Source organism: Candidatus Kinetoplastibacterium galatii TCC219 (genome assembly GCF_000340905.1).
Classification (GTDB): domain Bacteria; phylum Pseudomonadota; class Gammaproteobacteria; order Burkholderiales; family Burkholderiaceae_B; genus Kinetoplastidibacterium; species Kinetoplastidibacterium galati.
In genome coordinates this window covers 692,058-749,728 of sequence record NC_020284.1, presented here as the reverse complement: position 1 = coordinate 749,728, position 57,671 = coordinate 692,058, and the positions used below count along the sequence as shown (strand labels likewise).

Annotated in this window: 58 protein-coding genes and 1 pseudogene (2 of these 59 cut by a window edge); 26 read left to right on the top strand and 33 right to left on the bottom strand. The window is 31.8% G+C overall.

Annotated elements, in window-relative coordinates:
- A protein-coding gene (locus tag ST1E_RS03480) for a tRNA nucleotidyltransferase/poly(A) polymerase-related protein (RefSeq protein WP_015389859.1) crosses the window boundary here: on the top strand, positions 1-1,080 show its 3' portion. 15 nt of this gene lie to the left of the window's left edge; 1,080 of the gene's 1,095 nt are visible here — the last part of the coding sequence; its start codon lies off the left edge, out of view; the stop codon is at positions 1,078-1,080.
- On the opposite strand, the gene ST1E_RS03475 is transcribed toward ST1E_RS03480, so the two are convergent.
- From ST1E_RS03475 to ST1E_RS03455, 5 genes and pseudogenes are all read right to left on the bottom strand, one after another.
- Complete coding sequence (locus tag ST1E_RS03475; protein WP_015389858.1) at positions 1,072-2,268, bottom strand: class I SAM-dependent methyltransferase; 1,197 nt, start codon at positions 2,266-2,268, stop codon at positions 1,072-1,074. The genes ST1E_RS03480 and ST1E_RS03475 overlap by 9 nt on opposite strands.
- 16 nt (positions 2,269-2,284) lie before the next feature.
- Positions 2,285-3,675 (bottom strand): annotated as a pseudogene (locus tag ST1E_RS03470) (DEAD/DEAH box helicase).
- A gap of 282 nt (positions 3,676-3,957) precedes the next feature.
- Positions 3,958-4,668: a uracil-DNA glycosylase gene (locus tag ST1E_RS03465; RefSeq protein WP_015389856.1), complete on the bottom strand. Its 711-nt coding sequence runs from the start codon at positions 4,666-4,668 to the stop codon at positions 3,958-3,960.
- A gap of 8 nt (positions 4,669-4,676) precedes the next feature.
- Positions 4,677-5,312: a LysE/ArgO family amino acid transporter gene (locus ST1E_RS03460; protein ID WP_015389855.1), complete on the bottom strand. Its 636-nt coding sequence runs from the start codon at positions 5,310-5,312 to the stop codon at positions 4,677-4,679.
- A gap of 126 nt (positions 5,313-5,438) precedes the next feature.
- Positions 5,439-6,227 carry an exodeoxyribonuclease III gene (locus ST1E_RS03455; protein ID WP_015389854.1) on the bottom strand — a complete coding sequence of 263 codons (789 nt, stop codon included), beginning with the start codon at positions 6,225-6,227 and terminating at the stop codon, positions 5,439-5,441.
- A gap of 98 nt (positions 6,228-6,325) precedes the next feature.
- Between ST1E_RS03455 and pyrE the strand changes: the two genes are divergently transcribed.
- Positions 6,326-6,994 (top strand): orotate phosphoribosyltransferase, encoded by a 669-nt coding sequence (gene pyrE, locus ST1E_RS03450; RefSeq protein ID WP_015389853.1) that lies wholly within the window; start codon positions 6,326-6,328, stop codon positions 6,992-6,994.
- Here the strand turns inward: pyrE and gatB are convergent.
- From gatB to gatC, 3 genes are read right to left on the bottom strand one after another with little or no spacing between them, the layout of a single operon-like run.
- The gene (gene gatB / locus ST1E_RS03445; protein WP_015389852.1) at positions 6,991-8,463 is read right to left on the bottom strand and encodes an Asp-tRNA(Asn)/Glu-tRNA(Gln) amidotransferase subunit GatB; all 1,473 of its coding nucleotides are present in this window, start codon (positions 8,461-8,463) and stop codon (positions 6,991-6,993) included. The genes pyrE and gatB overlap by 4 nt on opposite strands.
- Before the next feature lie 11 nt (positions 8,464-8,474).
- A complete protein-coding gene (gatA, locus tag ST1E_RS03440; RefSeq protein ID WP_015389851.1) occupies positions 8,475-9,998 on the bottom strand; it encodes an Asp-tRNA(Asn)/Glu-tRNA(Gln) amidotransferase subunit GatA in 1,524 nt (507 codons plus the stop codon).
- Positions 9,999-10,001: 3 nt separating this feature from the next.
- Positions 10,002-10,310, bottom strand: coding sequence for an Asp-tRNA(Asn)/Glu-tRNA(Gln) amidotransferase subunit GatC (gene gatC / locus ST1E_RS03435; RefSeq protein ID WP_015389850.1), 309 nt, complete (start codon positions 10,308-10,310; stop codon positions 10,002-10,004).
- A 182-nt stretch (positions 10,311-10,492) separates the two neighbouring features.
- Between gatC and ST1E_RS03430 the strand changes: the two genes are divergently transcribed.
- The 5 genes from ST1E_RS03430 to rodA are packed head-to-tail and all read left to right on the top strand — an operon-like array spanning position 10,493 to position 16,032.
- Positions 10,493-11,536 (top strand): rod shape-determining protein, encoded by a 1,044-nt coding sequence (locus tag ST1E_RS03430; RefSeq protein WP_015389849.1) that lies wholly within the window; start codon positions 10,493-10,495, stop codon positions 11,534-11,536.
- Positions 11,537-11,578: 42 nt separating this feature from the next.
- Positions 11,579-12,427 (top strand): rod shape-determining protein MreC, encoded by an 849-nt coding sequence (gene mreC, locus ST1E_RS03425; RefSeq protein ID WP_015389848.1) that lies wholly within the window; start codon positions 11,579-11,581, stop codon positions 12,425-12,427.
- 8 nt (positions 12,428-12,435) lie between these two features.
- The gene (mreD, locus tag ST1E_RS03420; RefSeq protein ID WP_015389847.1) at positions 12,436-12,972 is read left to right on the top strand and encodes a rod shape-determining protein MreD; all 537 of its coding nucleotides are present in this window, start codon (positions 12,436-12,438) and stop codon (positions 12,970-12,972) included.
- Between the two features lie 22 nt (positions 12,973-12,994).
- Positions 12,995-14,857 (top strand): penicillin-binding protein 2, encoded by a 1,863-nt coding sequence (mrdA, locus tag ST1E_RS03415; RefSeq protein ID WP_015389846.1) that lies wholly within the window; start codon positions 12,995-12,997, stop codon positions 14,855-14,857.
- 35 nt (positions 14,858-14,892) lie between these two features.
- The gene (gene rodA / locus ST1E_RS03410; protein WP_015389845.1) at positions 14,893-16,032 is read left to right on the top strand and encodes a rod shape-determining protein RodA; all 1,140 of its coding nucleotides are present in this window, start codon (positions 14,893-14,895) and stop codon (positions 16,030-16,032) included.
- Positions 16,033-16,086: 54 nt separating this feature from the next.
- Here rodA and ST1E_RS03405 read toward each other — a convergent pair whose 3' ends face one another.
- The 4 genes from ST1E_RS03405 to ST1E_RS03390 form a co-directional block, all read right to left on the bottom strand.
- On the bottom strand, positions 16,087-17,136 hold the full coding sequence (locus ST1E_RS03405) for an Ldh family oxidoreductase (protein WP_015389844.1): 1,050 nt from the start codon (positions 17,134-17,136) through the stop codon (positions 16,087-16,089).
- Positions 17,137-17,147: 11 nt separating this feature from the next.
- Positions 17,148-18,644 (bottom strand): DASS family sodium-coupled anion symporter, encoded by a 1,497-nt coding sequence (locus tag ST1E_RS03400; RefSeq protein ID WP_015389843.1) that lies wholly within the window; start codon positions 18,642-18,644, stop codon positions 17,148-17,150.
- 98 nt (positions 18,645-18,742) lie between these two features.
- Positions 18,743-19,642 carry an acetylglutamate kinase gene (argB, locus tag ST1E_RS03395; RefSeq protein ID WP_015389842.1) on the bottom strand — a complete coding sequence of 300 codons (900 nt, stop codon included), beginning with the start codon at positions 19,640-19,642 and terminating at the stop codon, positions 18,743-18,745.
- Between the two features lie 107 nt (positions 19,643-19,749).
- The gene (locus tag ST1E_RS03390; protein ID WP_015389841.1) at positions 19,750-20,361 is read right to left on the bottom strand and encodes a BON domain-containing protein; all 612 of its coding nucleotides are present in this window, start codon (positions 20,359-20,361) and stop codon (positions 19,750-19,752) included.
- Between the two features lie 128 nt (positions 20,362-20,489).
- Here ST1E_RS03390 and rsmI point away from each other — a divergent pair, with 128 nt between their 5' ends.
- Both rsmI and ST1E_RS03380 read left to right on the top strand, forming a co-directional pair.
- Positions 20,490-21,419: a 16S rRNA (cytidine(1402)-2'-O)-methyltransferase gene (rsmI, locus tag ST1E_RS03385; RefSeq protein ID WP_015389840.1), complete on the top strand. Its 930-nt coding sequence runs from the start codon at positions 20,490-20,492 to the stop codon at positions 21,417-21,419.
- 5 nt (positions 21,420-21,424) lie between these two features.
- Positions 21,425-21,994, top strand: a complete 570-nt coding sequence (locus ST1E_RS03380) for a methylated-DNA--[protein]-cysteine S-methyltransferase (protein ID WP_015389839.1) — start codon at positions 21,425-21,427, stop codon at positions 21,992-21,994.
- Positions 21,995-22,508: 514 nt separating this feature from the next.
- Here ST1E_RS03380 and hprK read toward each other — a convergent pair.
- The 7 genes from hprK to ST1E_RS03345 all read right to left on the bottom strand — a co-directional run bounded on the left by hprK (position 22,509) and on the right by ST1E_RS03345 (position 27,180).
- The gene (gene hprK / locus ST1E_RS03375; protein ID WP_015389838.1) at positions 22,509-23,444 is read right to left on the bottom strand and encodes an HPr(Ser) kinase/phosphatase; all 936 of its coding nucleotides are present in this window, start codon (positions 23,442-23,444) and stop codon (positions 22,509-22,511) included.
- Positions 23,445-23,604: 160 nt separating this feature from the next.
- Complete coding sequence (gene hpf / locus ST1E_RS03370) at positions 23,605-23,901, bottom strand: ribosome hibernation-promoting factor, HPF/YfiA family (RefSeq protein WP_015389837.1); 297 nt, start codon at positions 23,899-23,901, stop codon at positions 23,605-23,607.
- A 65-nt stretch (positions 23,902-23,966) separates the two neighbouring features.
- Positions 23,967-24,740 carry an LPS export ABC transporter ATP-binding protein gene (gene lptB, locus ST1E_RS03365; RefSeq protein ID WP_015389836.1) on the bottom strand — a complete coding sequence of 258 codons (774 nt, stop codon included), beginning with the start codon at positions 24,738-24,740 and terminating at the stop codon, positions 23,967-23,969.
- Between the two features lie 12 nt (positions 24,741-24,752).
- Positions 24,753-25,331: a hypothetical protein gene (locus ST1E_RS03360; RefSeq protein ID WP_015389835.1), complete on the bottom strand. Its 579-nt coding sequence runs from the start codon at positions 25,329-25,331 to the stop codon at positions 24,753-24,755.
- Between the two features lie 27 nt (positions 25,332-25,358).
- Positions 25,359-25,595 carry an LPS export ABC transporter periplasmic protein LptC gene (gene lptC / locus ST1E_RS03355; RefSeq protein WP_015389834.1) on the bottom strand — a complete coding sequence of 79 codons (237 nt, stop codon included), beginning with the start codon at positions 25,593-25,595 and terminating at the stop codon, positions 25,359-25,361.
- 42 nt (positions 25,596-25,637) lie between these two features.
- The gene (locus tag ST1E_RS03350) at positions 25,638-26,192 is read right to left on the bottom strand and encodes a KdsC family phosphatase (protein ID WP_015389833.1); all 555 of its coding nucleotides are present in this window, start codon (positions 26,190-26,192) and stop codon (positions 25,638-25,640) included.
- 1 nt (position 26,193) lies between these two features.
- A complete protein-coding gene (locus ST1E_RS03345) occupies positions 26,194-27,180 on the bottom strand; it encodes a KpsF/GutQ family sugar-phosphate isomerase (RefSeq protein ID WP_015389832.1) in 987 nt (328 codons plus the stop codon).
- A gap of 298 nt (positions 27,181-27,478) precedes the next feature.
- Between ST1E_RS03345 and ST1E_RS03340 the strand changes: the two genes are divergently transcribed.
- From ST1E_RS03340 to cydC, 5 genes are read left to right on the top strand one after another with little or no spacing between them, the layout of a single operon-like run.
- Positions 27,479-29,044 (top strand): cytochrome ubiquinol oxidase subunit I, encoded by a 1,566-nt coding sequence (locus tag ST1E_RS03340; protein ID WP_015389831.1) that lies wholly within the window; start codon positions 27,479-27,481, stop codon positions 29,042-29,044.
- A gap of 20 nt (positions 29,045-29,064) precedes the next feature.
- A complete protein-coding gene (cydB, locus tag ST1E_RS03335) occupies positions 29,065-30,219 on the top strand; it encodes a cytochrome d ubiquinol oxidase subunit II (RefSeq protein WP_015389830.1) in 1,155 nt (384 codons plus the stop codon).
- 23 nt (positions 30,220-30,242) lie between these two features.
- Positions 30,243-30,341, top strand: a complete 99-nt coding sequence (cydX, locus tag ST1E_RS04000) for a cytochrome bd-I oxidase subunit CydX (RefSeq protein WP_083877877.1) — start codon at positions 30,243-30,245, stop codon at positions 30,339-30,341.
- Between the two features lie 5 nt (positions 30,342-30,346).
- The gene (cydD, locus tag ST1E_RS03330) at positions 30,347-32,077 is read left to right on the top strand and encodes a thiol reductant ABC exporter subunit CydD (protein WP_015389829.1); all 1,731 of its coding nucleotides are present in this window, start codon (positions 30,347-30,349) and stop codon (positions 32,075-32,077) included.
- Positions 32,074-33,750: a thiol reductant ABC exporter subunit CydC gene (gene cydC / locus ST1E_RS03325; RefSeq protein ID WP_015389828.1), complete on the top strand. Its 1,677-nt coding sequence runs from the start codon at positions 32,074-32,076 to the stop codon at positions 33,748-33,750. The genes cydD and cydC overlap by 4 nt, the downstream gene beginning before the upstream one ends.
- Before the next feature lie 88 nt (positions 33,751-33,838).
- Here cydC and ilvA read toward each other — a convergent pair whose 3' ends face one another.
- Positions 33,839-35,347 carry a threonine ammonia-lyase, biosynthetic gene (ilvA, locus tag ST1E_RS03320; RefSeq protein ID WP_015389827.1) on the bottom strand — a complete coding sequence of 503 codons (1,509 nt, stop codon included), beginning with the start codon at positions 35,345-35,347 and terminating at the stop codon, positions 33,839-33,841.
- A gap of 94 nt (positions 35,348-35,441) precedes the next feature.
- Positions 35,442-36,152, bottom strand: a complete 711-nt coding sequence (locus tag ST1E_RS03315; protein WP_015389826.1) for a YggS family pyridoxal phosphate-dependent enzyme — start codon at positions 36,150-36,152, stop codon at positions 35,442-35,444.
- Between the two features lie 172 nt (positions 36,153-36,324).
- Between ST1E_RS03315 and def the strand changes: the two genes are divergently transcribed.
- The 4 genes from def (at position 36,325) to ST1E_RS03295 (ending at position 40,445) form a co-directional block, all read left to right on the top strand.
- The gene (gene def, locus ST1E_RS03310) at positions 36,325-36,861 is read left to right on the top strand and encodes a peptide deformylase (protein WP_015389825.1); all 537 of its coding nucleotides are present in this window, start codon (positions 36,325-36,327) and stop codon (positions 36,859-36,861) included.
- Positions 36,862-36,869: 8 nt separating this feature from the next.
- A complete protein-coding gene (fmt, locus tag ST1E_RS03305) occupies positions 36,870-37,826 on the top strand; it encodes a methionyl-tRNA formyltransferase (RefSeq protein WP_015389824.1) in 957 nt (318 codons plus the stop codon).
- Positions 37,827-37,855: 29 nt separating this feature from the next.
- On the top strand, positions 37,856-39,214 hold the full coding sequence (rsmB, locus tag ST1E_RS03300; RefSeq protein WP_015389823.1) for a 16S rRNA (cytosine(967)-C(5))-methyltransferase RsmB: 1,359 nt from the start codon (positions 37,856-37,858) through the stop codon (positions 39,212-39,214).
- A 535-nt stretch (positions 39,215-39,749) separates the two neighbouring features.
- Positions 39,750-40,445 (top strand): response regulator, encoded by a 696-nt coding sequence (locus tag ST1E_RS03295; RefSeq protein WP_015389822.1) that lies wholly within the window; start codon positions 39,750-39,752, stop codon positions 40,443-40,445.
- A 26-nt stretch (positions 40,446-40,471) separates the two neighbouring features.
- Here the strand turns inward: ST1E_RS03295 and ST1E_RS03290 are convergent, their stop codons facing one another.
- Positions 40,472-41,392, bottom strand: coding sequence for a methyltransferase domain-containing protein (locus ST1E_RS03290; RefSeq protein WP_015389821.1), 921 nt, complete (start codon positions 41,390-41,392; stop codon positions 40,472-40,474).
- Between the two features lie 102 nt (positions 41,393-41,494).
- On the opposite strand from ST1E_RS03290, the gene ST1E_RS03285 reads away from it, so the two are divergent.
- Complete coding sequence (locus ST1E_RS03285) at positions 41,495-41,962, top strand: tRNA (cytidine(34)-2'-O)-methyltransferase (protein ID WP_015389820.1); 468 nt, start codon at positions 41,495-41,497, stop codon at positions 41,960-41,962.
- Positions 41,963-41,984: 22 nt separating this feature from the next.
- Here the strand turns inward: ST1E_RS03285 and ST1E_RS03280 are convergent, their stop codons facing one another.
- The 3 genes from ST1E_RS03280 to ST1E_RS03270 all read right to left on the bottom strand — a co-directional run bounded on the left by ST1E_RS03280 (position 41,985) and on the right by ST1E_RS03270 (position 44,003).
- Positions 41,985-43,073 carry an NAD(P)H-dependent glycerol-3-phosphate dehydrogenase gene (locus tag ST1E_RS03280; RefSeq protein ID WP_015389819.1) on the bottom strand — a complete coding sequence of 363 codons (1,089 nt, stop codon included), beginning with the start codon at positions 43,071-43,073 and terminating at the stop codon, positions 41,985-41,987.
- Positions 43,066-43,521, bottom strand: coding sequence for a protein-export chaperone SecB (gene secB, locus ST1E_RS03275; RefSeq protein ID WP_015389818.1), 456 nt, complete (start codon positions 43,519-43,521; stop codon positions 43,066-43,068). Before secB ends, ST1E_RS03280 begins: the two co-directional genes overlap by 8 nt.
- Positions 43,522-43,595: 74 nt before the next feature.
- Positions 43,596-44,003 (bottom strand): rhodanese-like domain-containing protein, encoded by a 408-nt coding sequence (locus tag ST1E_RS03270; RefSeq protein ID WP_015389817.1) that lies wholly within the window; start codon positions 44,001-44,003, stop codon positions 43,596-43,598.
- A 125-nt stretch (positions 44,004-44,128) separates the two neighbouring features.
- On the opposite strand from ST1E_RS03270, the gene gpmA reads away from it, so the two are divergent.
- On the top strand, positions 44,129-44,872 hold the full coding sequence (gene gpmA / locus ST1E_RS03265) for a 2,3-diphosphoglycerate-dependent phosphoglycerate mutase (RefSeq protein WP_015389816.1): 744 nt from the start codon (positions 44,129-44,131) through the stop codon (positions 44,870-44,872).
- Positions 44,873-44,977: 105 nt separating this feature from the next.
- Positions 44,978-46,306, top strand: a complete 1,329-nt coding sequence (locus tag ST1E_RS03260) for a S41 family peptidase (protein ID WP_235043585.1) — start codon at positions 44,978-44,980, stop codon at positions 46,304-46,306.
- Between the two features lie 3 nt (positions 46,307-46,309).
- On the opposite strand, the gene obgE is transcribed toward ST1E_RS03260, so the two are convergent.
- The 3 genes from obgE to rplU form a co-directional block, all read right to left on the bottom strand.
- Positions 46,310-47,350 carry a GTPase ObgE gene (gene obgE, locus ST1E_RS03255; RefSeq protein ID WP_015389814.1) on the bottom strand — a complete coding sequence of 347 codons (1,041 nt, stop codon included), beginning with the start codon at positions 47,348-47,350 and terminating at the stop codon, positions 46,310-46,312.
- A 72-nt stretch (positions 47,351-47,422) separates the two neighbouring features.
- Complete coding sequence (rpmA, locus tag ST1E_RS03250; RefSeq protein ID WP_015389813.1) at positions 47,423-47,683, bottom strand: 50S ribosomal protein L27; 261 nt, start codon at positions 47,681-47,683, stop codon at positions 47,423-47,425.
- A gap of 20 nt (positions 47,684-47,703) precedes the next feature.
- Positions 47,704-48,027 carry a 50S ribosomal protein L21 gene (gene rplU, locus ST1E_RS03245; protein WP_015389812.1) on the bottom strand — a complete coding sequence of 108 codons (324 nt, stop codon included), beginning with the start codon at positions 48,025-48,027 and terminating at the stop codon, positions 47,704-47,706.
- Positions 48,028-48,375: 348 nt separating this feature from the next.
- On the opposite strand from rplU, the gene ST1E_RS03240 reads away from it, so the two are divergent.
- The 3 genes from ST1E_RS03240 to panC all read left to right on the top strand — a co-directional run bounded on the left by ST1E_RS03240 (position 48,376) and on the right by panC (position 50,522).
- Complete coding sequence (locus ST1E_RS03240) at positions 48,376-49,323, top strand: polyprenyl synthetase family protein (RefSeq protein ID WP_015389811.1); 948 nt, start codon at positions 48,376-48,378, stop codon at positions 49,321-49,323.
- Between the two features lie 120 nt (positions 49,324-49,443).
- Positions 49,444-49,632 carry a DUF3460 family protein gene (locus tag ST1E_RS03235; protein WP_015389810.1) on the top strand — a complete coding sequence of 63 codons (189 nt, stop codon included), beginning with the start codon at positions 49,444-49,446 and terminating at the stop codon, positions 49,630-49,632.
- Positions 49,633-49,658: 26 nt separating this feature from the next.
- The gene (panC, locus tag ST1E_RS03230; protein ID WP_015389809.1) at positions 49,659-50,522 is read left to right on the top strand and encodes a pantoate--beta-alanine ligase; all 864 of its coding nucleotides are present in this window, start codon (positions 49,659-49,661) and stop codon (positions 50,520-50,522) included.
- A gap of 119 nt (positions 50,523-50,641) precedes the next feature.
- On the opposite strand, the gene hemL is transcribed toward panC, so the two are convergent.
- Complete coding sequence (gene hemL, locus ST1E_RS03225) at positions 50,642-51,934, bottom strand: glutamate-1-semialdehyde 2,1-aminomutase (protein ID WP_015389808.1); 1,293 nt, start codon at positions 51,932-51,934, stop codon at positions 50,642-50,644.
- A 532-nt stretch (positions 51,935-52,466) separates the two neighbouring features.
- Here hemL and ST1E_RS03220 point away from each other — a divergent pair.
- Together ST1E_RS03220 and ruvX are read left to right on the top strand one after the other, a co-directional pair.
- Positions 52,467-53,042 carry a YqgE/AlgH family protein gene (locus ST1E_RS03220; protein WP_015389807.1) on the top strand — a complete coding sequence of 192 codons (576 nt, stop codon included), beginning with the start codon at positions 52,467-52,469 and terminating at the stop codon, positions 53,040-53,042.
- Complete coding sequence (gene ruvX, locus ST1E_RS03215; RefSeq protein WP_041185980.1) at positions 53,035-53,451, top strand: Holliday junction resolvase RuvX; 417 nt, start codon at positions 53,035-53,037, stop codon at positions 53,449-53,451. Before ST1E_RS03220 ends, ruvX begins: the two co-directional genes overlap by 8 nt.
- On the opposite strand, the gene ST1E_RS03210 is transcribed toward ruvX, so the two are convergent.
- The 4 genes from ST1E_RS03210 to ST1E_RS03195 all read right to left on the bottom strand — a co-directional run.
- On the bottom strand, positions 53,426-54,298 hold the full coding sequence (locus tag ST1E_RS03210) for a symmetrical bis(5'-nucleosyl)-tetraphosphatase (RefSeq protein WP_015389805.1): 873 nt from the start codon (positions 54,296-54,298) through the stop codon (positions 53,426-53,428). The genes ruvX and ST1E_RS03210 overlap by 26 nt on opposite strands.
- The gene (locus ST1E_RS03205; RefSeq protein ID WP_015389804.1) at positions 54,298-55,383 is read right to left on the bottom strand and encodes an LptF/LptG family permease; all 1,086 of its coding nucleotides are present in this window, start codon (positions 55,381-55,383) and stop codon (positions 54,298-54,300) included. The genes ST1E_RS03210 and ST1E_RS03205 overlap by 1 nt, the downstream gene beginning before the upstream one ends.
- Before the next feature lie 59 nt (positions 55,384-55,442).
- Positions 55,443-56,297, bottom strand: coding sequence for a shikimate dehydrogenase (gene aroE, locus ST1E_RS03200; RefSeq protein WP_015389803.1), 855 nt, complete (start codon positions 56,295-56,297; stop codon positions 55,443-55,445).
- Between the two features lie 70 nt (positions 56,298-56,367).
- A protein-coding gene (locus tag ST1E_RS03195) for a ribonuclease catalytic domain-containing protein (protein ID WP_015389802.1) crosses the window boundary here: on the bottom strand, positions 56,368-57,671 show its 3' portion. The gene runs 577 nt beyond the window's last position; the window shows 1,304 of its 1,881 coding nt (coding positions 578-1,881); the start codon falls outside the window, past its right edge — the gene reads right to left on this strand; the stop codon is at positions 56,368-56,370.

Here is a 57,671-nt window from a genome sequence, read left to right as displayed (position 1 = left end):
TTTATTTATGGCCTAGAAATATATGCAGTAGGGGGCGCTGTACGTGATAGTTTATGCAATCTGCCAGTTAAGGATAGAGATTGGGTAGTAGTAGGATCTAATTCTTATGAGATGGAGAAAAGAGGTTTTAAAAGAGTGGGTAAGGATTTTCCGGTTTTTTTACATCCAATTAGTAAGGAAGAATATGCTCTAGCCAGAAAGGAGAAAAAAGTAGGTTTTGGATATAATGGATTTAAATTTTACACCGGATCTGATGTGACCTTGGAGGATGATTTAAAACGTAGGGATCTAACGATAAATGCTATTGCAATAAGCAGAGATGGCAATGTAATTGATCCTTGCGGTGGTGTGTCTGACCTGAAAGCTGGTATTTTGCGTCATATTGGAGATGCTTTTCAAGAAGATCCTTTGCGTGTTATGAGATTAGCTAGATTTTGTGCCAAATTTGATACTTTTGAGGTTGCAGAAAAAACGATAAATCTATGTTGCAATTTAGTAAAGAGCGGGGAAATTAAATACTTAAAACCAGAGAGAATTTGGAAAGAATTGTCTTTAGGTTTAATGGAGAAGTCTCCGTCTAAAATGATAGATTTTATGATTAAAATCGGAGTTATTGAATATATAGCACCTGATTTAAACTTAAACCAAATGGTCAAAAATTCTTTAAATAAATTCTCTGTCGATATTAGTCTAGCAAGCAGATATGCTTTATTATGTATAAATTCTCATAAAATTGAATTTATAGGTAATAAACTTAAAGTCCCATCATCATGTAAAGATTATTCAAAAGTACTACCATTAATTGCAAGAATTGTTTTTAGTTCAGAAATAAACAATAATCGTAAAATAATAGATCTTTTATATAAATCAGATTTTTTTAGAAGACCTGATCGTTTTATTGAACTATTGAAGGTTCTTTATATAATGGAAAAATTTGATATAGATAGATGGTATAGAATGTTACATAGTATCGTTATGATTGATACAAGAAGTATTGTAGAAACTTGTAAAAAAAATCCATCGGAAATAAAATACGTATTGGAAAAGGAAAGGCTTAGAATCTTGGATGAATTATGGTAGCAATTTATGAGACCTGTCATTTTCTGAAAATCCAACAAGTTCATTTTGAAAATCTTTTCCTATTGCTATAACTTTAAATAGTTCACCCATATCTATTTCTGACAGTAATTTCTGAACAGCTCCTAGTTCCTCAACATGATTTTTTATTTTTGATTTATCAAGATCCTGCACAATGTGTATTATACCAGAATTTATAAGGAAGTTTGCTAGTGATGTGTATCCTAGGACATATAATCCATTTTCTATAGATGCTTCAGCTATAGAAGAAAAATCAACATGTGATGTTATGTCTTGTATACCAGGAGCTATGAACGGATCTGAGTATGCTATATGATTTAGATGGCACATTAACGTACCAGTTGCACGTTGCAGATGGTAGTATTCGTGACGTGGAAATCCATAATCTATTATGAATACCACTCCTCTTGTAAGCCATTTTGGAATTGTCCTAATCCAAGCATCACTTTGAAAATTTATTTCTGATGTATAATCACATTCTATCAGTGGTAGTATTTTCTTCGTTGCTTCCAATAATCTATTATCTGCTGGTTTATCTATCCAAACAAACTCTTCTCTTTGGTTCAATCCCACCCATTTTTCCATTATGCTTTTGTTTTTAGAGTAATGGAATATTGAAACTGGCATAGCGTCCAATAGTTCATTAGCAATAACACATCCATTAAAACCAATTGGTAAGCTAGATAGCCATTCAACCTTATCGTTAAACGAGGATAACGTTTGTTTTTGGGTAGAGATTAATGAATTGGAGATTTCTATTATTTTATAATTGATATTGAGGCCAAGCTTTTTAAACTCTTGTAGAATATTCTTAGCTAATATTCCAGACCCTGCTCCAAACTCTATAATATTTTCTGACTCGAGATAATTTAACACTTGAGCAATTTGTCTTGATAATGTTTTTGCAAATATTGGGGTTAGTTCTGGAGCTGTAACAAAATCACCGTTGATATTATTATCTGTACTATTTCTTCCATTAAATATTATATCTTTTTTGGAGGTATAATAACCAAAAAATGGATTATATAGCGCTTCGCTCATCCAATCCTCAAACTTTATAGCACGCTCATTTGATGATTGGATTTTTCTCTTAAGTAAGTCCATCGTCAATCTTAAATGCTCTATTGATGATGGATGTAAGTTTTTTAAAAGAGACTTAATCATACTCATTTTTAGTAAAGTATTTTTATACTCTTTTAGATTCATTAAACCTATTATCTTTAAAGCTACTTCTTTTGGATGTGTTTTGCTTTCTAGTCTGGTTACTAGTTTTTGATGGTATTCTATCAGAAGTTATTTTCCTTCCATCTACTTTTTCTTTTGTTTTGCTTGTAGAAGAAAATTTTCTAGGTGTGTTATTTCTAGACGGAGCTTCATTTCTATTAGTAGTATTTCTGTATTTGTTTTTTTGTTTGAGTTGTCATGAGAAGTTCTAGAGATCTTTGGTTCTAGTCCTTCTATTATTTCAGTTGAAATAGTTTGTCCTATATACTTTTCTATCCTGCGTATTTTATGTTTTTCTTCATTAGTTACTAAACTCAATGCTGAACCATTTCTTCCTGCTCTTCCAGTACGACCAATTCTATGTACATAGTCTTCAGCTTGCATAGGCAGGTCAAAGTTAACAGCATGACTAATGCCATTTATATCAATCCCTCTTGCTGCAATATCGGTTGCCACTAGTACTCGAATTTGTTTTTTTTGTAGTTGAGATATAGTGCGCGTGCGTTGCCTTTGATTCATATCGCCATGTAATGCAGCAACGGCAAATCCATTTTCAGATAGGCACTCTGCCAGCTTATCTGCACCTTTTTTAGTTGATGTGAATATTATTGCCTGATCTAAAGATGATTCATTAAGCACATGATTTAATAGTTTAACTTTATGCTCATTATTATCTGCATAAAATAACTTCTGGGTTATATTATCATGCTTCTGTTTACTGCTAGTTAATGCAATATGTTGAGGGTTATTCATCATTTTCTTTGCAAGTCTAGCTATAGATTCATCAATGGTTGCTGAAAATAACATTGTTTGACGATCTTTAGGGGTATTTTTAACAATTGTTTCTATATCTTCTATAAATCCCATATCTAACATCCTATCAGCTTCATCAAGAACCAATGTTTGTATGTTAGCTAGACTAACCTTGTTTGATCTCATCTGGTCTATTAATCTGCCTGGTGTTGCAACCAAGATATCAACTCTTTTAGATAAAGCCTTTATCTGATTTCTATATGGCATTCCTCCAACTATAGTTGCGATTCTTAACCAAGGCATATTTATACCATAAGCAGCTGTTGCCTTAGTTATTTGTAAAGCTAGTTCTCTAGTAGGGGTTAATACTAACACTTGTGGGTTAATGTTATTAGATTTTGGTTTCTGTGATAGCATTTGTAATACTGGCAACATAAAAGCAGCTGTTTTGCCGCTACCTGTTTGTGCTGATACTATTAAATCTTTTCCAGATAATGCTTGAGGGATAGTTGCTTCTTGTACTGGCGTAGGTGATATAAAACCTGCTGTTTTTAGAGCAGAAAATATATTGGAATTGATTCCTATTTTTTCAAAAGACATGCTTTTACCTTATTATTAAATATAAATATTGTGTCATTTAAATCATATAAATTAAATTCTGTATAAATCAAATGACAATCGACGGGTAACATCGTGCCGACCAAATCTATCTCTATTTAAATATCAGGCTAAAGGAGGTCAGGTAATCGATGAATGAAGACCTATTATAAGTTTATCAATAGGGCTGAAAAACCCAATATGAAACCCTAGGTACATTGGTACCTTTCGTCACCGATCCAGGATATCTTAAATTATTGGAACAATCCACTTATTTGTGAAAATTTACCATATAACAGGTGTTTTTCTGTGATTAATCAGCCACTCACTAGCTATTTTAAAGTGATTGCATCCTATGAATGGTAATGGACTTCTAAATGCTGATAGTGGAGAAGGATGATTGGCTTTAAGTATTAGATGATAGTTTTTGGTCGAATTAATTAAATAATCTTTTGATTGTGCATAATTCCCCCATAGCATAAAAACTTTTGGTGAATTGTCTTCGGATACTAATTTTATAATAGAATCTGTTATAGTCTCCCATCCTATTTTTTTATGAGAAAGTGGTTTTCCTTTTTCAACTGTCAGGATAGAATTAAGCAATAATACTCCTTGATTGGCCCAGCAATCTAAATTTCTTAGATTTGTAAATTCCATATCAGGGTATTCTATGGATAGTTCTTTACATATATTTCTTAAGCTTGGAGGTTTTTGGCAATTTTCTAATACAGAGAATGCGAGTCCATTAGCTTGTCCCTCGCCATGATAGGGATCCTGTCCCAATATAATGACTTTAATATCAGATATTAATGATATTTTATGTAGTGCTTTCATTGGGTTAAATGGATATATAGTAACCCCATCCAAAAGTCTTGATTCTAGGAATTTATTTATGTGCTGCAATGTCACAATATTCTCTGACGAAAGTAATATATTGCGCCAAACATTGGGTAATTCCTCTACAGAATTTATTAATTTTTTTGATAGCAATTTCACTTTATATATTATATTTCGAACTTAAGTATTAATAATATAGCCATAGACATCATTATTATAGATATAAAACCATCTAGTATTCTCCATGCTCTTTGACTAGAGAAAAATGGAGCAAACATGCGTGATCCTAGGCCAAGCACACTTAGCCAAATTATACTTGCTATTATTACTCCGAAAGCATACGCTAAGCTTCTATCTCCAAAAATGCTGGCTAATGATCCTATTAATATTAAATCTAACCAAAAATGAGGATTCAATAGACTGAATCCTAGCGCTCCCAGTATTGCTGATTTTCTTGTCATTATTGTTCCATTCGCAGCAGTAAGATTGCTACTATTATTTATAGACCTTTTGGCTGCTTTGTAAGAGTAACTAGCAAGAAATAATATACCAAATACTAATACTATAGTCTTGAAACATGGAATTAATAGTATTATTTCTTTCAAGCCAAATACGCTAAGAGTAATAAAAATTGCATCAGATAGAGCGCATACAGATAATATTGTTAATATGTGTGATCGCATTATACCTTGGCGTAGTATAAAAGCACTTTGTGCGCCAACTACAGCAAATAGACTAAGACCAGTGAGCAAACCACTGGACCATGCTTCAAAGGTTGGAGAGTAAAAGAATGCAGATAGCATATTCAGATTTTAACAGAAGATAGGTTTAATTAGCACAAAGGAAATATATATTAGATGAGATTTTAATAAATCAATTCAATCTAAGAATTTTAACCTTATATATTTTATCTTGTAAAGAATTCCAGTTTAAATTTTGTAATTATAGATTATAGTAAGGGGGGCATGATCACTAAATCTATTTTCTTTGTAGATCTCACAATTAGTGGCTAATTTTGCAATCTTACATGTGGCAAATTGATAGTCTATTCGCCAACCAACATTTTTCTCCCAAGATTTACCTCTATTGCTCCACCAAGTGTATTGATCTGGATTATGATTTAGTTCTCTAAAAACATCTAGTAATTTATATTTGTTTATTATTGTGGAAATCCAATTGCGTTCTTCTGGCAAAAAACCAGAATTCTTAATATTGCCTCGCCAGTTTTTTATATCTATTTCTTTATGAGCAATATTCCAGTCCCCACATATTATAAATTCACGATCATATTTCTGATTTTCGTAATATATTTTATCTAAGAGAAGCTCAAAATCGTTTAAGAATCTAAATTTTGCAAATTGTCTATCTTGCCCACTTGTTCCTGATGGGAAATAAGCATTAATAACAGATAGATTTTCTAAATCTATTCTGATCAATCTACCTTCACAATCGAATTCTTTGTTTCCTATGCCATTTATGATATTTCTCGGTCTTATTTTTGAATAGATTCCTACTCCACTGTACCCTTTTTTATCGGCACAAAAAAAATATCCTTCATATGGTGATGGGTTAATAATCTCATTATTAAGATCATTGTAAGAAATTCTAGTTTCCTGCATGCAGACAATATCAGGTTCATAAATATTTAACCATTTTATGAATCCTTTGCGGATCGATGATCTTATCCCATTAAGATTTATGGAAGTTATTTTTAACAAATTTAACCTTTTCTTCGTATAATAGTAAACTTAATTACTTTACTTTATTAGTTTTTGTTTTGTAAATTATTTTCAACATTATAAAGGTTTATTGTAATATGGTCACTATAGAGAACAATTCAGTTAATTTTGTGAAATTTGCATTGCATTGCAAAGCACTACGTTTTGGCGATTTTAAAACTAAATCTGATAGAAATAGTCCATATTTTTTTAATATTGGGTGTTTTGATAGTGGTTATAGCATTAGTCAATTATCAAGATTTTATACAAATGCTTTAGTCAACTCAGGGATTGTATTCGACATGATATTTGGTCCTGCTTATAAAGGAATACCTTTAGTAATCTCGACAGCAATTAATTATTCATTAATGCTGAAAAAAGATATTCCGTTTTCATTTAACAGAAAAGAAACAAAGTCTCATGGTGAAGGTGGATTGTTAATAGGATCTCAATTGAAAGGCAAAGTCGTAATAATAGATGATGTTATTACTTCAGGAATTTCAGCAAGAGAATCGATAAATATAATAAAACAGTCAGGCGCAGAACCTGTTGCTATGCTGATTGCTCTTGATAGAATGGAGTGCTCTATTGATAATAATACTCATTCTAAGAGATCAGCAGTACAGGAAGTTGTAGAAACTTATAATATACCAGTTATTAGCATAGCTTCTTTAAATGATATATTTTCTAATGTTATGAATGATATAAATCTATCTACACATCGTGAGAGAATTACGCAATACCGTGAAAAATATGGGATTCTCTAACAAGATTTTGTGTTATATGAATCTAACTTTTTAAAAATTTCTATTCTTTCATTCAATATAGTGTTTATATTACTGGGATTGATCCTGCCATTACTTGTTTTCATTACTTTACCTACTAACGAATTGAATGCTTTTTCTTTTCCAGATAAATATTCCATTACTACATGTTTATTGTCTGATATGACACTATCTATCATTTCTATAATTATAGATACATCTTTTATCTGATCTAGACCTTCTTCTTTTATGATTCTGTCAATATCATATTGATCTTTTTCCCACATAATTGATAAAACATATTTTGCGTTTTTATTAGATATTGAGCCATCTATCACTCTATTTATTAGTAAGGCTAGTATATTACTTGTGATTTTAATGTCACTGATTTTTTTATTATCTCGATTCATAAGAGTACTTAATTCTTGGCTTATGAAGTTCGCAGCAATTTTCCCACTGTTTTTTGGAATAAGTTTTACAACAGATTCGAAATATTCAGATGTCTGTATATTAATAGTCATCTGCAAGGATTCTTCTCTGGAAATATAATAATTAGATTCAAATCTCTTTCTTTTATTAGAAGGAAGTTCTGGCATATTTTTTAATTTTTCTATATATTCATTAGATATATTTAGTATTTGTAGATCAGGGTCAGGAAAATATCGATAATCAGTTGCACTTTCTTTTGTTCGCATGCTTCTGGTCTCATCATTCTCAGAGTCATATAATCTTGTTTCCTGTATTACATAGCCACCATCTTCAATTAACTGAGTTTGCCTGTTGGATTCAAAAATAATAGCTTTCTCTAAGAATCTGAATGAGTTCAAATTTTTAATTTCAGTTCTTGTTCCTAGAGTAGTGCTACCTGATCTGCGAACAGAAACATTTGCGTCACACCTAAAGGATCCTTCTTGTAGATTGCCATCACATATCCCTAACCAAACAACCAAGTTATGTAGAGTTTTTGCATACATATATGCTTCTTTAGCAGATCTCATTATTGGTTCTGTAACTATCTCTAACAAAGGTACTCCAGCTCGATTAAGATCTATTCCACTATTGTAATTTTTATGTAAGGATTTACCAGCATCTTCTTCTAAATGCGCTTGTATTAATTTAACTTCCTTCTCTTCTCCATCTATGCAAAATGAGATTGAGCCATTCTTTATTATAGGATTTCTAAATTGGCTAATCTGGTAGCCTTTAGGTAGATCTGGATAGAAATAGTGTTTTCTCTCAAATACAGAATTTTTTGATATAGTAGCTCCTACCGCCAGACCAAATTTTATGGCATATTCAACTGCCTTAGAATTTAATGATGGCATGCTCCCTGGAAGAGCCATATCTATTTCATTTGCTTGTTTGTTTGGTTTTGATCCAAATAATGTACTACTGCTAGAAAATATCTTAGAGCTTGTAGCGAGTTGTACGTGTGTTTCTAAACCTATGACTATTTCCCATCCAGATTTCATATTTTTATGCCTTATACTTTTGGATATTGTTTGTGCCAGTTAGTAATATGTTGGTAACAATCAGACAATGCTAATATTAATCCCTCATCAAAGTAATTTCCAATAATTTGTAATCCAATAGGAAGATTTTTATTACTATCGAATCCACAGGGTATAGACATTGCAGGTAGTCCTGCTAAGCTTGCTCCCAATGTATACATATCACCTAACCAATCATTGATATTACTTGAGTCTTCCCCTATGCTTTTTGCTGCTTTTTGAGAAACTGGACCCATGATAACATCACATTCAGTCAATAATGATTCTTTGAAATCCTGAGCGATGATTCTTCTAGTGCCTTGAGCTTTTAAGTAAAATTCTTCATAATTTTTACTAGATAACATATGCGCCCCTAGCAATATACGGCGTTTTACTTCTAAACCAAAACCTTCAGCTCTAGATCTTGTGATCATTTCATCTATGTTTTTATAGTTTTTTGTTCTATGGCCATAACGCACCCCATCAAATCTAGAAAGATTACTATATGCTTCAGATGAAGCTATGACGTAGTAAGTTGGTATTGTTAGTTCAGTACATGGTAATGAGATTGTAACGATAGATGCCCCAAGATTTTCAAAATCACGTATTGCTTTTGTAACCGATTTTAAAACTTCCTCAGAAAGATTGTCTCCAAAAAATTCTTTAGGTAGACCTATCCTTATTCCCTTTAAAGGAAAACTATTATTTTTATTAAATTTATTGACATGATTATCAAAATCTGCACGTATTCTGCCTGGTCGATTCTCAATATTGTTAAATTTCTCCAGACAGGTAGCATCCTTACCATCGAATCCTGTTATTATATCCAAGATGTCTAGTAAATCTTCACTGCTCTTTGCAATTATTCCAGCTTGATCTAGGCTAGATGCAAATGCAATTATACCGTATCTCGATGTAGAACCATATGTTGGTTTTATTCCACTTACACCACATAGTGCCGCTGGCAGTCTTACTGATCCACCTGTATCAGTAGCAGTCGTAGCTGCAACCATCCCTGCTGCTACAGCAGCAGCGGAGCCTCCCGATGATCCACCAGGAACCTTACTGTAATCCCAAGGATTAGCAACTGAGCCATATGCAGAGTTCTCATTTGTTGATCCCATAGCGAATTCATCACAATTTAATTTTCCTAATGATACTGCACCAGCATTGCTAAGCCTTTCTACAACAGTTGCGTTAAATGGGCTGAGATATCTATGTAGCATTCTGCTGGCAGATGTTGTATACCAGTCAGTTGTAACAAAAACATCTTTATGGGCGATTGGGATTCCTGATAAAGGCTTAATCAAACCTTTTGAAATCTCGTTATCTACCTTTTTTGCTTGGGCTATAGTAATTTCCGGTCTTATATCTAGGAAAGCATTTATTATAGATAGAGACTCTATAGTATCTAAACAACTTCTTGCTAGCTCTACAGAACTTATATCACCATTAATGATAGCTTGGCGCAGTGATGATATTCCCTCAAATTGTGTGTGTAATAGTGGTTTCGTCATAATCTACTCAACTATTTTAGGAACTAAGAACATGTTATCTTCGAATTGAGGAGCGTTTTTAATAACTTTTTCCATAAAATTATCTGAACATTCATCAATAGACGTATCTTTTCTAAGAAACATAGATATTTCTTCATGTATTGATATAGGATGTACAAGAAGTTCATTGCTCTTGTTTTCTACTTTTTTTATAAGTTCAATAATAGTTAAACTCTCATTTAATTTATTAGTAGTATCGGCACATTGCTCTTTACTAAGTTCGATTTTTGCTAATTTCGCAATATTCGCCACATCATGTTTGTCAAGTGTCATAAAAGATTCTGTATGTGTTAAAATGTTACTTATAATCTGGTATTTTATTATTGTACCTGATAAAAGGCTGCCTATTATAAGATTGATAATTATAGTTTACTCATGTTTGTTTAGACAATAATTAATTTTTGAATTTTAACAATAATAGGTTTTTTAAATATTTTTTAATAAGCTAGATATTAATGTTTGGATTTCTACGTAGTTATTTCTCTAGTGATATGGCAATTGATCTTGGCACTGCCAATACTCTTATTTATGTTAGAGGTAAAGGTATTGTACTTGATGAGCCATCAGTTGTTGCGATTCGCCATGATGGTGGACCTCATGGAAAAAAAATCATTCAGGCTGTTGGACATGAAGCTAAACAGATGTTGGGGAGAGTGCCTGGTAATATGGAGGCTATAAGACCAATGAAGGATGGGGTTATAGCAGATTTTACTGTTACTGAACAAATGTTAAAGCAATTTATTCGTATGGTGCATCCACGAAATATGTTGGCACCTAGTCCTAGGATTATAGTTTGTGTCCCGTGTGGTTCAACTCAGGTAGAGAGACGAGCTATTCGTGAATCAGCTCTTGGGGCAGGGGCATCTCATGTTTACCTTATAGAGGAACCGATGGCAGCTGCTATTGGAGCTGGTTTATCTGTTTCTGATGCCAGTGGATCTATGGTAGTTGACATAGGTGGCGGAACTACGGAAGTTGCTATAATTTCCTTGGGTGGTATGGTATATAAAGGTTCTGTTAGAGTTGGCGGAGATAAATTTGATGAATCTATTGTTAATTACATTCGCCGTAATTACGGCATGTTAATTGGTGAACCAACAGCAGAATTGATAAAGAAGCATATAGGATCTGCTTTTCCTGGTTCGGATATTAAAGAAATTGAGGTTAAAGGTCGAAATTTGGCAGAAGGAGTGCCTCGAAGTTTTACTGTTTCTTCTAATGAAATACTAGAGTCATTGACAGACCCATTAAATCAGATAGTATCTGCCGTTAAAATAGCACTAGAACAAACACCACCAGAGTTAGGTGCCGATATAACTGATAAAGGTATTTCTCTTACAGGAGGAGGTGCTTTATTGAGGGATCTTGATCGCTTGCTTCAAGAAGAGACTGGACTACCTGTCGTTGTAGCGCAGGATCCATTAACATGTGTTGTCCGCGGTTGTGGAGAAGCTTTAGAGCATCTTGAAAAGTTAGGATCAATTTTCATAAATGATTAATAACTGTAATTCATAGTGTACTTATTGTTTTACTGAGGAAATATGAAATCTCATGAGGTTCCTACTCTTTTTAGACAGAGGATATCTTTAGAGTTAAGATTGTTATTTCTAATGATATTGGCTTTATTGCTTTTAATGATTGATAGTCATTATCGGTTTATTGAGCCATTTCGTAGGGTTGTAGCCATTGCTATATATCCATTTCAGCGTACTGTAGTTGCTCCAAGAGATGTTATCGTTCAGGTAAATTCTTACATGAATTCAGCTAGTATTGTAAGAAAGGAAAATGAATTTTTGCAAAAACAACGCATCGAATTGGCTCAGGTTACTACTCGCATGGCTCAATTGCTTATAGAAAACAATCAGTTGCGTAATTTATTAGGAATACAAGAGAGTATTCAACAGCCTTCTGTTGTGGTAGAAATTCTTTACGACACTGTCAATTCTTTTAATAGGCGTCTAGTTTTTAATAAAGGTAGTAATTCTGGAATATTACCTGGAATGCCAGTTATAAATGAATCTGGTCTCGTTGGTCAAATTATACGAGTTACTCCAATGACTTCTGAGGTTGCTCTTATATCTGATAACGGTATTGCCATACCTGTACAGGTAAGTAGAAACGGACTGAGATTAATATCTTTTGGTGCAGAATCAGGGAAAATAGAAGTTCGTTATTTATTAGGGAATGTTGATATAAGAGAAGGTGATAAATTAATTACTAGTGGGATTGGTGGAATATTTCCAGCTGGCTTGCCTGTTGCTGAAATTACTAAGATAGAAATTGATAAATCAACAGGTTATTATAGAGCTATATCTAATAACTTAGCTCAACATGAAAGGTATCGTCACTTTATAGTGCTTCAGGTTGATGTAAATAGTGCTAATGAGTAGTTGTATTTATGAGCATAAATAAGAAATACAGAAATATAGGCATACCAACAAATGTTGATAACACTAAAATGATGGAGCCTATAGAATCACAATTCATATATCTTACAATAGTTGCATCTTGGATTATGTCTTTATTGCCTTGTAGAATTTTCCTGGATTTGCCGATTATCGTTATATCTTTTTGGTGTATTTACGAATCTTCTAAAATAGGATTATTGACGGCATTCTTTTTTAGTATATTAATCGATGTGCAACAGTCTCTAATTATGGGTAGTAGTGCTCTGGAATACTTACTAATAGCATATTTTTCACTTTTTCTACACAGAAGGTTATTATGTTTTGATATATTGAGTCAGTCATTACATTTGCTACCAATATTTTTCATTTCTAAATTTGTTAAAAGTTTATTTGTTTCTTGGATTAATGGATATTGGATTGGTTGGTTGTTAATATTAGACACTATTTTTATTTCTATAATATGGCCAATTATAGGTTGTGTTTTGCTAAAATATAAACGCACCCAGGTAGATTCTGATATACCTTAAGCTAACTGATTTTTAAATATTTATGATAGATATTAATAACTCAAATCAACAGAGGAATAAATTTTATGTAAGGGTGCTAATAGGTTATGCATTTGCAATTTTTTGTTTCTTTTTGCTCTTTTGTCGATTATGGATATTGCAGATTAGTCGCTATGATGGCTTATCGAAGAGTGCTGATAAAAATCGTATAGCTATAGTTCCAATTCCCTCGAAAAGGGGTGAGATTTTCGATCGCAACGGTGAAGTATTAGCTTGTAATAGTTACACCTATACAATAGATATAATTCCGGCTATAGCTGGAAATTTAAATGAAATTATAGAGAAATTAAAACCTATAATATGTTTTAATCCAAATGATATTAGAACTCTAAAGAAAAAAATATCAGAAACTAATGGTTATAAACCTATAACAGTCTGCAATAAACTGGATGATTATAAAGCATCTTGGTTTGCTGCTCATTATTTTAATTTTCCTGGATTAGAGTTAAAAGCTAGATTATTAAGAGAATATCCTAATAAAGATCTAGCAGCTCATGTTTTAGGTTATGTTGGAAAAATATCTTACAAGGAAATTGAAAATTTAGAAAAAGCTGGCAAAATAGGTAACTATAGGGGATCAGATTTAATAGGGAAAAAAGGAATTGAAAAAGTATATGAAGATGTTTTACATGGTCATACTGGTTTAGATGAGTTAGAAATTACTGTTACTGGTAAACCTGTACGCAAAATAAGATCTATTGATCCTATAGCTGGTTCTGATATTTTTTTATCTATTGATATTAAGTTACAGAAAATAGCAGAAGAAGTTTTTGGGAATAGGAAAGGAGGATTAGTAGCAATTAATCCTACTAATGGTGAGATTTTAGCATTAGTATCAAAACCATCTTTCAATCCAAATTTGTTTGTAGATGGGATAGGTTCTGATAGTTGGAATTCTCTAAACAATTCTTTAGATTATCCTCTAATGAATAGAGTATTACACGGAACATATCCAATTGGATCTACATATAAGCCATTTATAGCTTTAGCTGCATTAGAGCTTAACAAGAAAAAAATATCAGATGAGGTATTTGACCCTGGTTATTTTGAATTTAAAGGACACAGATTTAGAAACCCTGGCAGTGTAGCATACGGTATGGTCAATATGAATAAGGCTATTGTCGTTTCTTCCGATACTTATTTCTATTCTTTAGGATTAGATATTGATGTCGATACACTGCATGATTTTATAAAACAATTTGGATTTGGTCAGACAACAGGTATTGACTTGGATGGAGAGAAGAGAGGAATATTGCCATCAACTGAGTGGAAATATAAGAGATATAAAGATAAAAAACTTCAAAAATGGTACACAGGGGATACAATTTCCTTAATGGTTGGTCAAGGATATAATTCGTTTACTATCTTACAACTTGCTCAAGCAACTGCCACATTAGCAAATGATGGAGTATATATAAAACCACATTTAGCAATCGCTACTAGAAATAATCATGATGATTTTATAAGAGTTACCGGTTTTAATACTAATAAAGCCGGTATAAATATCCCTCTTAAGCAAGATAATATCGATTTTATAAAAAATTCAATGATAGAAGTTGCTCATTTCGGCACAGCAAAAAAATCGTTTCAAAATGCTCCATATTTAGTAGCAGGCAAAACAGGTACAGCACAAGTATATAGTTTAAAAGGGGGAAGGTATTGCATGAATGATATTAATGAAAATCTTAGGGATCATGCTATTTTTATTGGATTTGCACCAGCAAATAATCCGCAAATTGCTGTAGCTATAATTGTAGAAAATGCTGGCTGGGGATCTAAAGAAGCAGCTCCTATAGCCCGTAAAATATTTGATTATTGGTTATTGCAGAAAGAACATAAGAATTGATTAGATATAGATCTATCTAATATAAGGAAATATCCATGCTAAAGAATTTTTATATTCTTATCTCACAGAAGATAATTAATTGCGTAGATCTTTATTTATTGCTTATATTAATAGCTTTTATGGCAATCGATATGGCGGTTATATATTCTGCTGCTGGATCTTCTAGTAGTCGTTTTTTGGGGCAGTTTGATCATTTTTTATTTTCATTATTTGTAATGTTCTTAATAGCATTCATGCCTACATATTTACTAAGAAATTTTTCTATACCTTTTTATATACTAGGTATTGTTTTGCTGTTGTGTGTAGAATTTTTTGGAGAAACAGTTAAAGGGGCAACACGTTGGTTAAGTTTAGGTTTTATTCGCATTCAACCATCAGAAATTCTAAAAATTGCTGTACCAATGATGATTTCTTATTTCTTTGATGCTCAAGATAAGCCATATTTAAGTTTTAGAAGTTTTTTAATTTCATCTTTAATTCTAATAATTCCTTGTTTTTTAATAGTTATACAACCTGATTTAGGAACTGCTTTATTAGTATTCGGAGCCGGTATTTCTGTAATCTATTTCGCTGGATTGTCATTCAAGATAATACTACCTATTTTTTTAACTTTTACTTTTGTTATCTCATATCTTCTATATTATGAAGACACTTTATGTGCAGATGATGTTACTTGGTTGCTATTACATGACTATCAAAAAAATAGAATTTGTACTTTATTAAATCCTAATTCTGACCCTTTAGGGAGAGGTTTTCATACTATACAATCTATTATTGCTATAGGATCAGGAGGACTGTATGGTAAAGGTTATATGTTAGGGACACAAACACATTTAGATTTTATACCTGAGCGCAGTACAGATTTTATTTTTGCTGTTTATGCTGAAGAGTTTGGGTTATATGGTTGTATATTTTTATTAATTTTATATAGTCTTTTAATTTTTAGAGGATTTTTGATTTCTATACAGGCTAATTCTCAATTTTCTAGATTGTTAGCAGGGTCTATAACCATGATGATTTTCATATATGTATTTGTCAATATTGGAATGGTTACTGGCATATTACCGGTAGTAGGAGTTCCTCTCCCTTTCATGAGTTATGGTGGATCTGCTTTGCTAACTATGTGTATAGCATGTGGTATATTAATGAATATAGGAAGAACAATAGAAAAATAATAAAAGGTGTGCATATTTTTGCAGGCACACCTTTTACAAGGATAAGTTATTTTATTAATTAGGTATTTTTACACCTAATTTATCCGCTAGTTGATATATATTCTCCCAGATCGAATATTCAAATTCCACAGAATCTTTATTTTTGAATCTGTTAACAGATTCAAATTCTCCTGGATACTGTACTCTTTCGACTCCTGGTTGAGGAGGGCATGAGTGTAGATATTCCACATATGCATTAGTCTCATCTTTAATCCATTCACTATTAGAGTCAACCCTGCTAGGATCTATTACTATTGCAAACATATTATTCATAGCAGCCCCACGTCTAGGATTTTTAGGCTGAATAGTGCCACCTCCAGTAAGTATGCCGGCTAATAATTCTGCTACTAGACCTAAAGCATAACCCTTATGTGCACCAAAAGGTAATAAGGCTCCGGGAGGGTTAGTAAAAAGAGCATTAGGATCATCTGTTGGATTTCCTGATGCATCTATTAAAGATCCAAATTCAGCTTTCATGCCTTTAGTAGCAAGAACCCGAGCTTTATTTATAGCCATAGAGCTTGTTGCCATATCTACTATCAATGGTGGATACTTATCAGATAAAGGTATAGAAAAACATAAAGGATTGGTAGTCATTCGAGCTTCCTTACCGCCATATGGAGCTACGGTTGGCTCTCTATTTATTACATTTGTAAAAGCGAGGAATATCATACCGGCTTTTGACACCATTTCTCCATAGAATCCCATACGTCCTAAATGATGTGCATTTCTTATAGTAAATGTACACTGACCGTATTTCCTAGTATTTTCTATAGCTTCTTGTACAGCCACTTTGCCAACATGTTGTCCAAATCCCCTGCAACCATCAAATCCTAAAACAACACCTTGATCATTTATTAATTCTGGTCTGCCTTTGGGATTCAGAAATCCATTAGATAGTACCTTATAGTATGTAGGTAGTATTGATAACCCATGACTGGTATACCCCACTTGATCAGAGCTAACTAGATGTTGTGAAACATCTAGTGCTATATCAACAGGAACACCCTGTGCTATCAATATATCCTTGCCAAAATTAATAGCTTGATTGATATTAAGTTTCATAATTTTTCGGCTTATAGACAACCTAACCAACGCCAGTATGTAAGGCTGAACAATACCATTAATAGATAACCTACAACGGTTAATACTATACCAACTTTAGCAAATTGTTTTGCATTAAAAGTCTCAGTACCCATACATATCATATTTTGAGGTGCGTTTACAGGCAGAATAAATCCAAAACTTATTACAAAACCTAACAACATTGTTATGCCAGCCCTATTAAGATCACCAGGCATTGTATTTAGCATAGATATTATTATTGGCAATAAGGCAGAAGCTAAAGCTGTAGCGCTAGCAAATCCAAGGTGTATTATTATCAAAAAGGCAGCTAGCACCGCAAATATTCCAACAGAACCAAGTTGATCTATTCCAGTATTGAGAACAACTTTATTTCCCAACCATTGACCGGCATGTGTTGTAAGCAGCGCAGAACCAAGGCTGACACCAATCCCGAATACTATAACAGTACCCCAAGGTATGCGTGTTTGCACATCTTTCCAAGACATAACACCAAATCCTGGTAAAATCAATAGAACTAAGCCTATATAAGTTGTTGATGTTGTATCAAAACTGTGTATTTTTCCTTCAGTTGCCCAAAAGAACAATAGTAGCATTGATATTGCTAACAATTTCTTTTGTTGAGTAGGCATTGGTCCTAGCTCTAATAGAGATTTCTCTACTGCTTCTTTACCAACTGTTATACCATCTGGTTCAGGAGGCAACATTTTTAAAACTAATGCAATCAAAAATACAGACATCAATGCAGACCATGGAGCTCCAGCAAGAAACCAATCTGACCAAGCTACATTTTCTCCTAGCATTTTATTCATAAAACCAGCAGTCAGTAAGTTCTGAGCTGATGCTGTTTTTATTCCGATATTCCATATACCAGTGCCTTGAGCAACAACTATCATTATACCAGCTGCTATATTGGAACGTTTATTTAAACCAAAAGATGTTATTATACCCATCATAATAGGTACAACAGCAGCACTACGAGCAGTTGCGCTAGGTACCGCCAAACTTAGTATAATTGTAACAGCAATACAGCCGATCATTATACTTTTTGTGCTAGTACCAACTTTTGACAATGTGAATAGAGCTATGCGCTTGTCAAGACCAGTAAAAGTCATAGCAGCTGCAATAAACAATGCTCCCCACACCAATGCCAGAGCAGAATTAGAAAATCCTGATAATGCTAATCCCATAGCAGAGGCAGTTCCGAAAACTACATTTGGATTATCTATAGATGGAGATGTTCCAATTAAGAACGCCATTAAAACTGTAATCATAATGGCACTTGCTTCATAAGAAACTGCTTCTGTAACCCAAACGACTACAGCAAAGGCTAATATTGCCAACATCCGATGCCCAGCCAAAGGCAGATCACCAGATAGTGGCAGAAAAAGTACCCCAACGAGAGCAAGTATTCCAAATAATAAACCCTTTGGAATACAGCTAGCAACAGCTGGGGTAGGAGGATATAATTTTGACTTCACCATTCTCATTCTCCAATTCAGCTATATAAAAAAATACAATTAAAACTATACTATATTACTTATTTACACTACTTATCAATTTTTTATTTTATTATTAAGTCTATTTCTTAATAAATCATCGTTCCTACCCCTTGATCAGTCAGCAACTCAAGCAATAGGCAGTGTGGTACACGACCATCTATTATATGAACAGAGTTTACCCCATTCCTTGTAGCTTCTAAAGAAGATGATATTTTTGGTATCATTCCTCCAGAGATTGTACCATCAGCAAATAATTTATCTATAGTTTGTGATGATAATGAACGTAATAATTGTCCTTTTTTATCCAATACTCCAGGTATGTTTGTCATCATAACAAGTTTCTCGGCTTTAAGAATCTCTGCGATCTTTCCTGCTACTATATCAGCATTTATATTGTATGCTTCATTATCTTCGCCATAACCTATTGAAGAAATTACTGGTATAAATTGATCATCCTGAAGCGCAATGATGATTGAAGGATCTATAGAATGTACTTCTCCGACAAATCCAATGTCTATTAGTTCTGATGGATTGTTAATATCAGGAATAAGCTTTTTTTTGGCTTTTATCATGGCTCCATCTTTTCCTGTTAAGCCTACAGCTTTACCACCAAATTCATTTATCATCATGACAATGTCTTGTTGTACTTGGCCACCTAAAACCCATTCTACAATTTCCATTGTTTCACTGTCTGTAATTCTCATTCCTTGAACAAATATAGATTTCTTGCCTACTTTGTTTAATGCTGCATCTATTTGTGGTCCACCACCATGAATCACAACTGGATTTAATCCTACTAGTTTTAAGAGCACTAGATCATGAGCAACAGTCCTCTGCAGATGGTAATCTGTCATTGCATTACCACCATACTTAATCACAATGGTTTTTCCATGAAATTTTCTTATATATGGTAGAGCCTCTGAAAGAACAGTTGCTTTCACATCTGAAGAGATTTTATAATTTGCATTATTGGATATGTTGATCATAGTAACTTTATTTTATTAGGTGTATGGCTTTAATCTTAATCTTTTTAGCGTTCTCAAAAGACTCCAACTTTCACTCTATAATAATTAGTGATTATTTAACAATCACATTATCTAACATTTAGAGTTTTGTATCCAATATTAGTTGCTTTTTTGTCTATATATTCAAATAGTTTTACTACTTGTTTAACACCGTGAATTTTTGAGGCTGTCATTGCAGCTTCATTCCCCTCATATCTAGTAACCAGTCCCATTAGGAATACTGTTCCTCTATCAATGATAATAGATATAGTTCCTGATTGTATATTTTTATTATTTATTAATGATGCTTTTATTTTAGAATAAATCCATTTTTCATAAAAAGCCATTCGAAAAGTTGGAGCTTGTTCCACTTTTATTTGATTTATTATTGATTCTATATTATCTACAGAATTTGCTATTTTGTTTATGTTAGAGATGTGTATAATATTCTCAACTTCTCCAGTTAAGAGAACTCTTCGATTATATGATTTCACTAAAATCCGAGCTGAATGTATATCAGTTAAATAATTGCAAATTCCTTTTTTGATTTTTAATTCAATAATTTGATCTTCAAGTTGCGTCCCAACGGTTCTTCTGTCTAACATTATTGACATAGTTGTTATAGTAGCTCCTCCTATTAATACAGGGGTACAACCAGATAACATTACAGTAACAGTTAATACTAATATAAAATTTTTCATTTTTAGGTATTTTGATGTTTTAGGTATTTTGATGTGATTCTTTATTTGCTTAAGTTATTAGTTAGTATTTATTTTATTAGAGAATTTTTTATTGTATTTTTTCAACTTTAAATTGTACATAATCAAATATGGATAAGACAGATTTTTTAAAAAACATGGATTTTAAATTTGCTATAGAACAAGTTGCTATGCAAGATTGGCCTATATCTACTCTTTATATAGTGTCAACTCCTATTGGAAATTTATCCGATATAAGTTTTAGAGCTATTTATTCATTATCCATGGTTGATTTAATTGCTGCAGAGGATACCAGGGTCAGTTATCATTTATTGAGGTTTTATGGGATAGAAAACAAATTAATCTCAGCACATCGGCATAATGAATTGGAAGCATCTAGGAAAATTTGTCAGTACTTAGGTTCTGGAAAAAGAGTTGCTTTAGTATCAGATGCAGGCACCCCTGGCATAAGTGATCCAGGATCTAGAATTATATCGGAAGTTGGATCTTATGGTTATAGAATTATACCGATTCCAGGTGCTAGTTCTGTTACTGCTGCACTTATGAGTAGTGGAGTTACTACAGATGAGAATCCTTCATATGCTTTTGCTGGTTTTGTGCCATCTAAACGAAGTCAAAGATTACTTTGGTTTAAGGAATGGAGCAATAAAAAATTCCCAGTAATAATATTCGAATCTTCTCATAGGATAATAGATAGTTTAGAAGACTTAAGAAAAATATGCGGTGATGAGCGAATCCTTACAATAGCAAAGGAGCTTACTAAAAAATTCGAGAAAATAGATACGATCTCTCTTGGTGAAACTTCTAGGTTATTATCAGCCAACTCTGATTATTTTAGAGGTGAATTTGTTCTTATTCTTCATAGTAATGAATCTAAAGATATAGAAACAGATGTACTAATAAACATTGACGAATTAATAAAAAGTTTACTTAGCTACATGACTTTATCTGAAGCAGCTAGAGTTGTATCTGGATCGACTGGAATCTCAAGAAAATTTCTTTATAACAAAGCTATTAAACTTAAATCTAGTGGGGAATGATGATCATGATTGAAGAAAGAGAGTATATGTTTTACTGTTTTTTTGAAAGCCCTATGGGTACTATTAAGCTAGTTTCTGTAAATGATAGTATCATTAGTGTTTCATTCTGTGATATGGATAGTATTTTTACTAATAATATTAAGAACCATTATGTTTTAAAACTTGGAGTTTCACCTGTACTTAATATTGCTATTAATCAATTGAATCAATGGTTCAGAAAAGAAAGATTTGATTTTGACTTGCCTTTAAAGTTTTACGGTACTGATTTTCAAAAATCAGTGTGGAGCAATCTGAGATTTTTACGATTCGGAAATACGATAAGCTATAAAGAATTTTCTTGCTTCTTAGGAAGACCTAAATCATATCGAGCAGTTTCACAAGCAATTAGTCATAATCCGATTTTAATATTAAACCCATGTCACAGAGTTGTTGCTATAAATACAGAATTATCTGGATTCTCTGGTGGTTTAAGTAGAAAACAACAATTGCTTAACCATGAAGGGCATTTATACACAGATTGTTCTAAAAATTCTAAATGCCTTGCAGAATGGGAACATGGTGAATCATTTATTTAATATATTAAAAGTAAGTTTGCAAATTTTTTATCTTCAACTTTTTCTTTATAATATTAATTTAAGCTGTTCGTTGCTCATCTTGGCTACTGTTATGCTAGTCAATTTGACGAATAATATAAATATTAAATTATGTCTTATATAAATAAACTCTCAATATCCTCACGTTCATTTCGTTAACTGTCAAATTGTTAACTAATATATTTCTTTAGATATGTTAATTATATGTTTTTGTTTTCTTAACTAAAGAATAATCTTTTTCTAGTTAAGTTCATTCAGATAAGGATTCAGTTTTATTTTTTGATTATTAAAGCTATTTTTCTATTTTATTAATGATATATTTTATATATCAAACACAAAGTATAAATTTTACCTAAAATTCAAGTAGCATTTCATGGTAACTTTTATAGCTCAACAGGACATTCTATATCTATAATGCTCTAGCATTTCAATAATGACTTTTTGCATGGTAATTATGTTATAAAAATAATCTTATTTCAATCATTACAATAGAAATCTATGTGTTGTTACTTAATATTGCAATAGTTTGTCGTTCTATAAAATCACCAAGTGTGTCTATACCTCGCATTTGTAGAATAGTATTCCTTACAGCAGCCTCAACTATAACCGCGAGATTCCTGCCAGCAGCAACCTGTATAGTGACAGACCTTATAGGTATTCCAAGGATATTTTGAGTAACTACTTTTTGCAGAGGAAGTCTTTCAAAACTAGTATCATTGCTAGACTGTTTTGTTAAATTAACCACAAGTTTCAATCTCATTTTATGGCGTACAGCAATTTCTCCAAATATTGTTCTTATGTCTAATAGCCCAAGTCCTCGAACTTCTAGTAAATTTTGCAATAATGCTGGACATTTACCTTCTACAATACTTGGAGCAACCTGAAACAATTCCACAACATCATCTGCTATTAATACATGGCCTCGTGATATAAGCTCGAGAGCCAGCTCACTTTTTCCAAGCCCTGATTTGCCGGTAATGAGTACCCCTATGCCGAATACGTCTAAGAATACACCATGAATAGTCTCAATAGGTGCCAGTTTTTTACTAATATACACTCTCAGAATATCTATTAGTTTTGCTGCATCTATGTGAGTTGACAACAGAGGTATGTTATATTGACTACAGTTATTAATTAAAATTTGAGGAGCCTGTAGATTATTTGCTATTAAAATAGCAGGAGATTTCCCATTGTATAATTCTTTTATGTAGTTTATTTGTCTACTTTTTTCAAGACGGATGTAATAGTCCATCTCTTCCAATCCAAAAATTTGTATTCTAGATGGATGAATAAGATTCAGGTGTCCAACAATATTAGCAGCAGAAGTATCTTCATCTGATATTAATCGATTAGAGGACGACTGTCCTGCTATCCATTGAAATTTTATTTTCTCATTATTATCCTGAACTAATTCTTGTAGTGTTGGTAGCATACCTAAATGTATTGTTAAATTTATCGTTAATGAAAAATATCCACAATAATTATAATCTCGTCATAGTTAGAATCGATAACTGATTTACAATTCAGTTATTTGGTAACTAAATAAAATAAAAAATGCAAGATTATTGACAATTATCTTAATGCATAAATAATTAGAAAAATTTTTCTTGTTCTTTTTCTTTTAGTTTAACAAGTTGTCTATTTACTTTTTCCGCTAAACTATCCACTGCATCATATAGGTTGGTATCAGATGATTTGCAATGTAATATAGTTCTATTTATATGTCTAATATTTATTTCTATATTATGTTGTGAGTGCTCTATATAAACAGAAACACTAGCATATAATTCGCTATCAATTCTAAGTAAGGTGTTACTTAACTTTTTCGATATATACTCATTCATTGCCGTAGTTATCTCTACGTTACGACCTATTATATTTAGATCCATAACATTCTCCTGTTATTCTGAGAGTGAACTGATATTCTATGCTTAATAAAGAATGGAAACAACATTTACATGTTGAATTTATCTCCTAAGTATACCTTTCTAACTAATTCATTATTTATAATTTTATCTGGTCTCCCACTAGATATGACACTACCTTCGTTTATTATATAGGCTCTATCACATATCCCTAAAGTTTCTCTAACATTATGATCTGTAATAAGTATTCCTATGTTACGAGATTTTAAGAAGACAATAATTTTTTGTATTTCTAGTATGGATATTGGGTCAACTCCTGCAAATGGTTCGTCTAACAGTATGAATCTTGGTTCTGTTGCTAGAACCCTTGCTATTTCTACCCTGCGTCGCTCACCACCTGATAGTGATATTGCCATATTACGACGAATATTTGAAATCTGTAACTGATCGAGTAGTGTATTTGTATATTCATTAATTTCTATTTTGGATAGTTTTTTCCCATTTCTTTTTTGAATCTCTAAAATAGCTTTAATATTATTTTCTACATTTAATCCACGGAATACTGAGGCATCTTGTGGTAAATACGATATTCCTAATAATGATCGTTTATATATGGGTAAATTTGTTATATTTTCCTCATCTATTTCTATAGATCCAGAATCAACAGGTATTATTCCTAGAATCATATAGAAACTAGTTGTTTTACCTGCGCCATTAGGACCTAGCAAACCAACAATCTCGCTGTTTTTCACATATAGAGAAATATCTTTAACCGTATCTCTCCCATTGTATGATTTTTTAATATTATTTGCTTTTAGTATTGAATAATTGTTTTTACAATTGTTTATAATATTTGTAAGCATTCTAATGTTATTTTACTCAATAGGTTTGAATTTCTTGAAATCTAAAATAGAGGGAATCATTACCCTGACTTTATTATTATCTACTTTATATGCTTTAAATGTTCCATTTTTTGTATTGATTACTATAGTTGGGGCTATGATACAACACAAAGGTGTTTTGTCATCCATGTTTTTGATGATAACATCTGTAATTTTAATCTCATTCATTGAGCCATTACATTCAATTATTTTGCTTTCAATAACTAATTCATGTTGATTAAAGATACAAAATTTAGAAAATATCTCATTTATTGTATTCTTAGCCACTATAGACAAAACTATAGAATTATTTATATCGTAGTTATTGGTGTATATAACAAAGTTATCTGACTTAATACTAATTGTTCCATATTCTATTAGCATATTGCTTAGCAAAAGATATCCATTGATTGAATCATTATAAATTAGCTCATTAGACGATAGTTTTAGACTTGGTTTATTTTGTGAAAATATTTCTAGGCTTTTTGAATTTGCTGGGCCACTTCTTATTATTAGCGTTATTGCTATAGAGATAAGCATGCCTACTCTAGCTAGAACAGATTTTTTTATCATAAATATCTTTTATGATTCTATTGTTTATTATTTTTTGTTAAATATTATATTTGGATTTTTAATTTTTACTGTTTCATTATCAATTGTTTTATATGCTGATTCCCCATTTATGATTTTCACAGTTTCATCATTCTCGTCTATCTCTATAACAAAAAAATTATTTCCATAGTACTCAATTGTTTCGCTATCAGCTTGTTCTACTTGATAGTTACTACATAGTATATTCCAGTTTAAATTCGCTAATAAAATAAAAACAGATAGCATTATTAATATTGTAAGAACTCTGTATGCACGTATTACCATTAATTAATAATGAATCAAGTAATTTTGTTTAACAGCTAGAATCAAATCACAGCATTCTCTTACTGCCCCATTACCACCATTGCTTTTTGATACCCAGTTAGCAATACTCTGAACATATTTAGGTGCATTAGGAACACTTGCAGAGAAAGAAACTTTATTCATAACATCCATATCTATTATATCGTCACCCATGAATCCTATATTATTAATTGAAATGTTTAAAATATTAGATAATGATATTACTGTATCTAGTTTTGCAATAACATTTTGATATATGAATTTGATTCCAAGTTCAATCATTCTATACAATACTGCATCATTTTCCCTGCCAGATATAATAGCTACTTCTATGCCTTTATTTATAAGCAATTGAACTCCCTTCCCGTCAAGTGCATTAAATTTTTTTACATGTTCTCCATGTTTAGTGTATAACATGCTTCCATCAGTAAATACTCCATCTACATCAAAAATCATAAGCTTAATTTTAGAAATAGAATTTATAATATTCTCTGGGATATCTTGCAATAACATCTCTGTAAATTCTTTTGGATATATCATGCTATATTATTTTTGCATTAATTAGATCATGTATATGAAGAGCTCCTATTAATGAACTGCCTTCATCTAGTACTATAATTTGATTTATTTGTTTTTCATGCATTGTTTTAGCAGCCTCTATGGCTAAAGCTCTAGGTGGTATGCAATATGGTTTTGAACTCATACCACTTAGTATGCTAATTTTGCAAATATCACCTTTATGTTTTATCAATAATCGTCTCAAGTCTCCATCTGTAAATATACCTAGAGGTATCTTATTATCATCAATAATTATCGCCATGCCCATATTTTTGCTTGATATTATATCTAATGCTTCAAGTATTGATAAGCTTGGGTGCACTATTGGCAATAATTCTATGGGTCGCATTATATCTTGAACTAATGTTAACAAGTTTCTTCCCAGTGTTCCACCAGGGTGAGATCTAGCAAAATCATTAAGATTAAAACATCTAAGTTCTAAGCATGCTACCGCTAGAGCATCACCTAGTGCTAATGCTGCAGTTGTACTAGCAGTTGGTGCTAGATTCAATGGACATGCTTCTTGCTGTACGTTTATATCTAAAATAGAATCAGATAGATTAGCTATTTCTGACTTTATGTTTCCTGTAATAGCTATTATTTTTATACCTAGTCTTTTAGCAGTTGGCAAGATTGACAAAAGTTCAGGACCTGATCCTGAATAAGATATAGCTACGAGGACATCATTTTTAGTTAACATACCTAAATCACCGTGCATAGCTTCCGCTGCATGCACAAAAAAAGCTGGAGTTCCAGTAGATGCTAAGGTGGCTGCTATTTTCCTGCCGATGTGACCTGTTTTACCTATTCCGCTAACTATAACTCTGCCCTTGCACGATAATAACATTTTTACCGATAGGATAAACTCATTATTTAATCTAAATGATATTTCCTCAATTGCTCTAGCTTCGATTCTCAAAGTCCTGTGAGCAGATGAGATAACATCTTCATTTGATATTTTTATGTCCATGTAATGTTTAGTTTATGTCGCAATGTCGTTATTTGTTGTTTAGTTATCATTAGTTTTGTAATAATTATCTCTTATAGATCAAATAACTATTGTTAAGCTAATCAAAGTTGTAGAATTATACTATATCGATGATTTGTTTATCAGCAATATTAAAGTTGTTTGTTAAATGCTGGTGAGTTTCATGGTTTTTTATACATAAGTTTTTTTAGATTAAATCTATAGTACTTATATACTTATGGGTTTGTTATTGTGTCTTATGTAGTTGGGTTATCTGTTTCTCATAGAAAAAGGGATTTTGATGGGTTATCTTGACGTAGTCGATCTTTCCAGACTTCAATTTGCTGCTACAGCTTTTTATCATTTCATTTTTGTTCCATTAACGCTTGGATTGTCTGTGTTGCTTGCGATTATGGAAAGTGTTTATGTGATTACTGGCAAAGAGATATGGAAGCGTATCACGATATTCTGGGGTACTTTATTTGGCATTAATTTTGCTTTAGGTGTTGCAACGGGCGTTGTGATGGAATTCCAATTTGGCATGAATTGGTCTTACTATAGTCACTATGTTGGAGATATTTTCGGAGCTCCTTTAGCACTTGAAGGTTTATCAGCTTTCTTTCTGGAGGCTACATTTGTTGGTTTATTCTTTTTCGGCTGGGATCGTCTATCTAAAATCGGGCATTTAATAGTTACTTGGTTAGTGGCTTTCGGTACTAATTTATCTGCTCTATGGATTTTAGTAGCCAATGCTTGGATGCAGAATCCAGTAGGTGCTTCTTTTAATCCAGACACCATGAGAATGGAGATGGATAGTTTTTTTTCTGTTCTTCTTAGCGAGACAGCACAAAGCAAGTTTTTGCATACAGTTAGTGCAGGTTATATCACTGGCGCCATTTTTGTTTGTGGTATTAGTTCTTGGTACCTGCTTAAGGGTCGTAATCTGGAAATTGCTAAGAGATCATTATCAGTTGCTGTAGCATTTGGATTTTTTGGGTCACTTTCTTCTATAGTACTAGGTGATGAGAGTGGATATCTAGCTTCTAGCCATCAGAAGATGAAAATTGCAGCTATAGAATCGATGTGGGAAACTGAACCGGCGCCGGCTTCTTTTAACTTGTTGGCTATCCCTAATCAAAAAGAACGTAAGAATGATTTTGAGATTAAAATACCTTATGTTATGGGTATAATAGGAACTCGTTCTCTTGATAAGGAAATATCAGGAATTAATGATCTTGTTGAAACTGCAAAAGATGAGATTCTGAGAGGTATTGTTGCTTTTAATTCTTTAGAAAGAATAAGAGCTAATTCTGATGATAAAGAAGCTAGAGAATTATTCAATAACAACTGGAAATCTTTAGGATATGCTTTATTAGTTAAACGCTACCAATCTGATTTAAGCAAAGCAACTTCTGATGATATTGCTAAAGCAGCTCTAGACACAGTTCCAGGTAATGTTACCGCCTTGTTCTATTGTTTTAGAATTATGGTTGCTCTTGGATTCTACTTTGCAATTCTTTTTGCTACTTCTTTATGGTTCTCAATGAAAAAAGGTTTGCATAATTATAAATATTTGTTGAAGATATTTTTATTTAGCATACCTCTACCATGGGTTGCGTTAGAATGTGGTTGGTTCGTTGCAGAGTATGGAAGGCAACCATGGGTAATAGAAGGTGTACTTCCTACTTACTACGCAGCTTCAGGATTGTCATTGTTAGATCTATCCATTAGCCTAGGTGTTTTCTTGCTTATATACACTACTTTATTTATAGTAGGTTTCAAATTGATGTTAGCAGCTATTAGAAAAGGTCCTGATTTTGAGGGCGATAATATTGATAGACATAATCTTTTTTCAAAAGATAATTAATAACATTTATTGAGATTGTCATGGAATCTTTTATTTTTTTAGAATATTCGACCTTAAGGTTCTTGTGGTGGGTATTTTTGGGAGCATTGCTTATTGGTTTTGCTGTTACTGATGGTTTTGATCTGGGTGTAGCATCTTTATTGCCTTTAGTTGCTAAAAGCGATAAAGAAAGAAGGGTGTTAATAAACTCTATTGGCCCCGTGTGGGAAGGTAATCAGGTTTGGTTAATAACAGCTGGTGGTGCTATTTTTGCTGCCTGGCCTTTAATATATGCTGCATCTTTCTCTGGTTTCTACTTAGCAATGTTATTGGTATTGGTTGCGCTAATCATAAGACCAGTTGGGTTTAAATATCGTAGCAAACTTGAATCTAGTTCATGGCGGAGTTCTTGGGATTATTTATTATGTTTCTCAGGAGTTGTGGCTTCTTTAGTGTTTGGTGTTGCTATGGGGAATATAATCCTAGGTGTTCCAATTGAATTTGATCAAATTAGTTTAAGAGTTTCTTACAATGGAAACTTTTTTGGATTGTTTAGACCTTTTTCCCTGGTTACAGGAGTGCTGAGTGTTGTAATGCTTGCTATGCATGGTGCAAATTTCTTGGCATTGAAAACAGAAGGTGTTTTGCAAGAACGATCTATGTTTTATGGGAAAATATTTTCATTTTTAACCGTAGTTGTTTTTGTAGTTGCTGGTTTTTTAGTAAAGAATATTGATGGTCAAATTATAACAAGTATTATAGATTATAATGGCCCTTCTAATCCATTATTAAAAGTAATAGAATTACAAAAAGGAGCATGGCTATTAAATTATGAAAAATGGCCTATGGTTTGTATTGTACCTATAGTTGGCATATTAGGTCCGATAGCATCATTTATAGCTATTGGCAAACAGTATCATGTGTCGGCATTCATTGGCTCTAGTGTGAGTATAGCTGCAATAATTGTTACTGTTGGAGTTTCTTTATTTCCTTTTCTTATGCCTTCATCTTTTGGAAACTGTAGCAGTGGATTGACAGTTTGGGATTCTTCCTCAAGCCATTTAACTCTTTGGGTTATGTTTTTATCAACTCTTTTATTTTTACCTATAGTTATAGCTTATACTTCGTTTGTGTATAGAGTTATGAGAGGAAAGGTAAATGATAAATCAGTTGCAGAATCTCATAATTCTTATTAGTTTTTAATATTGGAGATTTATAGATGTGGTATTTTTCCTGGATTCTGGGGTTGGGGTTTGCTGCTACTTTTAGCATTATTAGTGGCATACTTTTTGAATATAAAAATAATAATATTGATTAGTTGTAATGAGCAAAAGCAATATGCTTGGTAAATCAGGAAAAGTGTGGCTTGGAAAGCTTATTGTTTTTGCTAAATTTCATGTATTTTTGGCAATTTTACTGCCGTTGTTTGGTAGTGTTTTGTTAGTTTTACAGTCATGGATATTGTCTATTATATTGAATTCTGCTTTTGTTGAGCATATTAGCAGGGATAATTTGATGAGTTCAATTTATTTATTTGCTTTTTTAGTAATAATGCGTGCGAATATTATTTATGTACAAGAATTATGTGCTATAAAAGCATCCGAGATAATAAAAACTAATATAAGAGAAATATTGTATAGAAGTTTATACGAAAATAGTTATATATGGACCAGAGGTCAGGTTTCTGGTTCCATTGCTAGTGGTATAGTTGAGCAAGTAGAATTATTGGATGGTTATTTTCACAAATATTTACCTATCTCTATTAGTGCGGTAATTGTTCCTATTTCTTTTTCAATTATAATATTTTACTTCGATAAAATAATAGGGACTATATTATTTATAAGTGTGCCTTTGATACCATTATTTATGGCATTAATTGGCTATGGTGCAGAGCGCGCCAGTATTAAATACTTAGATGCATTCTCATGGCTTTCTGGTTTTTTTGCAGATAGATTAAGAGGTCTAATGACGTTAAAATTGTATGGCTGTGAAGAACGAGAGCTTACCTCGGTAGTAAATGCAAGTAATGATCTTAAAGATCGCACATTGTCGGTTTTAAAAATTGCTTTTTTATCATCTGCCGTATTAGAATTTTTTTCTGCTATGGGTGTTGCTTGTATTGCTGTATACGTTGGTTTAACTTTTTTAAATTTTATCAATATAGGAAGAGAGTCATTTAACCTACAGTTAGGTTTGTTTTTCTTATTAATGGCTCCAGAAGTTTATAATCCTTTAAGGCAAATGGCTTTATATTACCATGATAGAGCATCAGCTCATGCAGCAGTAAATAAAATCGAAGAATTATTTAATGGATTGCCTGATCTTAATCATCCATCATTAACCAGTACCGAAAATTGCAAAAGTATTAATCATAGCTCTTCCATAGGAAATTCAATATTAATGTCTGTAATGGATTTAGAAATTAAAGATTCTAATTCTAACAAAAATATATTAAATAAAGTGAGTTTTGATATTATTAGATTCAATCATATAGCTTTAACAGGTGTTAGCGGTGTTGGCAAAACATCCTTATTGGAGTCTATGGTAGGATTAAGAAAATATGATGGTCAAATTAAATTTGAAGATCATGACTTAATGCATTTAGATGAAGGTTTTTTGCGAAGAAAGACTTTTTTAGTAAGCCAGCATCCTTATATTTTTCAAGATAGTATTTTTGAGAATATTAAAATAGCAAATCCTAAGGCTAGTTATGCTGAAGTATTAGAGGCGTCAAGGTTAGCTTTAGTATATGATTTTATTAAAAATCTTCCTAAAGGTCTAGACACTGTATTAGGCAAAGGGGGAATAGGAATTTCTAGAGGACAAATTCAAAGATTAAGCATGGCGCGTTTATTTCTTAGGGATCCTGATTTTATATTATTAGATGAGCCTACAGCACATTTAGATAAAGATACTGAAAAAAAGCTTCTGCAAAATATACTTAATTTTTCAAAAAATAAAACTTTAGTTTTAATCACACATTCGCCATCCGTATACGAAAATATGCCGATAGTTTGGCGCTTGGATAATGGTAAGATTAATAATATTTTATGAAAACATTGTTCAGGCTGTTATATTCATTATATTCAAATAATAAATTTAATTTGTGTGTTTCTATTATTTTGTTATTTATGACCACTGCATCTGGAATTGTTTTATTAGGAGTCTCCGGATGGTTGTTGACTGGATCCTATATAGTTGATATAGGAGCTATGTTTAATCTATTCATGCCTTCTGCGCTTATAAGAATACTATCACTAATGAAGGTTGTATTTCGTTACGCAGAGAAATTGATAGGTCATGCTACTATTTTTAAATTATTATCAGATCTTCGTGGTTTTGTATTTAAATCAATGATTAAACTAGATCCTAAGGAGTTATCTAAGTATCGTAATGGTGATTTAGTATCTAGGATAACTAGTGATGTCGATATATTAGATATAGTATTTTTATTATTTCTAGAACCATTTATTGTGATACTTATATTGGCTTTTTTATTTTACCTATTTTTTTATTGGTTTATACCAATAAACTCTTTGATTATAGCATTTATTTCGTGTGCTGCTATCATTCTTGTTCCTTTATTATTAATAAAATTTTCTAAAAACAATGGAATGTATATTCAACAATATTCTTCTGACATGAGAGATTTTATATTGGAAACTATAGACTCACATATTGATATAACCATCATGCAGTTACAAGAATCCAAGAAAAAAGAATTTAGCTATATTTGCTCCTTAATATCTAATTATAAAAACAAATTATCCACTATAGCTGCTACTGGACAGTACGTACTATCCATTATATCTGGGTTTGGGATAGTACTAATTATTTATTTTGAAATAGGTTGCTTTGAGAATAATAAAGTTGAAGCTCCTTTGCTAATTGGTATATTATTAGCATCTTTTGGTTTATTCGAAATGTTTTCTTCCATTATAAAAGGATCTTCTTGCTTAGGGTCTGCTATCAAAGGATCTGAGAGAATAAGCGCTATCATTAACACTAAGAACAGTATAAATGATATAGATAACCCAGTTGATCTACCAATGTATGGTGAGATTATATATAGCAATGTCAGTTTTTCTTATTCTGATATAAACAATAATTATGAATCTGTTGTATTAAATAATATAAATTTAAAAATAAATATTGGAGAACATGTTGCTATTACAGGGCCAAGCGGATCTGGAAAGTCTACTTTATTAAGTTTACTGCTTCGTTTAGAAGATGTTTCTAGCGGTTCTATTACTTTTAATGGTCATGATATAAGAAGATGCAAGCAATCAGATTTGCATAACAGGATAGCTTTTTTGAGCCATGATCCAGCTATATTTCTAGGAACATTAAGAAGCAACATAATTATAGGTAATCAATCAGCTTCTGATGAACTAATATTTGAAATACTTAATTTAGTTAATTTATTGGATTTTATTAGAAATTTACCTTATGGACTAGATACTTTTATTACTGAAACAGGATCTAATCTTTCAGTTGGTCAGGCTCGTAGGTTATGTCTTGCTAGAGCATTAATATCACCAGCTTCTGTTCTTGTGCTTGACGAGCCCACGTCTGGATTAGATAAGCTATTAGAGCAAGAATTCTTCAGGGATTTGAGGAGGGCAGTAGGCACAAATCGCAGTGTCATAATGGCAACACATGCTGATGTTCTCCCTTATGATGATATAAAAATGTATAAATTAAATAATGGCAATCTTTTCTACTAGGTAACTATATAAGTAAGCATAGATCATCCCATTATCCATAATAATGGAAAAACTAATAATAGATAATGGGGAAAGAAAAGCTAAGTAATTAAAGAAATAAGCTGTATGCAGGATTATTTGTTTCATCCCAATAAGGGTAAGACAACTCTGTCAAAAACTCTTTAAACAGTTTTCTATCTTTACTTGGAACTTGAATTCCAATTAGTATTTGTCCATAGTCAGCACCATGATTTCTGTAATGGAAAAGGCTAATATTCCATTCAGGATCCATAGTATTTAGGAAATTCATAAGTGCTCCAGGTCGTTCTGGAAATTCAAATCTATATAATATCTCGTTATCGCTAAGATTTGATTTCCCGCCAACCATATGTCTTAGATGGCTTTTTGCCATCTCATCATATGTAAGATCAAGCACATCAAATTTGTTTTGACGAAATATTTCTGCTATTTCATCTGATTCACTCGACGATGATATCTGCAATCCCACAAACACATGCGCTTTTTCTGAATCTGATATTCGGTAATTAAATTCTGTGACGTTGCGCTTGTCAATTAATTGGCAGAAATTCTTAAAGCTACCACGTTGCTCAGGTATTGTAACTGCGAATACTGCTTCACGCATTTCACCGACATCAGCTCTCTCAGCAACGAATCTGAGCCTATCGAAATTCATGTTTGCACCGCATGATATAGCTATTAAGGTCTTACCTTTAATATTTTTCTCTATTACATATTGTTTAGCTGCTGCTACTGACATGGCGCCAGCTGGTTCTAAAACTACTCGTGTTTCCTGAAAAACATCTTTTATTGCGGCACAAATCGAGTCTGTATTAACAACAATAAACTCATCTACATATTGTTTTGTCAGTTTAAATGTCTCAGTCCCAACAAGTTTTACTGCTGTTCCATCTGAGAATAGTCCAACATCCTTCAGATGTACACGTTTTCCAGCTTTTATGCTGCGTAACATTGCATCAGAGTCAGTTGTTTGTACTCCAATTATTTTTATTTCTGGTCGCAATTGTTTTATATATGCAGCAACACCTGCTATTAAACCACCTCCACCTACAGCAACAAATATAGCTTCTATAGGGTCTGGGTGCTGATGTAGTATTTCCATACCAACAGTACCTTGTCCAGCAATGACGTCTGGATCATCGAAAGGATGGACAAAGGTTAGTTTTTCTTCTTTTTCTAGCAGCAAAGCATGATTATATGCATCAGTGTAACTTTCTCCTGCCAGTACAACTTCACCTCCTAAACGACGTACAGCATCTATTTTTAATTGCGGGCTTGTAGTAGGCATAACAATTACTGCTCTACAACCTAATCTTGTTGCAGAAAGAGCAACACCTTGAGCATGATTTCCAGCAGAGGCTGCTATTACTCCATGGCTCAGAGCTTCTTTAGATAGATTAGCCATCTTATTATACGCACCCCTTAGCTTAAAGCTAAAAACTGCTTGAGTATCTTCTCGTTTTAATAACAAGTTATTTGACATTCTCTTGCTTAGAAGAGGAGTCGGATCTAATTTTGTTTCTATTGCTACATCATAAACTTTAGATGTTAGAATGCGTTTTAAATAATCTATAGGCATATTAATAAATTTTAGTAAAAATATTGTTAATCTTAGTTTCCTAAGTCGATAAATTTAATTCTGAAATATATTGTTTAATATTGATAATATCCTTCTATGTATAAATCCTTTTTCCGAAAAGTATAGAACCTAGACGTACTTCAGTGGCTCCTTCCTCAATTGCAATTTCAAAATCATTACTCATCCCCATGGAAAGTTTTCTTAAGTCTACTCTAGGTATTTTTTGTTCATTTACTTTTTCCATTAGATTTCGCAGTAAACTAAAACATTTTCTTATAATTTTATGATCTTTTGAGTTTTCTGCAATAGTCATTAGACCAACAATTTCTAAAGATCTATAGTTTTCAGAGATTTTGCCTACAAAATCTATTAATTGATCAGGGTCTAAGCCATATTTTTGTGGTTCTGAAGAGGTTTTTACCTGAATTAATGTTTTTAATGATTTTTTTTCTAGCTTTAGATGTTTATCTAAAACCAAGGCTAGCTCTAATCTATCCATTGATTCTAATTCATCTATATAATTAATAGCTTCTTTTGCTTTATTAGTTTGTAGATTTCCAATCATTATCCACTTAATATTTTTACTGATTTTATTATATTTTTTACGTAATTCTTGTATCCTATTTTCTCCAAAACATGTGAAACCAGATTTAATCATTGATTCTATACATTCTGTATCAAAATGTTTACTAACAGGTAATATACTAATTTCATCTGGTTTGCGACCAGATCTAATGCAGGCATCTGTAATAAGTTGTTTAACATGATTTATTCTGTCTGTAATACTGTTATCAAACTCATTCATTTCTATTCCATTGAGTATTACTTTTAATTTATTTCTAGAAATTTACTAGATAGTCATATTCACACAGTCTTATTTTAACTGAATTATAAAACTTTGATATAATATAAACTTGTAGAATAAAACTATCACAAATTGTTTGTGACGTAAATTTAATATCTGATATTTATTTCAAATGGCACTACTTAATATACTGAATTATCCTGATAAACGTCTCTATAATATAGCCAAACCAGTTTCTGTTGTTGATTCAAGGGTTAGGGATATTATATATGATATGTTAGAAACTATGTATAATTCGGATGGTATTGGGTTAGCAGCAACCCAAGTAAATATTCAAGAACGCATAGTTGTTATTGATATTAATAACAGTAATGGTTCTGATTTTATATCTCTTATTAATCCAGAAATAATATGGAGGAGTAACGAAGTACAGATAGATAATGAAGGATGTTTATCTGTACCAGGTATATATGATAAGGTTGAAAGATTCTCTGAAATTGTTTGTGTTGCCATGGACAAGGATGGAAACAAAGTTAAATATCATGCTGACGGTTTGTTTGCAAGATGCATACAGCATGAGATCGATCATCTAGATGGAAAGTTATTTGTAGAATATTTATCAAGTTTCAAACAAGATAGGATAAGATCTAGGTGTAAAAAATCTAAAACTAAGACTATAGCGTCTTCTGCTAAGTCTACTATAAGGTAACAGCTGCGATGCGTATATTGTTTGCAGGTACTTCTGAGTTTGCTTATGATCATTTACTTAGCTTAATATCACTAGGTTATAATATTCACACTGTTTTAACCAAGCCTGATCTTCCTTCTGGTCGAGGTTTGGAAAAAAAAATCGGTATTGTGAAACGTTTGGCTATGATAAACAATATAAATGTTATACAGCCTGATACATTAAATAAAGATAATCTTTCCGCAAATTTTATTTGTGAATTAAAAGACATAAGACCTGATATTATGATAGTAGTATCGTATGGAATGATACTGCCTAGATGGATACTTGATATTCCTAGATTTGGTTGTGTGAATGTGCATGCTAGCTTGTTACCAAGATGGCGAGGAGCTGCTCCGATACAGCGTGCAATAGAATCTGGGGACAAGTATACTGGCATAACTGTTATAAAAATGGATGAGGGATTAGATACTGGTGATGTGCTATTTAAGTCTAGTATTCCAATTCTTAATCATTATAGTGCTTTAGATTTACAAAAATTATTATCCGAAGAAGGATCTTATGCGATCGATTATGTTTTAAAAAATATTGAAACAATAATTCCTGAGCCACAATCAACTTCTAATATAACTTATGCAAAGAAAATAAAAAAAAATGAGGCATTATTAGATTTATCTGATGATGCTATTTCCTTATCTAGAAGAATCCGTGCATTTAATCCGTATCCAGGTGCTATCATAAGAATAAATAATTTTACTGAATCTTTAAAAGTTTGGGATGCTATCCCATTAGAAAACAGTAGCATTGAGGGAGTTCCCGGATCCATAGATTCGTTTGATGATGGAGGTGTGAATGTTTTCACCAAGCGTGGTATATTACGTCTAACTGAATTACAGAGACTAGGTTCAGGCCGTTCTTCTATTAAAGATTTTATTAATGGGTACAAGTCTAGACTTCGTGTTCATAAAGATATGACTACCAAATAATTTAGATAAGTTTATTCATTTAAATGAACATGAAAATTATAAATTGCAATGAGTTGTCAGTTCAGTTATCAGATACTATGATGGTGACATCACATGCTATATTAGAAGTATTGCAAGGAAGGTCATTAACATGCTTTCTGGATAAAATAGATACTCCTGTTAAAAGATCATCTGTTCAATCATTAAGTTTTCATGCAATGAGATATTTAGGATGGGCAAGTGCTGTTGGAAAATGTTTAATAAAAAAGTATCCAAACAAGCTATTTGAGTCTTTATGGCTATTATCATTAACTCTATTGAAATTTTCTAATCTTGAAAAGAACGAAAAGAATTTAAAATTTGTTCCAATATATAAAGATTTTGTTATAGTTAATGAAGCTGTTAATGTTACAAACAACATGACTTTATTAAAGCCATATAAATCATTACTAAATGCTGGATTACGTAATTTTCTAAGAAAGAGATGTTTTTTAGAAAATATGGTAGAAGATAACCTCGAGGCCTGTTGGAATTATCAACGTTGGTGGATAGATAATTTGCGTAGTGCTTATTATGACTCATGGGAAATGATGCTATCACTTGCTAATATCCCTTCTCAATTAGCAATAAGAGTTAATACCAGGCAAATAGACAGAGATAGTGTAGTGAGTATATTCTTAGAAAATGATATTGATTGCCGACGTTTTGGAGATTCTGGAATTATTTTACAGAAAAAAATTATATCAAAATTAGATAACTTAGTAGGGTTCTCAGAAGGATGGTGGTGCGTGCAGGATGCTGGTGCTCAATTAGCTGGGTCTATATTAGGTGTTGAGGATGGCATGAGTGTTTTAGATGCATGTGCTGCTCCTGGTGGTAAGGCTTCGCATTTACTAGAATTAGCAAACATTAATCTTTTAGCCCTGGATTGCGATGAAGTAAGACTTAACAGAATGAAACAGAATCTTGAAAGATTAAGATTATATTCTGACAATGTTAAACTTATGCATGCTGATGCTATGGATTTAGAAAAATGGTGGGATGGAAAGTTGTTTGATGCTGTTTTAGCTGATGTTCCATGCTCTGCTTCTGGTATAGTTAGAAAGCACCCTGATATTAGGTGGTTAAGAAAAGAATCTGATATAAAAAAATTTGTTTTAAGGCAAATAAAAATTATAGATGCTTTATGGAATACAGTGGCTCCTGGAGGGAAGATGCTATATGTGACATGTTCTATTTTTTATGAAGAATGTATTGGTCAAGCTTTGTCTTTCTTAGATAGGCATAGTGATGCCATATTTCTCGATTCTCCAGCTCAGATTCTACCTGTTTCTTGCAACAATGATAACATTGTATCTCACGATGGCTTCTTTTATGCATTATTTAAGAAAAAATTTAGTTTCAACTAGCGATGAGAATATTTACTTTTGCTTTGTAATTTAATTGAATAAAAAACATATAAGCGTATGCAAAATACTCTTTTATAGTCTGTATATGTTATTTTTATAGTTTTTTTACACAACCTTTTGCTAAATATATTTTATTACTTGATATTATTGAAGATATATTTATGTATGATTTTCTTTTATTAAAGATTATTTAGCTATCATATATAATTTTTTTGATAATGTTATATAGTCTAAATGATAGTAAAATTTTCTATACATAGTATTGAATAGTATAACAATTAATTTTATTACATATACAAGTATCTACGAATTTAATGATATGTCATAATGTAGCCATTGCAATAAGTTGATGTTTTATAGTTATATCTATTTTATTTATTATTAATTGATAATAAGTGCTATTTGAGTTTTAGGTTTACTATTAATAATTATAATTTAATATTTGTGCCAGCTATGTTTATAATTTTTAAGGAGATATAGTAGAATGAGTGTTTTTTTGCATTTAAGGTATTGGCTATATAATGGGTGGGTATTTATGGCCAAAATCTTAGTAGTAGATGATGAAGTAGGTATACGTGAGCTCTTATCTGAGATCTTATATAATGAGGGTCATACAGTCGAACAGGCAGAAAATGCAGCACAGGCTAGGGAAATACGTTTACGTTTACGCCCAGATCTAGTTTTATTAGATATTTGGATGCCTGATACAGATGGGGTAAGTTTGCTAAAAGAGTGGATCTCGCAAGGTTTATTGACTATGCCTGTTATAATGATGAGTGGACATGCAAGCATTGATATTGCTGTAGAAGCTACACGCATAGGAGCTATGGATTTTTTAGAGAAACCGATCTCTTTGCAGAAATTATTAAAGACTGTTGCTGCTGGATTACTTAGAAATAGAACATTGCAATCCTCAAATTTTAAAACCCCTCGTTCTGTTACAAAAGAAATTACAAGCGCTAATGAGGATTCTAGTTGGTCTGATACATGCTTAGTACCAATTGATCAAAATGGCAGTTGTAAGCTTGGTAATGTTTCTTTAGATCAGCCACTGCGTGATGCCCGTGATGCTTTTGAGCGCGTTTATTTTGAATATCATTTGATGCGTGATGGTTATAGCATGACCCGTGTTTCTGAAAGGACTGGATTAGAGCGTACGCATCTTTATCGCAAACTGAAACAACTTGGCATCACTTCGACAAACAGAAGAAGAAATAATGATTCTAAATGATACCTTAGACTATTTTACGCTGTAATTTAAAATGAGTTTGTTGATTGAAAGGCCATTTTTATCGTTTTCTCAGAGTTGTTTTTGCGGTTAGTTTTTCGCCATGCATGACCATATATTATTTCAATAGTTAAGTTAATTAACGAGTTGTTACGCTGTTTATCTAGCGATTCACACAATGCAGTTAGCCATGCTTTGCTTGCAAGGTTTTTTTTGCGGTTCATGCTGGCATTACCACCTATATAATGCACATCTCTTAAAAGTCGTAATGGATTTTTGTATGTCAATGTGATTGTATCCTTGTGCATAACAGGATTTTCGAATCCATTATGTATCAGCATATCTCCAACATCATGCATATCGATAAAATACATCATTTCCGTTTCTATTTTAGCATTGTTTATAGCTGATCGTACTTCCTTTATTGTATCAGGACCAAAGTACGAGAATACTACTAATCCATTATCTTTAAGTATTCTGTGCCATTCATCAATAACACTTTTTGGTTTATTATGCCAGTGTAAGGCTAAATTCGACCAAACCATATCAATAGATTCTGATTTTAGTCCAGATGCACTCATGTCTGATTGTATAAATATAGGTACTGATTTTTTAGTTAAGATGTCTTTTATTTTATTAAACATTCCTTTTTGTTTAAATTTTTTATGACCAATATTCAATAAATGAAATGATCTATCTATTCCAATATAATTAAAATTTTTATATATGGATTGTAGTATAGATAGGTTATTACCGATTCCACAGCCTGAATCCACTATATTTTTTGGTTTTATTTTTATATACTTAAGATTATTTGCTAAACGACTCGCTATTTCAGCATACAAGAATTGCGAATTCACAAGACCATTCCGTCTTGAGAACTGTTTAGATACATGAGATATATTAATAGGTAGAGAAGATTCTTTTTCTTTGTCAGTATTGTTGATCATATTATGAGCCTAGTACATAAAATTTAATATATTTTTCATGGTATTGCAAATATATAGTACACTATTCAAATAATCATAATTATATATTATGCATGGAGTTATATGTTTAATGTTATTTTGGTTTGTCCAGAGATACCGTCGAATACAGGTAATGCTATTCGTTTATGTGCAAATACAGGTAGTTTTTTGCATATAGTAAAACCAATGTCATTTGATCTTGATCATACCAAATTAAGAAGAGCTGGTTTAGATTATCATGAATGGCAGCCAATACGCATACATAATAGCTTAATAAATGCTATAGATTTCATTGGGACTCCAATGAACAGGTGTTTTGCCCTCACTACAAAATCCAGTAATATTTTTTCAAGAGTTAAATTTTATCCTGGTGATGTTTTTGTTTTTGGCAGAGAAACCTCCGGTCTCTCTGATGAAAACATGAATCTTTTCTCTAAGGATCAAAGGCTCTGCTTACCTATGTTGGCTAGTCAAAGGAGCTTAAATTTATCGAATGCTATTGCTATAACAGTATATGAGGCTTGGAGACAAAATAACTTTAATTTATCTTAAACCATCTTAATTTAAAATACAATTATTCTTGACGTGCTTCTCTTTCTAAGAGCGTTGCTACTGCGTCCATTGGATTTGTTTGTTCGAATAATATTGAACAAACAGCTTCAATTATTGGCAAAATAAGATTCATGTTTCTAGCTCTTGCTCTAACAGACAAGGCGCATCTGACACCTTCTGCCGTGATTTTTGAATTTAGTATCTCTGCTATTGGGTTTCCGTGACCTATTTTTATACCTATATTACGGTTTCTGGATAAGTTGCTTGTCGCTGTGAGTACTAAATCTCCCAGTCCTGATAATCCATAGAAAGTTTCATTAATAGATCCTAATGAAACTCCAAAACGTCTTATTTCAAGAAGTCCTCTAGTAATTAGAGCTGCTCTTGCATTATCTCCTAATTTCAGTCCATCTGATATCCCACAAGCTATTGATATGATATTCTTTAATGCGCCACCTACCTCTACACCTATAATATCGCTACTGCTATATATGCGTAATTTATTATTATGTAGAGCATCTATTGCTATATTACATAAGTTACTAGAGTCACTAGCTATTGTTAGTGCAGTCGGCAAATCTAACGCAACTTCACTTGCGAATGAAGGGCCAGATAATATACCATGTGTAAATTTTGATGATCTTAGATCTCTTTGTATTATTTCATGTATAAGATTTGAGGTATCAGGTTCAAAACCCTTACAAGTCCATATCACCGGTATATTTTGTGGTATGTAATTTGAATATCTGGATAATAAAGAGCAAGTTTCAGATACGCCAGAGACAGGAACTCCAGTTATAATTAAAGGCTGAGTATTATCTGCTATTACAAAGTCTAGAGCGTGATCCATATTATTTGTTATTAATAGATCATCATTAAATTTTACTCCTGGTAGATGAACTCTGTTTTCTCTGTATACAAGCATATTATTTGTTTGCTCAAGATTTCTAGACCATAGACAAGTATTATTTTTCTTAGATGATGCTATAGCTAATGCTGTTCCCCAACTACCTGATCCTAATATGAGAACATTCGTTTTATTATAACGAGCACATACTTCTTGTTTGTCTTTATGATTATCAGCAGGTTTCAAATGTTTTTGATCATTCATTGGAATATTGCTCATACAAGGCTTGAAAATTTACGTTCTCTAGGTGAAATGCTGGCATAGACATCCTAGATAACATGTCAGCTACATTGGCCCTTAGATAAGGATATATTATTGTATAGCAATTTATGCTAAGCAATTTATCTATATCTGTTTTATTTATATTTTTAAATTCAAAGATACCTGATTGAGTTATTTCTATAATGTAAAGTGTTTGTTCTGATACCAAAGCACTAACATTGACTGTTATATCAGACTCGAATATGTTATCTGAGAGTTTTTTTCCCCCTACTTTTATATTAACATCTACTTTGTACCTATCCATATCAAGGAAAATGCCAGGGGCATTAGGCATTTCTATAGATAGATCTTTTAAATATATACGTTGTATATTGAATTCTTGTGTATTGCTTTGTTGATTTTGTGCATTATTATGGTTATCATTTTTCATGATTATCTTTCTTTTAAGTTTATTTAATTTAAGCTCTGATAATATTTTTATATTATAGAATTATACTGTAGTGTCTATTTTTTTATTATTGGCAGTTCATTGCTTATCCATTCATTCATGCCACCGATTAGAAATAAAACATTTCCAGTACTATGATTTTTGATTTCTGAAGCTAGTTTTGAAGAATCTGTGCCATCTTTACAAATAAGTATTACAGGCTTATTTGTAAATTTATTATTAGATTTAAGATCATCCGAATTAGTATTGTATGATTGAGGTATATGTTTTTCTTTAAATTCGTTGGGTGTTCTTATGTCTGCTAATATAGCTTCATTTTTGTTAACTAGATTTATAGCTTCATTTAGCTCAATACCATTAATGTTTTTCCTGAGGTAAGGCATTAGTAACATAATAGCCGAGATTATGGCAATAAATAAGAATAGAATATTATTATCTTTAATAAAAAAATTTACTATATCCACTTTGTTTCCTGAAAATTATAGTTTAATTAGAGTTATTTATTAACTTTTAATGTATATTAAATAACATGTTACGTTAAATAAAAAATAAGAAATGATATTTTAATTATTTGTGTGAGTATATCAATATGTATAAGTTAGTATTAATGCGTCATGGTGAGAGTATTTGGAATGCTGAAAATCGTTTCACTGGTTGGGCTGATATTGATCTTACGGAAGCGGGGAAGATCCAAGCTTCATGTGCAGGACAGCTATTAAAAAAAGAAGGTTATGAATTTGATGTAGCATATTCTTCAATGTTGAAACGAGCGATACGTACTCTTTGGATTGTTCTTGATGTTATGAATATCATGTATACACCAACTAATTTAAGTTGGCGTTTAAACGAGCGTCACTATGGTCAATTACAAGGACTGAATAAGGCTAAAACAGCTGCTAAATTCGGAGAGGATAAGGTATTAATATGGCGAAGATCATACGATATAGCTCCAGATTCATTGTTATTTGATGATGAAAGGCATCCACGTTTTGATACAAGATATAAAAATATTGCAAGTAGTTTATTGCCTTCTAGTGAATGTCTAAAAGATACGGTTGATAGGGTAGTGCCTTTTTGGAATAATCATATTCTACCAGTTATAAAAGAAGGGAAAAATGTGTTTATAGTTGCGCATGGCAATAGCCTCAGGGCTTTAATAAAGCATATCGGGGCTATATCTGATAAAGATATAATGTGTTTAAACATACCAACAGGTCAGCCTATGGTATGCGAACTAGATAGAGAGTTCAACTTAACAGAATATCATTACTTAGGAGATCCTAGTGATATTGAAATGGCTGTTTCTGCTATTACATCACAGGGTAAGAAATAAACATTTATTGTATTATTTTGTATAATGTAGTTGTTATTAATAGCTATTAATGGTTTTAATTCGATTAATAATAAATTATTCATGATGTTTAGAAAACTTTGCTATTTGATTTTTTTCTTTTTTTCTGCTTTTGTTGTTATTTTTAATACTAGCAATAGCTTTTTAATAAATGATAATTCATCCATTTCTTTAGTGGAATTACAGAAAATTGTTAAAGCTTTTGCTATAGTAAAAGAAAACTACATGAAAGAAGTTGCTGATAATAGTATTATCAGCAATGCAATATCAGGCATGATCTCTAGACTTGATCCACATTCTTCATATTTAAATGCTGATGATTACAATGATATAAAATCAGTGACTCATGGAGAATTTGGAGGTCTAGGTGTAGAAGTAAGCTTTGAAGAAAACATGGGAATTAAGGTAATTTCTCCTTTGGACTTTACTCCAGCCGCAGCTGCTGGCATTATTCCTGGGGACTATATTGTTCAGATAGATGGTGTCTCAACCAGAGGGATGCCTCCTGCTGAGGCTATTAAGATGATGCGAGGTGAGCCTAAATCATCTGTTAATCTTACCTTATCAAGGGAAGGTCACAAGAATTATATAAATTTAAAAATACTTCGTGACATAATAAAAATTAATAGTATCACTTGTAACATTATTGACAATAATATTTTATATATTAGAATTACACAATTCCAAGAGAATACACTTAGTGATATGGTAAGAAATTTACATAATATAGTCGATAATAGTACTAAGTTGTCTGGAATAGTATTAGATTTAAGAAATAATCCTGGTGGTCTATTAAGTAGTGCTATAGGAGTCTCAGGAGTATTTCTAAAAAAAGGGTCTTTAGTTGTCTATACTAGTGGTAGAAATATTGAGTCTTGTCATAAATATTTTTCTGTGCCAGAAGAATATTCTATAAATGCTTCGGATGATTTAAAATTTTTGCCTACTTGGTTCAAGAACATAAAAATGATAGTTTTGGTCAATTCCGGATCTGCTTCTGCATCTGAGATTGTTGCTGGCGCTATGCAAGATCATTCTAGAGCAAAAATCTTAGGAAATAAAACCTTTGGTAAGGGTTCAGTTCAAGCAATAATTCCTTTAGATGATTCTTCTGCTATTAAATTAACAACTTCTTTGTATTTTACGCCTTCTGGTAGATCAATACAGGCAACAGGAATAATTCCTGACTATATAGTAAACGATACGCTTAGTGGTAATTTATTTTATGCGCAAAGAGAGTCGAATTTATATAATCATATTCAAAATAATAAAAATATTGATAATAAGTCTTACAATCAATATTGCGATGATATTTGTATCAGTAAAAATGTCAGTGATTTGAGCTTCGAATTCGGAAGCCCTAATGATTTTCAGTTGCAAAAAGCTATTAGTTTAATGTTAGATAATAATTTGTGATTGTTACATCGAATTTTTAATTTCAAGTTCAGAGTTGTGTTTATCTATATATATCTGTAATTCTTGAACTAGTTCTGTTAAACCCGATTTTTCTAAGGCTGATATCATGAAAATTGGATTATTCCAGTTTAATTTTCTACATATAATATCTTTAGATTTTTCAAAGTTCTGAGCAATATCTATTTTGTTTAATACTAACCAACGAGGTTTTAGCAATAATTCATAATCATACTGAGCTAGTTCGTCTGTAATTATATTAATATCTTTTACAGCTTTATCTATGGATAAAGTATCGTATTCTGAAATATCTACAATATGGAGCAAAATCCCAGTTCTCTTTAAATGCCTTAAAAAAACATGACCAAGGCCAACTCCTTTAGATGCTCCAGATATTATTCCTGGTATGTCAGCCACAACGAAACTTCTATTAACTGAAGTTCTAACCACACCTAGATTAGGATGTAATGTTGTAAATGGATAATCAGCTATTTTTGGTCTAGCATTTGATATTTTGGATATAAGAGTTGATTTTCCAGAGTTAGGCATTCCAAGAAGACCCACATCTGCAAATAATCTTAATTCTAGATTAATTCTACGAGACTCTCCTTTCGCTCCAAGAGTAAACTGACGTGGAGTTCTGTTTATACTAGATTTAAAGTGTAGGTTCCCAAGCCCCCCAGATCCTCCAGCAACTAATAATTCTACTTGTCCTTTTGTCTTTAAGTCCGCTATTACGTAGCCTGTATCTATATCTTTGATGATTGTACCTACTGGCATTTTTAAAAATATATCTTCTGCGGAAGCTCCATATCTATCAGAGCCTTTTCCATTCTTGCCGTTTTTAGCCCTATGAATGCGTGCATAACGGAAATCTATTAGCGTATTTATATTATTATTGGCAACTGCATATATTGATCCACCGCATCCACCGTCTCCACCATCAGGCCCTCCTTTTGGTATAAATTTTTCTCTCCTAAAGCTAGCTACACCATTTCCGCCGTCACCAGCTATTACTTCAATAGTAGCTTCATCAATAAACTTCATGTTATTTTTTTCATGTAGAAAGATGTAATAAATAATTTATTTGAGTAAATATAGATTTATTACATCAATGATTTATTTAGTGCTGATAACAGATACTGTTTGTTTTTTCAACGCTCCTTTTACGGAGAATTGTATCCTACCTTCCTTAAGGGCAAACAATGTATGATCTTTACCAATTCCAACATTTAATCCAGCATGAAAGCGAGTGCCTCTTTGTCTAACAATTATTGAGCCAGCAGTTATATGCTGATCTCCAAATGCTTTTACTCCTAAACGTTTTGATTCAGAGTCACGACCATTCCTAGTAGAACCGCCACCTTTCTTGTGTGCCATATCATTTAGTTCCTGTATGTTTAGATAGAATCATTAAAATTAATATCTTTAATAAAAATTTCTGTATATTTTTGCCTATGACCTTGGTGCTTTTGGTAGTGTTTTCTGCGTCTAATTTTGAATATTTTTACTTTATCATGTTTTCCATGATTTAGAATTGCAATTTTTACACTTGCTCCAGAAACTGTTGGTTGGCCAATAATCATTTTTTCTCCAGACTCTATCATTAAAACACAGTCTAGGGTGATCTCTTGTCCAATGTCAGCTGGTATCTGTTCTATTTTAAGTTTTTGGCCAATGGTAACTTTATATTGTTTACCACCAGTTTTTACGACCGCGTACATAGGATATTCCTCAAGATATAACTAAATCTCTATATTATTCGTGCTATTTTTTGTGTAAATAATTCCACACATGATCTTAATATTCAGCATGTTTGGATATATATTTAAATACGCACAATAAAATATATATAAATTATATATTTTATATATGACTGAATATTCTATTATTACAATGACAAAAAGTCAAAAATAATCCATAACTCAACAGTAATATTTTTATTAATATAAAAATTGGTAAAAATATCTCATAAGATTTTGCTATAAGTAATCATTGGTATAAAATCTGTTTTCTAGTAATGGAATTTTATTGTCTTATAATATTGGTGAATTTTGGATAAAGTTATTTTTATGAAGTCAATTAGCGATGATCTAAAAGAGGTTGATAAAATCATACGCGAGCAGTTGAACTCTGAGGTGGCTTTAGTGCGCACCATAGGGGATTATATAGTTAACTCTGGAGGTAAACGTATAAGGCCATCTATGGTCATAATTATAGCACTATCGCTAGGTTATAAAGGGATTAAACATCATTTATTGGCAGCAATAATAGAATTTATTCACACAGCTACGCTGCTGCATGATGATGTTGTTGATGAATCAGAACTACGTCGTGGACTAAGTTCAGCAAATTCAATATTTGGGAATGCAGCCAGTGTTTTAGTAGGTGATTATTTGTACTCAAAGTCGTTTGAGATGATGGTATCAACTGATTCACTACGTATTATGGAGATTCTTTCAAAAACCACTACTATAATAGCAGAGGGAGAAGTTCTACAGTTAATGAATATTAAAGATCCAGATACATCTCTTGAGAGCTATATGCAGATAGTACAATTTAAAACTGCAAAATTATTCGAAGCATCAGCACATGTTGGTGCAATTATTGCAGATGCTAGTTCAGATCAGGAAAATTGTGCTTCTATTTATGGTAGGCATATAGGCACATCTTTTCAATTAATCGATGATATACTTGATTATTCAGGGGATTCAGAAACTCTAGGCAAAAATATAGGTGATGATCTAAGAGAAGGAAAACCAACATTGCCATTAATAAGAGCTATGGCGGTTTGTTCTAAAAAGCAACGGGCTGTTTTACGTGAAGCTGTTCTCAGTGGTGATGCAAATCTAGTTGAGATAGTAAATATTGTTAATGATACAGATGCTCTACAGTACACGTCTAAATTGGCTGAAAATGAGGCTAGAGAAGCTCAGAAATCTATATTGAATTATCCTTGTTCTAAATATAAAGAAATTCTAATGGAATTGCCATTTATGTTTTTAAACAGAATCTCTTAGTTTTAATGGTAACAATTGTATAAATAATATTAATTTATGACATTACCAATAAACAGTGTGTTCAGTAGTCATTTATTGATGGTTTTTTTAAATTAAATCGAATTCAATAGGAATGTTAAAATGTCGAACAGTTATGAATCTGATATTACTCTTTTTTTAAGAAAGTACAATAAGACCCATCCATTATTAAAAAAGCAGCAGATTGACGGAAGACAAAGATTATGGGATAGGAAAATTGAAATTGATCTATTAAAAGAATTTGATTTGTCGAAAGTATCTCAAAAACCATATGTTTATCAAACAGATTAATGATTAAATAATTTAATTGCTCAATCATGAAAATAGTACACTCAATCTCGGATTTATGTAAATTTCTAGGTAACATAAACAAAAAAATTTCTTTTGTTCCTACAATGGGAAGTCTTCACAACGGTCATCTAAAATTAGTAGATTTGGCTAGAGAAACAAAAAATTTTGTTGTTGTGAGTATTTTTGTTAATAGATTGCAATTCGGTCCTAATGAGGATTTTGATAAATACCCACGTTCTATAGATAATGATATTAATATTTTAGCTAATCATGCTAAAACTGATTTGGTTTTTGTCCCTAACGAAAAAGAAATTTATCCAGAATTGCAAAATTTTTATATAAATCCCCCAAAGGAATTAGGTAGCATTCTTGAGGGAGAGATAAGAAAAGGGTTTTTTGTGGGAGTTTGCACTGTATTGATGAAATTATTTTCACTTATAAAACCAGATGTTTTAATTCTTGGAAAAAAAGACTACCAGCAACTAATAGTTGTTAGAAATATGTGTAAACAATTTTTATTACCAATAGATGTAATAGGTCATGAAATAGTTAGGAATGAGGCAGGGCTTGCTTTTTCTTCTAGAAACAAATATTTAGATAGGTATCAGATAGTAGCTGCCTCCATGTTGCATAGAGTTATAAGTAATATAAAACAACAGATTTTGAAAAACAATTATACTTCTAGAAATGATCTACTGGTTTTAGAATCTGAAGCAATTAGCAAGCTAGAAAAGCATGAGTGGTTGGTTAATTACATAACTGTACGTAAACAATCAGATCTCTCTATACCAAATGAAGACGATTTATCATGTATAACCAAAGTACCATTGGTTATACTAGGAGCTGCATATTTAGGAGATGTTCGCTTAATTGATAATTTAGAAATATAGGTATTTTAATTATCCTGGTAAAGCAAGATTTTTGTTTATATAAATATCTTGCTTTACTGTTATTTTTTAGAAATCAAATATTTACACATGTAATTTGCAAAATATTATTTTTTGTTGTGTTACATGTCTATTTTTTTCAATCTATTGAATACTTTCTCTGCTATATCTAAAGTTTTATGAATAACATTTTCATCGTGCGTAGACGATAAGAAACCAGCTTCAAAAGAAGATGGTGCCATGTAGACGCCTTCATCAAGCATTTCGTGGAAAAAATATTTAAATAATTCTGAGTTGCAATTTGATGATTCTATGAAAGATGTTGGTACTGAATCACTGAAGTATATACCAAACATACCTCCTATATAATCAGTAGAAAACTTGAGTCCAGCCTTTCTTCCTATATTTTGAAGCTCTGATGATAATAATTGTGTATTTTTAGACAAATTTTCATAAAAACCTGGCTTACTTAATTGTCTTAGGGTAGCAATTCCTGCCGCAACTGCAATTGGATTTCCTGATAGTGTCCCTGCTTGGTATACGCCACCTTGCGGTGCTAAATATTCCATTATATTTTTTCTAGCACCTATGGCGCCAACAGGCAATCCACCACCAATTATTTTAGCTAATGTAGTTATGTCTGGAGATACTCCAAATAATCCTTGAGCACACTCTGGACCAACTCTAAATCCTGTCATCACTTCATCGAATATTAGTAAAGAATCGTTTTGAGTGCAAATATCTCGTAAAAATCTTAAAAATCCTTCTTTTGGTTTTACGAGATTCATATTACCTGCAACCGGCTCAACTATAATACAAGCAATATCTTTACCATGTTGCTTAAATGCTTTTTCAACTGATTCTGTATTATTAAACTCCAATACTATTGTATCTTTTATAAAACTAGTTGGCACGCCAGAAGATGTAGGTTGACCTAAAGTCAAAAGACCTGATCCTGCTTTTACTAATAAACTATCAGAATGCCCATGATAACAGCCTTCGAATTTGATTATCTTAGTTTTATTAGTAAATCCTCTAGCTAGACGTATCGCTGTCATAGTAGCTTCGGTTCCTGAGCTAACTAATCGAATTTGTTCTATAGAAGGTATTCTTGAAATTATAAGTTCTGCTAGTTCTGTCTCTCCTTCGGTAGGAGCTCCAAACGATAATCCATTCTTAGCTGCTTCTATAACGGAATTTATAACTTCTGGGTTGGAGTGTCCCAAAATAGCTGGTCCCCATGATCCTACATAATCAATGTATTTATTTTCCTCAATATCCCAAATATATGGTCCGTATGCTTTTTTAATAAAACGAGGACACCCTCCAACAGATAAGAAGGCTCGGACAGGAGAGTTAACTCCACCAGGTATACATTTTTGAGCTCGTTCGAAAAGATCTTTATTAGAAATCATGGTATTAATATTTTTACTGTAAGAATGAAGTAACAACTCTGTAAGGAACTATTAATAAACTTCAATAAATGACCTTACAAAGGGCTGACTATGTCGTTTCCTTGTTTTTGTTTACAGTAAACGACAACTGATTACATTATAAGCTTATTAATTTTTATAATGCAAATTGCTTTATTTTATTTGATATAAAATTATTACTACATTCTTATGATATGTAGATGATTTTCTATTAGTCTTTTATATATTAAAAATTATTATTTAAGAGATGATGCTAAACATTTTCTATTTTTAGATATTAGCCAGTATAATTCTCAGAAATTTTCTTTTTATAGATGATAATGCATTATATGAAATAAAATATCAAACAGAATGTTACTATTATTACCTCGATTTATTAAAATATAAATTTAATTTGTAAGGCTAATAAAAAATTCCAGAAACATATTTATCTTTATATATTTTGTTTATATAAGGTTTTTAGTTTATAGATATATACTTAAAAAGTTTTTATATATTTAATTATAGGAATTATATGATTAAAGAAAAGAGCATTTCAATTAATTTGGTAGATCATTTTTTAATATCAACATCCTATGATTTAGATAATAGATTATCAGGATCGGTGATTTATATTTGCGAGCACAATTCCAAAGGAGCTTTAGGACTGGTTATTAATAAACCAACTGAATTTACGTTAGGTAATTTATTTGAGAAAATTAATTTAAAGCTAGAAATATCAACAATAAAGGATAAAACTGTATTCTTTGGTGGGGCTGTTCAGTCAGATTGTGGTTTTATTTTACATTCATGTAATGGCAATTATAGTTCTACTATAAAATTAGGGGAGCTGGCTTTGACAACATCTAAGGATATCTTGCAAGATGTAGCTAATGGTAAAGGACCAAACCGTTTACTAATTTCTTTAGGATATTCTGGTTGGGAAGCAGGGCAGCTTGAGGATGAGATATACAATAATGATTGGATAAGTGTGCCAGCTGATTCGAATATTATTTTTGATCTGCCTCCAAAAGAAAGGTATAGAGCCGCTTTAGGATTGTTGGGTCTTAAGGAGCAGACAAGTCTTGTAGATTATGCATGTTATGATTGAGGAAGTTATATTATCATTTGATTTTGGTATAAAAAAAATAGGAGTAGCATTAGGTAATACTTTGACCTTTGAATCTCGACCTTTAGAAATTATTAGATCTGAGAAAAACTCCGTTCGCTTTGATAGAATAGATTTCTTGTTGAGAGAATGGGGTGTCGATCATGTGATCATAGGACTTCCTTTAAATAAAGACGGATCTGATCAAGAAATGACGTCTAGATGTCGTCGTTTTGCTAATCAAATAAAGGGAAGATTCAATGTTAAAGTAGATTTTATTGATGAGAGATATTCTAGTATTGAGGCTCAAGCTTTACTTTCAAAGAATGACATCCTAGAAGATGCAGTAGCTGCTGCTGTAATACTAAAAGATTATTTGATAAATATTAAGAATGATTTATATAGTCGTTAATTTGTTTTCTGTTATCGAAAGGGACGCTTATTATTTTGCGGTCATTTAGCCTAACTGCTGTTAGGCTTCCTCCCCATACACAACCAGTATCTAAGCACATTAGATTTTTCTCGATATGTAAGCCTAGGGCTGACCAATGTCCAAAAATTATTGTAATATCTTTTGTTTTTCTGTTAGGTAGTTCAAACCAAGGTACTAGATTCTTATCTGTTTCTATAGCATTAGGACTTTTAATAGAAAAAATCATTTTTCCTTTTATCGTGCATAAACGAATTCTGGTTAATGCATTTGTAATTGTTCTAAGTCTTTTATTCCCTTTTAATTCGTCGTTCCAAATTAATGACGTATTACCAAAAATCTTTTTAATATTATCCTGCCAGTTTTTTTCACGTAGTAAATTTTGTACTTCAGATGCCAAAGATAATGTTTTTTTTATATCCCATTGAGCCATGACCCCAGCATGTACCATTAGATTATTATCTTCAAAATGGGCAAGTGGACGAAATCTCATCCAGTTTATAATGTCTAAAACATTAGGAGAGTTTAATATTTCTTCCAATGTGTCAGATCTAGATGCTTTTCTTAATCCAGCGAATGTAGCCAGCAAGTGTAGATCATGATTTCCAAGTACACATACATTTTTTTTATTCGAATTCATTAAGTATTCGATTGTCTGCAGTGATTTTGGGCCACGATTTATCATATCACCAGCAAACCATAATTCTATATTTTTATTGTCTGAAAATATTCTATGTGATAATAATATTCGTAATTGATCGTAACAACCTTGTACATCTCCAATTGCCCAAATCTCTTTTTTGTTAATATCACCATACTTTTCTAGCATTATATATTTTCTCTCTTCATAACTTTGTAAATGGATAAGGTAAGGATAAATATACTTGTAATTAAAGTTATTATTAATGGAAAATTGTAAAATGAACCAATTATTGGCAACAATTTAATGGTTACGAATAGAGTAATACCAGTAATTAATGTTTCAACTATTCTAGTTTTATTTTTACTTTTAGTAAGTTCAATGCTATTAGCAGCTACAGGTATCATAGTGAATAATAATAACAAATACGATATTTTATTGTACAATTCCCTTTCTTGTAAAATGGAAATTTTATTTCTCTTCTTATACCTATATAGTTCAAACATTGATATTCTATCTGTTGATAATTTACTGGTAACTAAAAATTCTCTATCTATATTTGTTTCATAGGATAAGTTTTTTGAAAAACTTGTATTTATATATTTCTTTTGAGGGTTATTTGTTAAATTTTCAAAAATAGGAACATTTATGTTTTTTACAGTTACATTCTGTAACACCAGACATTTTCTTATAAGTTGACCATGATCGGCAAAGTATATCTTTGAAAGTTTTTTGTTTTCATCAAATTCATATAAAGTAATTTTTTCAATTTCTCCGTTATGTATAATATTCTTTATATTAATTATTATATTTTTAGTATTTTTGAAGTCACTGATCCAGTATCCACTATCAAATTGATTATTATTTCGTTTTCCCTTAATTACTTGATTATTAAGATTTTTGATTTCAGCTATTGGTACTAAATACTCAGATAGAAATAAAGAAAATATTACTATTGGAATATTTATTAACCATAGCACAAGGATCAATTTGATATTGCTTATTCCTGATACATTAAGAACTATCCATTCATTGTTTTTTGATAACAAATTTATAGATAATGTAGTTCCTATTAAGATGCTAAGTGGTATTAAATCATATAGACGACCAGGAGTGCTCAAAATCTGAAAGTAAAGTATGCTAATAATAGATGAATCCTTACTTTCTATAGTTTCAATCAATGAAAAAATAGTAAATAAACTTATTAATGATAATAAGATTATAGTAAATGATCTATAATTATTTTTAGCTAAATAATAGGAAATATTGAACATCTAATTTAACTATAATATTCAAATTATTTATAATGATTAGCAACGTGTTTATAAATTGATTATTCGTTAGACATTAATTTTCTTATGTTTTCTAATACCGTTATTGTTTCTGGCTTTACATTGCACCAAATATAAAAACTCTCGGCTGCCTGTTCCACTAACATACCTAATCCATCTGAGCACTTCGTGGCTCCATCTAATCTAGCTTGACGCATGAAAGGAGTATCCTTTTTACTATACATCATATCGTATGCAAGAGAATTTCCTTTACAGTACAAGTTTCTAGGCAAATCTGGTGATATATTAGATAGACTACTTGTCGTAGTATTTATAACAAGATTCCAAGGCCCATTTTTATTGGCTTCTGTAAGTGGCCCGTAATTAATTATTTTTCTATCGTTATCTTTGCATTCCTCTACCAAGTTTTTCGCATTAACAACTGTTCTGTTAGCAATATTTATTTCAGAACAAGAAGTATTTATTAAGGTTTGAAATGCCCCTCTAGCAGCTCCTCCAGCTCCTACAATCAATATTCTAGCATTTTCAAAATTAAAACCTAGCCTAGTTAAATCTCTTAACAATCCTATTCCGTCAGTATTGCATCCATGTAGTACACCATCTTTTGTCCAAATCGTATTAATAGATTTAGCTAGCTTAGCTCTCTCTGATATACAATTACCATCTATTATTGAAAACGCTTTTCTCTTAAAAGGAACTGTAACATTTAATCCGTAACCACCTTCTGCAAAAAATTTTCTAACTGTTTCGTCAAAATATTCCTCTGATGAAAATATTTTCTCATAGGATATGGAGATGCCGTTTTGTTTTGCAAACATCATATGTATATCAGGAGAACGACTATGTGCAACAGGATTTCCAATTACTGCATATTTTTGTACTGCATATTTTTGCATTGAGGTATTCCCTATAAGTGTAAAATATTATTAGATTATTTTTATAATTTTATATAATCTGTCTCTAGTATCACTTTATGTACTTGCAGATTAACTTGCAATTTAACTCGTCAATATCTGTTATCTCTACTTCTATTATTGTGCCTTTTAGATTCTTGGGCATACCCATTATATCAGCGAATATCGGAACTTCACTTAATTTTACTAGATTGTCTTTAATTACATGTGCATTAGTTCTCTTTATTCCATTTTGGATTAACCATTTTATAGACCAATAATTTTCTATTTCGTTTTGAAAATTCGATATGGCTGAATACCTTATCTCGAATTCTTGTATTATGCTCAAAAGATCATTACCTCTACTTCTGAATGGAGAAAATAGTGGTGCTGCTATTTCATTTTCAACTATAGAAATTAATTGCCATTGATTAACAAGATCAATATATCTTCTTAATGGGGAAGTGCTCCATATATATTGAGGAACACCTATTCCAGAGTGTGGCAATGGTATAGTACCAATTTTTACTCTGCTCATTGGTTGTTGAGATCTATATATTCCAGGAACATTATATTTTTTTAATAATCCTCCCCATAGGTTATTTGCAAGAATCATGAATTCTGATACTACTAAATTTATAGGAGAGTTTCTTCTTCTTTTCTCTATATGTACTATGGAATTAGGGTCATTAGTATCTCCTTCAAGATAAAATGAGAAATCTGTATAAGAGTTATTATCTGGGAATCCTCTGTTGATTTGCCTTGCTGAATTTAGTTTCTTGGCAATTTTCCACAAAGGCCTTATCCAATGAGAGTATATTATATCTTTTTCTGGATTATCCAAATTAGATTCTGTATATTCTTCTTCTAGATGGTTAATTCGTAGATTTTCTTTTACTTTTACTAATTCAGTACAAGAGCGAGATTTAGTAATAATACAGTTTCTATCAAAAACAACATATAAAGATAAAGCTGGCACTTCTTTCCCTTTAGCTAGAGAGAATTTTTTTATTATCTCATCTGGTTGCATCTGTATTTTCTCACTAGGCATATAAACAGTAGATGCTCTAAACCTTGCATTCCTATCATATGTGCTGCCAGGGTTTATTCCTAATCCTGGAGCTGCTATATGTATTCCTACTTCTATTTCTCCATTTTCCAATTCTTTCACAGACAGCCCATCATCTATCTCGGTGGTATTTTTGTCATCTATTGAGTAAATTTCGTTGTCTGATAAATCTAAATTTTTAATCACCCTGATGTCATCAAACTCAGGAAAATCCAAACCATTAGGAAAATTTACATAAATAAATCTTTTTTTAAACAAAGTTAATGGGCTTGGCCAAGTTTTTAAAGATAAAAGCAGTTGTTCCGGAG

Bases quoted from the DNA above. Each gene is read 5' to 3' on its own strand.
- ST1E_RS03475 (WP_015389858.1), bottom strand. From the start codon at position 2,268: ATGAGTATGATTAAGTCTCTTTTAAAAAACTTACATCCATCATCAATA.
- ST1E_RS03460 (WP_015389855.1), bottom strand. From the start codon at position 5,312: ATGCTATCTGCATTCTTTTACTCTCCAACCTTTGAAGCATGGTCCAGT.
- pyrE (WP_015389853.1), top strand. From the start codon at position 6,326: ATGGTCACTATAGAGAACAATTCAGTTAATTTTGTGAAATTTGCATTG.
- gatB (WP_015389852.1), bottom strand. From the start codon at position 8,463: ATGAAATCTGGATGGGAAATAGTCATAGGTTTAGAAACACACGTACAA.
- gatA (WP_015389851.1), bottom strand. From the start codon at position 9,998: ATGACGAAACCACTATTACACACACAATTTGAGGGAATATCATCACTG.
- gatC (WP_015389850.1), bottom strand. From the start codon at position 10,310: ATGACACTTGACAAACATGATGTGGCGAATATTGCGAAATTAGCAAAA.
- ST1E_RS03430 (WP_015389849.1), top strand. From the start codon at position 10,493: ATGTTTGGATTTCTACGTAGTTATTTCTCTAGTGATATGGCAATTGAT.
- mreC (WP_015389848.1), top strand. From the start codon at position 11,579: ATGAAATCTCATGAGGTTCCTACTCTTTTTAGACAGAGGATATCTTTA.
- mreD (WP_015389847.1), top strand. From the start codon at position 12,436: ATGAGCATAAATAAGAAATACAGAAATATAGGCATACCAACAAATGTT.
- mrdA (WP_015389846.1), top strand. From the start codon at position 12,995: ATGATAGATATTAATAACTCAAATCAACAGAGGAATAAATTTTATGTA.
- rodA (WP_015389845.1), top strand. From the start codon at position 14,893: ATGCTAAAGAATTTTTATATTCTTATCTCACAGAAGATAATTAATTGC.
- ST1E_RS03405 (WP_015389844.1), bottom strand. From the start codon at position 17,136: ATGAAACTTAATATCAATCAAGCTATTAATTTTGGCAAGGATATATTG.
- ST1E_RS03400 (WP_015389843.1), bottom strand. From the start codon at position 18,644: ATGAGAATGGTGAAGTCAAAATTATATCCTCCTACCCCAGCTGTTGCT.
- argB (WP_015389842.1), bottom strand. From the start codon at position 19,642: ATGATCAACATATCCAATAATGCAAATTATAAAATCTCTTCAGATGTG.
- ST1E_RS03390 (WP_015389841.1), bottom strand. From the start codon at position 20,361: ATGAAAAATTTTATATTAGTATTAACTGTTACTGTAATGTTATCTGGT.
- rsmI (WP_015389840.1), top strand. From the start codon at position 20,490: ATGGATAAGACAGATTTTTTAAAAAACATGGATTTTAAATTTGCTATA.
- ST1E_RS03380 (WP_015389839.1), top strand. From the start codon at position 21,425: ATGATTGAAGAAAGAGAGTATATGTTTTACTGTTTTTTTGAAAGCCCT.
- hprK (WP_015389838.1), bottom strand. From the start codon at position 23,444: ATGCTACCAACACTACAAGAATTAGTTCAGGATAATAATGAGAAAATA.
- hpf (WP_015389837.1), bottom strand. From the start codon at position 23,901: ATGGATCTAAATATAATAGGTCGTAACGTAGAGATAACTACGGCAATG.
- lptB (WP_015389836.1), bottom strand. From the start codon at position 24,740: ATGCTTACAAATATTATAAACAATTGTAAAAACAATTATTCAATACTA.
- ST1E_RS03360 (WP_015389835.1), bottom strand. From the start codon at position 25,331: ATGATAAAAAAATCTGTTCTAGCTAGAGTAGGCATGCTTATCTCTATA.
- lptC (WP_015389834.1), bottom strand. From the start codon at position 25,595: ATGCTATCTGTTTTTATTTTATTAGCGAATTTAAACTGGAATATACTA.
- ST1E_RS03350 (WP_015389833.1), bottom strand. From the start codon at position 26,192: ATGATATATCCAAAAGAATTTACAGAGATGTTATTGCAAGATATCCCA.
- ST1E_RS03345 (WP_015389832.1), bottom strand. From the start codon at position 27,180: ATGGACATAAAAATATCAAATGAAGATGTTATCTCATCTGCTCACAGG.
- ST1E_RS03340 (WP_015389831.1), top strand. From the start codon at position 27,479: ATGGGTTATCTTGACGTAGTCGATCTTTCCAGACTTCAATTTGCTGCT.
- cydB (WP_015389830.1), top strand. From the start codon at position 29,065: ATGGAATCTTTTATTTTTTTAGAATATTCGACCTTAAGGTTCTTGTGG.
- cydX (WP_083877877.1), top strand. From the start codon at position 30,243: ATGTGGTATTTTTCCTGGATTCTGGGGTTGGGGTTTGCTGCTACTTTT.
- cydD (WP_015389829.1), top strand. From the start codon at position 30,347: ATGAGCAAAAGCAATATGCTTGGTAAATCAGGAAAAGTGTGGCTTGGA.
- cydC (WP_015389828.1), top strand. From the start codon at position 32,074: ATGAAAACATTGTTCAGGCTGTTATATTCATTATATTCAAATAATAAA.
- ilvA (WP_015389827.1), bottom strand. From the start codon at position 35,347: ATGCCTATAGATTATTTAAAACGCATTCTAACATCTAAAGTTTATGAT.
- ST1E_RS03315 (WP_015389826.1), bottom strand. From the start codon at position 36,152: ATGAATGAGTTTGATAACAGTATTACAGACAGAATAAATCATGTTAAA.
- def (WP_015389825.1), top strand. From the start codon at position 36,325: ATGGCACTACTTAATATACTGAATTATCCTGATAAACGTCTCTATAAT.
- fmt (WP_015389824.1), top strand. From the start codon at position 36,870: ATGCGTATATTGTTTGCAGGTACTTCTGAGTTTGCTTATGATCATTTA.
- rsmB (WP_015389823.1), top strand. From the start codon at position 37,856: ATGAAAATTATAAATTGCAATGAGTTGTCAGTTCAGTTATCAGATACT.
- ST1E_RS03295 (WP_015389822.1), top strand. From the start codon at position 39,750: ATGGCCAAAATCTTAGTAGTAGATGATGAAGTAGGTATACGTGAGCTC.
- ST1E_RS03290 (WP_015389821.1), bottom strand. From the start codon at position 41,392: ATGATCAACAATACTGACAAAGAAAAAGAATCTTCTCTACCTATTAAT.
- ST1E_RS03285 (WP_015389820.1), top strand. From the start codon at position 41,495: ATGTTTAATGTTATTTTGGTTTGTCCAGAGATACCGTCGAATACAGGT.
- ST1E_RS03280 (WP_015389819.1), bottom strand. From the start codon at position 43,073: ATGAATGATCAAAAACATTTGAAACCTGCTGATAATCATAAAGACAAA.
- secB (WP_015389818.1), bottom strand. From the start codon at position 43,521: ATGAAAAATGATAACCATAATAATGCACAAAATCAACAAAGCAATACA.
- gpmA (WP_015389816.1), top strand. From the start codon at position 44,129: ATGTATAAGTTAGTATTAATGCGTCATGGTGAGAGTATTTGGAATGCT.
- obgE (WP_015389814.1), bottom strand. From the start codon at position 47,350: ATGAAGTTTATTGATGAAGCTACTATTGAAGTAATAGCTGGTGACGGC.
- rpmA (WP_015389813.1), bottom strand. From the start codon at position 47,683: ATGGCACACAAGAAAGGTGGCGGTTCTACTAGGAATGGTCGTGACTCT.
- rplU (WP_015389812.1), bottom strand. From the start codon at position 48,027: ATGTACGCGGTCGTAAAAACTGGTGGTAAACAATATAAAGTTACCATT.
- ST1E_RS03240 (WP_015389811.1), top strand. From the start codon at position 48,376: ATGAAGTCAATTAGCGATGATCTAAAAGAGGTTGATAAAATCATACGC.
- ST1E_RS03235 (WP_015389810.1), top strand. From the start codon at position 49,444: ATGTCGAACAGTTATGAATCTGATATTACTCTTTTTTTAAGAAAGTAC.
- panC (WP_015389809.1), top strand. From the start codon at position 49,659: ATGAAAATAGTACACTCAATCTCGGATTTATGTAAATTTCTAGGTAAC.
- hemL (WP_015389808.1), bottom strand. From the start codon at position 51,934: ATGATTTCTAATAAAGATCTTTTCGAACGAGCTCAAAAATGTATACCT.
- ST1E_RS03220 (WP_015389807.1), top strand. From the start codon at position 52,467: ATGATTAAAGAAAAGAGCATTTCAATTAATTTGGTAGATCATTTTTTA.
- ruvX (WP_041185980.1), top strand. From the start codon at position 53,035: ATGATTGAGGAAGTTATATTATCATTTGATTTTGGTATAAAAAAAATA.
- ST1E_RS03210 (WP_015389805.1), bottom strand. From the start codon at position 54,298: ATGCTAGAAAAGTATGGTGATATTAACAAAAAAGAGATTTGGGCAATT.
- ST1E_RS03205 (WP_015389804.1), bottom strand. From the start codon at position 55,383: ATGTTCAATATTTCCTATTATTTAGCTAAAAATAATTATAGATCATTT.
- aroE (WP_015389803.1), bottom strand. From the start codon at position 56,297: ATGCAAAAATATGCAGTACAAAAATATGCAGTAATTGGAAATCCTGTT.